The organism is Bradyrhizobium sp. HKCCYLS1011 (assembly GCF_051167795.1).
GTDB lineage: Bacteria > Pseudomonadota > Alphaproteobacteria > Rhizobiales > Xanthobacteraceae > Bradyrhizobium.
Window position 1 is genome coordinate 57672 of sequence record NZ_JBNPTT010000015.1, and the last position, 56517, is coordinate 114188.

Sequence of the window (56517 nt, forward strand, 5' to 3'; positions counted from 1 at the left end):
ACCAACGCCTCGCGATGGTGCACAGCAGCTTAAAACTTTTGCAAATCTGTCTTGGAGCCCGGTCCGGGCTGATATAGTCCAGCTCCGGGAGGAGACATTCAGACCGTCCCGAACGGACGGCATTGCCAATTGTTCAGACACGGCCGGCCTCGAACCGGCTAAGCATTCGCATCGTCACCTTCACCTTTGCCAGCAGGATCTCCAAGCCGCGTGCGCGTGCAGAACCGCCATATCATCTATGTGCAGGGCTACGACCCCCGCGGGCTCGCGCAATATTACCGCATGTTCCGGACCGAACTGCGCAAGTTCGGCCGGCTCTACCAGGTCGCGGCGACGATCAGCCGCCCGCATTCGAGCTCCGACAGCGAAATCGCCTCCTGGTCGATCGAAACCAAAGGCGAGAATTGGCACACCCGGACGACCTATGACTTCCTGCGGTTTGAGGATTTTATCCAGAACGACTTGGCTGCGCCGATCTGGCGCATCGTGCTGGAGGCAGTCTGGATCTATTGGCGGCTGATGTTCCGCGGCACCATCGCGCGCTTCTGGCGGGCCAATTGGCGCTTTGCGACCTTCATCACCTGGCCACACATCATCCTGCTGTTGGAGGCGGTCGGCGCGGCCGCCATCGCCTTCGTGTTCAGCAAAGGACTCGACGCGCTCGGCGCGCCCTCCCCGCTCAACTTCCTCGCCGCCGCAGCCATCTTCTTCGCGCTGCTATGGGGCGCGCTGCGCTATTTTGAGAACCAGACCTACGTGCTGTACCTGCTCTGCGACACGATCTGGACCTGGCAGTTCGCCCACCGCGACCGTTCCGAGTGGGACCAGCGCATCGATCGTTTCGCGCAATATCTGACCGACGTCGTGCGCAGCAGCAACGCCGACGAGATCGTCATCGTCGGCCACAGTTCCGGCTCGTTCCTGGCTGCCGAGATGCTGGCGCGCGCATTGAAGTGCGATCCCACGCTCGGCCGCACCGGGCCGCGGTTGATGCTACTGACACTCGGCGGCAACTTCCCGATCGTCGGCTTCCACAAGGCGGCCAGCGATTTCCGCGCCCATCTCGCCGAGCTCGCGGTGGCTCAGCAGATCGATTGGATCGACTGCCAGGCGCGCAAGGACGTGATGAACTTCTTCTTGTTCGATCCGATTACGGCCCACGGCATCGAGCTCGGCGACAGCAGACGCAACCCGACCATCGTCAGGGTGCGGTTCCGCGAGATCATCAAACCGGAGCACTACAACGTTTTCCGCTGGCAGTTTTTCCGGGTGCACTTCCAGTTCGTGATGGCCAACGAACGGCCGCACGCCTATGACTTCTTCATGATCGTCTGTGGACCGGTCCCCTTACGCGAACGCATGGCTCACCCTGATGCAGCGCTTGCGGTTGTCACCGCAAATGACGGAGCAATACGGGAAAATGCCTGGGCCGCGCTGGACGCCCCGGGCCGATACGGGGCGCTCGGCGCCACCGATTTGGGCAGCTACATGGAACCGTCTGCCCGCCGCCGGGGTTAGGTGTTGCCGTAAGGACCCGTTAGCGGGCTTGCCTTATTCCACCGTCTTGGCTTTAAGACGTACTTTGGTGTAAAGGGTTTCGGAACTGTGAGCTTTTACAGGCGCCCCTCCACGCGAGGAGAATGAAGCTAACCGCTTGTAAAAGCAAGAGAAATGAGCCGAAGCCCACTTGGCGCAATGACGAGGACGAGGACCCCGCCAAGAGTGACCTGCATCACATAGACAGTCCCGAAGCGCGGCTTAGGCTTTCTTCCGCCGCTTCGGTCCGCGCGGATGAGACCTGGATCTGACTTGGTACCAATGTCGCTAGCATCCATCTGATCTGGCTTCGCCGCCCGTTACGATGAACCTCTCTCACGTCGGTCCTTGAACCCGACCTGCAAAATTGGAATATCGCCGTGACCACATTTAGTAAAACGCCGCTTCTCGATACCATCAGGACTCCCGAAGATCTGCGTCGGCTCAAAGTGGAACAGGTCCGGCAGGTCGCCGACGAGCTGCGCCAGGAGACCATTGATGCGGTCTCGGTGACCGGCGGGCATTTCGGCGCCGGGCTCGGCGTCGTCGAGCTGACCACGGCGATTCATTATGTATTCGACACCCCGCGCGACCGCCTGATCTGGGACGTCGGACACCAGGCCTATCCGCACAAGATCCTGACCGGCCGGCGCGACCGCATCCGCACCTTGCGCACCGGCGGCGGCCTGTCCGGCTTCACCAAGCGCACCGAGAGCGACTACGATCCGTTCGGCGCGGCGCACTCTTCCACATCGATCTCCGCCGGCCTCGGCATGGCCGTGGCCCGCGACCTCTCCGGCGGCACCAACAATGTGATCGCCGTGATCGGCGACGGCGCGATGTCCGCCGGCATGGCCTATGAGGCCATGAACAATGCAGGCGCGATGAACTCCCGCCTGATCGTGATCCTCAACGACAATGACATGTCCATTGCGCCGCCGGTGGGCGCGATGTCGGCCTACCTGTCCCGCCTCTACTCCGGCAAGACCTACCGCACCCTGCGCGAGGCGGCCAAGCAACTCGGCCAGCATCTGCCCAAGGTGATCGCCAACCGCGCCAGCCGTGTCGAGGAATATTCGCGCGGCTTCATGATGGACGGCGGCACGCTGTTCGAGGAACTCGGCTTCTATTATGTCGGCCCGATCGACGGCCATAACCTTGACCACCTGCTGCCGGTGCTGAAGAACGTCCGCGACATGGAGACCGGCCCGATCCTGGTCCATGTCGTGACCCAGAAGGGCAAGGGCTATCCGCCGGCGGAGGCCTCGGCCGACAAGTATCACGCGGTCGCCAAGTTCGACGTCGCCACCGGCACCCAGGCCAAGGCCAAGCCGAACGCGCCGCAATATCAGAACGTGTTCGGCCAGAGCCTGGTCAAGCAAGCTGAAAAGGACGACAAGATCATCGGCATCACCGCCGCGATGCCGTCCGGCACCGGCATCGACATCTTTGCCAAGGCATTCCCGAAGCGGACCTTCGACGTCGGCATCGCCGAGCAGCATGCGGTGACCTTCGCCGCCGGCCTCGCCGCCGAAGGCTACAAGCCGTTCTGCGCGATCTACTCGACCTTCCTGCAGCGCGGCTACGACCAGGTCGTGCATGACGTAGCGATCCAGAGCCTGCCGGTGCGCTTTGCCATCGACCGCGCCGGCCTGGTCGGCGCCGACGGCGCCACCCATGCGGGCTCGTTCGACAATGCCTATCTCGGCTGTCTGCCCAACATGGTGATCATGGCGGCGAGCGACGAGGCCGAGCTCGTGCACATGGTGGCGACCCAGGTCGTCATCAACGACCGTCCGAGCGCGGTGCGCTATCCGCGCGGTGAAGGCCGCGGCGTTGAGATGCCTGAGGTCGGCGTTCCGCTCGAGGTCGGCAAGGGCCGCATGATCCGCCAGGGCAAGCAGATCGCCCTGCTCTCCTTCGGCACCCGTCTGGCCGAATGCGAGAAGGCGGCCGACGAACTCGCCGCCCAGGGCCTGTCGACCTCCATCGCCGATGCGCGCTTCATGAAGCCGCTGGACGAGGAGCTGGTGCTGAAGCTCGCCCGCGACCACGAGATCCTGATCACCATCGAGGAGGGCTCGGTCGGCGGCTTCGGCTCGCACGTGATGCAGTACCTCGCCGACCAGGGCATGCTCGACGGCGGGCTGAAGATGCGCGCGATGGTGCTGCCGGACGAATTCCTCGACCACGACACGCCGGCGGCGATGTATGGCCGTGCCGGCCTCGACGCCAAGGGCATCGTCCGCAAAGTGTTCGAGGCGCTCGGCAAGGACTACAAGGCCGAAGTGGTCAAGCTCGCCTGAGGCGGGCTTACGCATCCGCTTGGGTGAGGCATGAAGATCTATCTGGCAGGTCCCGACGTGTTCCTGCCGGATGCAATCGAGGTCGGGCGCCAGAAGGCCGCGACCTGCGCCCGCCACGGCCTCGTTGGACTCTATCCGCTCGACAACACCGTCGATCTGGCCGCCGCCACAGCCTCACAGGATATCTTCCGCGGCAATGTGGCCATGATGGACGAGGCCGACGCCATCATCGCCAATCTCACGCCCTTCCGCGGCCCCGGCGCCGATGCCGGTACGGTCTATGAGCTCGGCTACATGGCGGGTCGCGGCAAGCTCTGCCTGGGCTATTCCAATGATCCCACGACCTACGCGGAGCGCGCGGGACGCTTCACCACGGTCACGGCGCAAGGCAGTCTACTGACGGATGTCGAAGGCCTGACGGTTGAAGATTTCGGGCTGACCGACAATCTGATGATGATCCACGCGCTCGACGCCTACGGCTGCCCGCTGGTTGTGCCGCGCGCGCGGCCGGCCGATATCTGGCACGATCTTGCGGCGTTCGAGACGTGCGTGAAACTGGCGGCGGAGCGGCTGCTGGCGGCGTGAGCGGAGCTGCAACACGCGTTGCTTGGAGCCGCACCATTCGCGCAAACTCCGGTGTCGTCCCGGCGAACGCCGGGACCCATAACCACAGGACCTTGTTTGTGGCAGGCAAGCAGATAGATCCTTCCTACCAACTGCATCCTGTGGTTATGGGTCGCGGGTCCGCGCACCGGCGCGATGCGCGTCGGCGCTTGCCCGGGACGACACCGGAGTGGTTGCGCGAGCTACACAACTCATGACCACTGATCACAATTCCATGCCCCCTCGTCGCAAGCGCGCCGATATCCTCCTGGTCGAACGCGGCCTGTTCGAGAGCCGCGCGCGGGCGCAGGCGGCCATCGAGGCGGGGCTCGTGATCGCAAACGACAAGCAGGTGATGAAAGCGTCCGAGACCATTCCACTCGATGCTGACCTGAAGGCCGAGCCGGCGCACCCTTATGTCTCGCGCGGCGGCGTCAAACTCGCCGGCGCGCTGGAGCGCTATCCGATCGAGATCGAGGATCATGTCTGCCTCGACGTCGGCGCCTCCACCGGCGGCTTCACCGAGGTGCTGCTCGCCAACGGCGCGGCGCTGGTGTTCGCGATCGATGTCGGCCGCGGCCAGCTGCATCCCTCGCTGCAGGGCCATTCGCGCATCCTCTCGATGGAAGCCACCGACATCCGCGCCTATGAGGGCAAGCGGCTGCCGCAGCGCCCCGACGTGGTCGTGATCGACGTCAGCTTCATCTCGCTGAAGCTGGTGTTGCCGGTGGCGCTGTCACTTGCGGCGTCGCCAATGAGCCTGCTGGCACTGATCAAGCCGCAATTCGAGGCCAAGGGGGCGCACGGCAAGGGCGGCATCATCAAGGATGCGGCCGTTCACCGGGAGGTGTGCGACGACATCGCCGCCTTCGCGGCCTCGCTCGGCTGCACAGATATCGAGGTGTTTCCCTCGCCGATCACCGGTGGCGATGGCAATGCCGAATTCTTCCTTGGAGCCCGCCGCCATGGTTGAGCGGCTCGTGATCGATCATGTCGGCCACCTCGGCGACGGTGTTTCGCTGAGCTCGGGCGATACGCGCTATGTGCCCTACACGCTTGGAGGCGAGACGGTCGAAGCGGCCCCCGTCCCCGGCCATCCCGACCGCCGCAAGCTGCTCGCGGTCGAGACCGCGAGCCCGGAGCGGATCGAGCCGTTCTGTCCGCATTTCGGCGTCTGCGGCGGCTGCGCCATCCAGCACTGGCAGCCGGACGCCTATCAGGCCTGGAAGCGCAACATCGTCATCGAGAGCCTGAAAGCCGCCAAGGTCGATTGCGAGGTCGCCCCTCTAATCGACGCGCATGGCGCGGGCCGGCGTCGCGCCACCTTCCACGCGCGGATGGGCACGCATGAGGTGCTGAAGGTTGGCTTCTCCGCCGCCAACAGCCACGACATCATTCCAATAGACCGCTGCCCGATCCTCGATCCCGCTCTCACCGGCGCGTTGGAAGCCGCATGGGCCTTGGCCGAGGCGCTGAAGCCAACCGGCAAGCCGCTCGATATCCAGGCCACTGCCACCAATAACGGCCTCGACATCGATATCCGCGGCTCGGGGCCGTTGCCGCCGGCGCAGATCACGGCGCTATCCCGCGTCGCCGAGCAGCACCGGCTGGCGCGGCTTACACGCCATGGCGAGCTGGTGCTGATGCGGCATCTGCCGATGATCAATATTGGCGCGGCACAAGTGACGCTGCCGCCGGGTTCGTTCCTCCAGGCGACCATCGCCGGCGAGGAGACGTTGGCGAAGCTGGTCGGCGAGCGGATCGGAAAGGCCAAGCATATCGCCGATCTGTTCTGTGGCGTCGGCCCGTTCGCGCTGCGGCTGGCTTCGGCGGCGCGCGTCACTGCGCTCGACAGCGACGCCGGCGCGGTCATGTCGCTGCAGAAGGCCGTGGCCAACACGCCGGGCCTGAAGCCGGTGAAGGCCGAGGCCCGCGACCTGTTCCGCCGCCCCTTGATGCCGCAGGAGCTGCGCGATGTCGACGCCGTGGTCTTCGACCCGCCGCGCCAGGGCGCGCAGGCGCAGGCCAAGCAGTTGGCGGCCAGCCAGGTGCCGGTCGTCGTCGCGGTGTCCTGCAATGTCGCGACTTTCGCCCGCGACGTCAGAATGCTGATCGACGGCGGCTACAAACTCGAGACGGTCGTGCCGGTCGATCAGTTCCGCCACACCCCCCATGTCGAGCTGGTAGCGCGGCTGCGTCGCTAAGAACGAGATCATCAACGCCATTGCGGGCGACGATCCTCATTGGCCCGATCTAAGGGGCGGCGTGAAACTGAGAACGTAATTGGGTCCCGGCTCTGCGGCGCAGCACTCCGTGCTGCACCGCGTCCGGGACACGAGATGGGCGCGAAATCGCGACGCCGCAGAACTCAAGCGACGGTATCGTGTCCCGGACGCGGTGCGGCACAAAGTGACGCACCGCAGAGCCGGGACCCAGAAGCGCTTGGCGGCACTATTCAGAGATGCAATCTCAAATGCCCTTCTCCGCCTTGCGACGGTCCCGACATTCGCTGATACGTTGGCGCGCTTGTCTGTCGTAGTCGCACGCTCTCCGAGCGCGAAACCCACCTACCGCATCACGTCGACCTTCACGTTGGCGACGCCGGAGTTCACCATGCCGAGCGCTTGCGCAGCGGAGTAGGATACGTCGACCACCCGCCCCTTCACGAACGGGCCGCGATCATTGACCCGCACGACCACCGACTTGCCGGTCGAGACGTTGGTCACCTGCAGACGCGTGCCGAACGGCAGGCTCGGATGCGCGGCCGTCAGTTCATGCGGATCGAACCTCTCACCGCTCGCAGTCTGCTGTCCCTCCGTGTAGAAGCTGGCGAGACCGTGTGAGCCGCCGAGCGAAGCGACCGTCGTGTGCCTTTCGGGCTCGGGTTCGCGGAGCCGCACCACCGACATCGGCGCATGAGACACCGGCGCATGAAAGGCATGCCGTGGCTCCAGTGCCGCCTGCCGTGTGGGGGCCGTGAAGCTCGCCCTGTGGCTGACGACCGAAGACTGCGCACAGGCCGCGAGCGACGCAGCAACCGTGCAGAGAACGCCAGTCCGGATAACGTTCCGGCCGACGCCCGGAAGGGCGAGACGATGGCTGCGAGCGGAAACGTCGCGCTCGCGCGTGACTCCTGAAGTCCTCATTGGGCCGATGACACGCATGTTCTGTGCGCCTCCGCCCCAGCCGCGTGCGAGATCGCCCGCGAATCGCGGCATCACCGTGGCAGGCGAACAGAAACGGCCTGCAACCTGCAGTTTTTCGCCTTGAGTGTGGCTTTGGCGCGACAGGTCCGGGGGCAATTTGCGGCCGGGATCACTGGTCGGGGGTTGCCGCGGTCGCGTACGATGCGGCCGGAGGTCTTCGCGTGCAATCCGATCCGCTGCTCACCCGCATCGTCGATGCGCTCAGCGCCGTGCCCGGCATCGCCGCCATCGCGCTCGGTGGCTCGCGGGCGCGCGGCACGGCGCATGAGGCTTCCGATTATGACCTCGGCCTCTATTTCACCGCCGCCGGACCAGTAGATACCGCGCGGCTCCGGCAGGCCGTGCGCGGGCTGGTCGATGATCCCGATGCAGCCGATGTCACCGAGATCGGCACCTGGGGGCCGTGGATCGTCGGCGGCGCCTGGCTTTCGATCGGCGGACGCAAGGTCGACCTGCTCTATCGCGAGATCGACGCGGTCGCGCGTGTCATCGCGGCGTGCCGGAGCGGTGTGATCGAGATGCACTATCAGCCGGGCCATCCGCACGGCTTCCTGTCTGCGATCTGGATGGGCGAGGTCGCGCTATGCCGCGTCCTGCACGATCCGACGCGCGCACTCGCGAACCTCAAGGCCGGCTGCACGCCCTATCCGGCCGCGCTGCGCGAGGCCATCATCCGTCGCTTCCAATGGGAAATCTCGTTCAGCATCGAGAACGCCGAGCTCGCGCTCGCGCGTGCTGATCACACACATATCGCGGGATGCGCCTATCGCGCTCTCGCCTGTCTCGCCCAGGTGCTGTTCGCGCTGAACGAACGCTATCTGATCAACGAGAAGGGTGCGCTGCTGGAGGCCGCTTCACTCCCGCGCACCTTGCCTAGCCTCGCGCTTCGCACAGCAGACGTGTGGAAACAGATCGGCAGCAGTGATTTTCGTCAAATCCTGTCCATCATCCGCGCGCTAGAGGCCGAGACACGGGCATTGATCTAGCGTCCCCACCGGTCCTGCCAGATCTTCTCGCCGATCGAGCAGGACACGCGTGGCTCCTTGGCGTTGTCCGCGACCGGCAGGCGTTGCGGCGTCCGTCCGGCGACCTCCATCAACAGCTTGGTCCGGATCGCTTCCTTGAACTCCTCCCGGCTCTTGATCGGAACCACGAAGGAGCCGGGGCCGCCGACCACGCAGTCTTCGTAGTAGTAGTCGAGATTGTCGATGTCCATCGTCGAGTAGGACGGCTCCTTGACCATGATCGGCAGGCCGTTGATCACGATCCCCTTGGCCAGCGCAGCGTCGCGCGCGATCGTGACCGGCGCGCCGCTGTTGTTGGGGCCGTCGCCGGAGATGTCGATGACGCGCCGCAGGCCGCGATATGGATCGTCGTCGAACAGCGGCACCGCAAAGTAGATCGCGCCCGAGATCGAGGTGCGCGAGGCGCGACGGATCGGCGTCTTCATGATCTCGGCCGCGACTGCGTCCGCGCTTTCCGGCCCGTCGATCAGGCGCCAGGGAATGATGATCTTCTGGTCGCCGGACGCCGCCCATTCGAAATAGGTGATGGAGACGCGTCCGTGCGGACCGTTCTTCAGCGCCTGCATGAATTCCTTCGAGGAGATCGCCTGGGCATAGCCTTCGCGCTGGATCGCGAGCTCATCGAGGTCCATCGAATAGGAAACGTCGACCGCGATGATGAGCTCAACGTCGACGGAGGCTGCCGCTTCCTTCTCGCTCAGCTGCTGCGTGGGCTGCGCTCTTGGTGCGGCCGCGACGTCCGCGACATCGCCGCAAGCCAGCGCGCCCACCGCGCACAGCATTCCGATCGAGATCCACCAGCGCATGCTGCCCTCCGATCCTATGACGGGATGGTGACATGCAATCCGCCAGCGGCAAAGCGAGAACAGGCGATCTCATTCACATTCGAGTTAGACTTTCACATTCGAATTGGCCTTCGCGCGCCGAACTCTGGCCATAAAGCCAAGCGCGGGAGCCGGCGTCGGTGCCGGACTGCCCTGCTATGCCCGTAGTTCCCCGGCTACGCCGAACGCTGTATGGTCATGCGGTGACCTCATCAGGAATATGGGTGCCGCCGCATGAACGACGCCGTCACCAAGCCCGAGACAAAGGTCAAGACCCGAGTCCGGACCAAGGTGGAACGTCCGCGTCTCTACAAGGTGATCCTGGTCAATGACGACTTCACGCCGCGCGAGTTCGTGGTCTCGGTGCTGAAAGCGGAATTCCGCATGACCGAGGACGAAGCCTACAAGGTCATGATCACGGCACACCGGCGCGGCGTCTGCGTGGTCGCCGTCTTCACCAAGGACGTCGCCGAGACCAAGGCCACGCGCGCCACCGATGCCGGCCGTGCCAAGGGCTATCCGCTGCTGTTCACCACCGAGCCGGAAGAATAGAACACGGTTTTTGATTAAGCATGATCTACGCGCAAACGCGTTCCGCGTTTGTCGCGGGGAAAACCGCTGCACACTTTTCCGGATCATGCGCTAAGCAACAGCCTCGTCGCGCAGCCCGAAGACGCGCTGCTCGGTCGAAAGGCCCGCGATCGGAAATGCGCCGAGCTCGGTCCATTGTTCGCCCGAAAGGCCGGCGAACGCCTCGGAGGCCACGATGGTGCGCTTCAGCCGCGAGGTGAGCTTCTCCAGCCTTGCGGCGACATTGACCGCGGGACCGATGCAGGTGAAGTCGAGCCGGTTGCCGCCGCCGATATTGCCGTAGAGCAATTTGCCGACATGCAGCGCCACGCCGAAGCGGAAGCGCTCGACGGTATCACCGGTTTGATACGCGAGTGCATCCACGCTGCCGCGGGAGTGACGCGCAGCTTGCAGGACCCGGCCGCAGACCTCAGCCGGATCACCATCCCGCTCGGCAATCGGAAATACCGCGAGCAGGCCGTCGCCCATGAACTTCAGGACCTCGCCGCCCTGCTCGCGGATCGCGGTGACCTGGCAATCGAAGTAATGGTTGAGAATGTCGACCACGGTCTCGGCCGGCAGCCGGTCGGACAACGGCGTGAAGCCGCGCAGGTCTGACAGCCAGATCGCGGCATGCATCGTGTCGGTGTGGCCGCGGCGGATCTGGCCGCCGAGAATGCGCTCGCCGGCGCGATTGCCGACATAGGTGTCGAGCAGCATCGAGGCAGTCCGGCGCAAGGTGGTGATCTCGGTGTAGCGCGACAGCGCCGGAATCAGCGAGCGGATCGCCTCCACCTGCGCCTCAGTGAAACCGCCCGCGTCCTTGGTAGTCCAGCTCGACGCGTGCATCTGACGCTCGAGGAAAGTCATCGGCAGGGCGAGATAGTCGGTGACGCCCTCGGCGCGTAGATCCATCAGGATCGGATAGCGCTCCGCTTCCGGCGCTTGCGGATTGGCGCGGAAGGAAATGCCCTGCTCGACCACCGCCGCGAGTGGGCTGTCGCGGAAGGTCGGCGAGTCCTGAAAACTGTAATCGACGGTTCCCGTCTCGACCTCGGCACCCTGCCGCCAGATGAAGCTGCGGCCATAGATCTCCGGATGCAAGGTGCGGACAAACACGCCAACCCGCCACAGCGGAATCCCGAGCCCGACCAGGCGTTCGCAGCATTCCGCCATCATCGCACTCGGCGTCGCCGCGGAACGCGCGCCGTCGATCAGCCAGTCCTTGATGTCCTGCAGCCTGGATGCGTCCATGCGCCGACCTTAGGCGATGGAGGTGATGGGAGTAAACTGGTACTGGATCAGCCCACCTGCCCGCGATGGCGCAGCAGATGGTCGGCGAGCACGCAGGCCATCATGGCCTCTCCGACCGGCACCGCGCGGATGCCGACGCAGGGGTCGTGCCGGCCCTTGGTCAGGATCTCGGTGTCGTTGCCGTCGCGATCGACGGTCAGGCGCGGGTTGAGGATCGACGAGGTCGGCTTCACCGCAAAGCGCACCACGACCGGCTGGCCGGTGGCGATGCCGCCGAGAATGCCGCCGGCATGATTGGAGAGAAAGCGGACGCCCTCATTGCCCGCGCGCATCTCATCGGCATTCTGCTCGCCGGTGAGCTCGGCCGCGGCAAAGCCGGCGCCGATCTCGACCCCCTTGACCGCGTTGATACTCATCATCGCCGCCGCAAGGTCCGCATCGAGCTTGCCATACAGCGGGGCACCGAGGCCGGCCGGCACGCCTTCGGCAACGATTTCCAGCACCGCGCCGATCGAGGAGCCACTCTTGCGGATGCCATCGAGATAATCCGCAAAGAACGCCGCCTTGTCCTTGTCGGGGCAGAAGAACGGGTTGTTCGCGACCTCGTCCCAATCCCATTTGCTGCGATCGATCTTGTGCGGACCCATCTGCACCAGCGCGCCGCGCACTTTCACATCTGGCAGGATTTTGCGGGCGATGGCGCCGGCGGCGACGCGGGTCGCGGTTTCGCGCGCCGAGGAGCGGCCGCCGCCGCGATAGTCGCGCAGGCCGTATTTGGCCTCATAGGTGTAGTCGGCATGTCCGGGCCGGAACTTGTCCTTGATCTCGGAATAGTCCTTGGAGCGCTGGTCGGTGTTCTCGATCAGAAGCGCGATCGGCGTGCCGGTCGTGACCTGCGCGCCGCTCTCCGGATGCGCCATCACGCCGGACAGAATCTTCACCTGATCCGGCTCCTGGCGCTGGGTGGTGAAGCGCGACTGGCCCGGACGACGGCGGTCGAGATCGCGCTGGATCTCCTCAGCCGTCAGCGGAATCCGCGGCGGGCAGCCGTCGACGACGCAGCCGATCGCCACCCCATGGCTTTCGCCGAAGGTGGTGATGCGGAACATATGGCCGAAGGTGTTGAAGGACATGAGCTGCTGCTACCAACCGAAAGAATGTCATTCCGGGATGATCCGAAGGACCAGACCCGGAATCTCGATATTTCCGGGTTCGGTGCATCGCACCGCCCCGGAATGACGGTGATCAACTAACTGAACTTCTCGAACCCATCCGCGCCGAACACATAGACGGCGCCCTGCTGAATCGGAAGCTCGACCGCGCGTTGCGGCGTCTCGAAGCCGAGCGCCACCATCAGCGCCCGCGCCGTGCCGCCGTGAGCGACCGCGACAATGTCGCCGGCCAGCGTATCGTACCACTCGCGCACCCGCCGCTGCACGTCAGCATAGGTCTCGCCGCCTTCCGGCGCCAGGGCCCATTTGTCGGCCAGGCGCTTGGCGTAGAAGACGGGATCCGCGGCTTCCATCTCCGGCAGGGTGAACCCCTCCCACCTGCCGTAGCCGATCTCGCGCAAGCGCGCGTCGAGGGAATAGCCCTCCGGCGGCAGCTCGAGCGCCTGCCGCATCAGCTCCATGGTCGCGCGGGCTCGGCCCAGCGGGCTCGCCACGAACGGCAGCTCGGCGACGTCGTGGCCGTTCTGCCTAGCGAGCTCGCCGAGGATATTGCCCGACTGGACCGCCTGCACCCGGCCGAGATCGTTGAGCGGAATGTCCTGCGTGCCCTGCAGTCGCCCGAGCGCATTCCATTCCGTCTCACCGTGGCGGATGTAGTAGATCGTGGGCGCGGGCATGAGCTGCTTAGCGTCAGTCCTTCGCGAGCGAGATGTCCGGCGCCTCGGGCCGCTTCATGCCCAGCACATTGTAGCCGGCATCGACATAGTGCACCTCACCGGTGACACCGCGCGCGAGGTCGGACAGGAAATAGAGCGCGCTGTCGCCGACCTCCTCGATCGTGACGTTGCGGCGGAGCGGCGCGTTGACCTCGTTCCACTTCAGGAGGTAGCGGGAATCGGCGATGCCGGCAAAGGCCAGCGTCTTGATCGGGCCGGCCGAGATCGCGTTGACACGGATGCCCTTCTCACCGAGATCGACGGCGAGATACCGCACGCTCGCCTCCAGCGCCGCCTTGGCCACGCCCATCACGTTGTAATGCGGCATCCACTTCTCCGCGCCATAATAGGTCAGCGTGATGATCGAGCCGCCATCGGGCATCAGCTTCTCGGCGCGCTGCGCAATCGCCGTCAGCGAGTAGCAGCTGATCAGCATGGTCTTGGAGAAATTCTCGGCCGTGGTCTCGAGGTAACGGCCGTCGAGCTGGTCCTTGTCGGAGAACGCGATTGCGTGCACGACGAAGTCGATCTTGCCCCACTTCGCCTTGAGCGCGTCGAACACGGCATCGATGGTCGTGGGATCGGTGACGTCGCAATGGCCGAGCAGGACGCCGCCGAGCTCTTGCGCCAGCGGCTCGACCCGCTTCTTCAGGGCATCGCCCTGGTAGGTGAGCGCGATCTCCGCGCCGGCCGCGCGCGCCGCCTTCGCGATCCCCCAGGCGATCGAACGGTTATTGGCGACACCAAGAACAACCCCGCGCTTGCCCTGCATCAGACCTGAAATTTGCGGCATCCGGCATCCCTGTCGAACTGGTTAGACCCTGGACGTACACCACCGGTTTCGCCCGGTACAGCCCTTTTCAACCCACTCTAGGGCACACTCCCGCCCGATTGGCGGGACGGAATAGGCCCGTCACCCCGGTGTTTGTCGAGCTGAGGGGAGCGCGATCCTAGCCATCGCCGCAAACCCCGACAGCCGAGAGATTGAGACGATGAGCGCGTTTCGCCAGAGTGTGGAAGCGATGATACCGGCGCTGCGCCGCTATGCCCGCGCGCTGGCCCGCGATGGCGATGCCGCCGACGATCTGGTGCAGGACACGCTGGTGCGCGCGCTCCGCTCGGAGCGGCTGTTTCTCGGCGGCGATATCAGGAGCTGGCTCTATACCATCCTGACCAATCTCAACAAGAACCGGCGCCGGTCGCTGGCGCGCCGGCCGCATTTCATGCCCCTGCAGGACGACAATGCCGACGCGAGCGGGACCGAGGCGGAAGGGCGCGACATCGAGCGCGCGCTGGCGACCCTGGTCGAGGAGCAGCGTGCGGCGCTGTTGCTCGTGGTGCTGGAGGGACTGAGTTATCGCGAGGTCGCCGACATTCAGGGCGTGCCGATCGGCACCGTGATGTCGCGGCTGGCCCGTGCCCGAGCCCATGTCCGCGCCGTGCTGGAGGGCGAACGCCCTGCGCTACGGAGCGTGAAATGAGCGCCGCCGTGCTGCACATGAACCAACGTGCCGTGGTCCTGCCCCGCTCCGGGATGGTCTGCCACGCCGGAAACCGCTGCTCGATTGAAGTGAGACTACGCAAATGACCGACCCGAAAATTCCCGTTACGGAAGACGAGCTGCACGCCTATATCGACGGTGAGCTGCCGCCGGAGCGCCGTAGCGACGTCGAAGCCTGGCTCGCGACCCATCCCGACGACTCCGAACGGGTGCAGTCCTGGCGCACAATGGCGGAGGCGCTGCATGCGCGCTACGATGCGGTGGCCAACGAGTCCGTTCCGCCGCGGCTGGAGCTCGAGCGACTGCAGCGACCGCCGCGCAAATGGCTATACGGGGCGATCGCCGCAAGCTTCGCTGCCTTCCTAATGGGCGGCGCGAGCGGCTGGGTGGCCCACGGAGCCACGAGCGCCCGGTCCACGTTACAGGCCTTCACCGGCGATGCGCTCGAAGCGCACCGGCTCTACGTCGTGGAGGTCCGTCATCCCGTCGAAGTCCCTGGCGATGAGAAGGCCCATCTGCAGCAATGGCTGACCCGCCGTTGTGGCCGGACGGTGCACGCGCCGGAGCTCCAGTCCACCGGATTGAAGCTGGTCGGTGGACGCCTGCTGCCCGGCCCATCGGGACCTGCATCATTCCTGATGTATGAAAGCCCCTCCGGCGAGCGCTTCACCGTTTACGCGACAAAGACGACGACGGAAGCCATGCAGATGCGCTACACGAGCGAGGGCACCACTGGTGCACTGTTCTGGGCCGACCGCGGTGTGGGCTATGTCGTGATTGGCGGCAGTGACCGCCAACGTCTAACACAGGTTGCACAGCAGGTTTACGACCAAACCGAACGGAGCGGCGGATAGCGTGCGCAGCAAGCGCGGCACACGCTCTGATCGCAGAGATAGTTCAGGATTCCCGACAGGCTGAGAGGGAGTTGCCGCACCCGCGTTTGCGACTACTGACGTGCAGATGCGACATCGGCGCAGTAGCTACCTAACACGCCAAGGTCGATGTCCCAATTCGGTCATCGAAAGTCTGAAATGAGGCCACGAACGCGTCTCAATATCGTACCGAATACTCACGAAAAAATGAGGAGCGTTCGATCCGCCGATCGACACGCAAGCGGCCTCGATTGGGGTTTTGTACCGCGCTGGTCCCCCTCTCGAGGCCGCACTTTTTTATGCCCTCGTTTCACATCCGGACGCACGTCATCCGCGCAGCCAGAGCGCACGGGCAGCCGCGGAGTCATCATATCGGCGGCCCGCTCGCTGCGCTCAGCTCGACGTCGAACAAGCAGCGGCGGCGCGACCTCTGCGTCAGAGATCGCCGCCGCGTGTTACGGAAGATTGCTGCGCGGATTGTAAGGGTGGCGGTCGCGCCACTTGGTCATCAAGGTCTCGAGCTCGGCGTCATTCCCATCCGGTAGCATGATCCTGGTCGTGACGAAGAGGTCGCCGCTGCCACCGCTCTTGGGCAGACCCTTGCCCTTCAGCCGGAAGGTCCGCCCGCTCGACGTGTTCTTCGGAATCGACAGCTCGACCGCGCTGCCCAAGGTCGGCACCCGCACCTTGGCACCAAGCACCGCTTCATAGAGCGATATCGGCAGCTCCAGCCTGAGATCACTGCCCTCGACCTTGAAGTAAGGATGCGGTGCGATCTGGATCGTAATCAGCAGATCACCCGGCTTGTGGCCGGGCGCGCTCTCGCCCTGTCCCTTCAACCGAATCTGCTGGCCGGCGATGACGCCCGCCGGAATCTTGACATTCAGCTCGCGACCGTTCGGCAGCCGCACCCGCTTCTCGCCGCCATTGACGGATTCCTCGAGCGTGACGGTCATCGAGACGTTCAGGTCGAGATCAAGGCCGACACCACCGGCATCGAACTCGAACGAGCCGCCGCCGGAGCGTGCGCCACGCGCAGCACCGCCGAACATGCTGTTGAGAATATCCTCGAAGCCGCCTGCGCCGCCGAACCCGCCAGCACCTCCGCCGCTGCGGAAGCTATAGCTCTCGAACCCGCCCGGCCCGGCCCGGCCGGCGCCACCGCCGCCCGGAAAGCCCTGGAAGCGCGGCTTGCCTTCGGCATCGATCTCACCGCGGTCGAATTGCTTGCGCTTTTCCTCATCCCCGAGGATCTCGTTGGCGGTGTTGATCTCGGCAAACTTGGCCGACGCTTTCGGATCGTTCTTGTTGCTGTCGGGATGGTGCTTCTTGGCGAGCTTGCGATAAGCGCTCTTGATGGCCGCAGCGCTAGCGCTCCGCGGCACCCCCAAGACCTCATAGGGGTCGCGCATCCGTCACGTCTCCTTACGAAAATCAGATACTAACCTATGGGCTCCCCGCCCGCTTTGCATTTCATCTGGGGAGTCCGTTGTATTTTTACAACGGGTTCCCGCGGATGAACTAACCCTGCTGCCAAGGTTTGAGGCTGTGAATGGCCCACCGGCCGCGTTCGATGCGACAGGCGGACCCCTGCAGCCAGCGCTCGGTCTTACCATTCACATAGCTGGCGAGGAAATCGCGGCAGGTCTTGCCGGCGTCGCCGGCGTAGATCTTGGCGATCGGCGTCACCGAGCCGCGGGCTCCAGTCTGGGGGTTGTGCCACGGTTGGCTGGAATCCTTGTCCCCCTTGGTCAGCACGTCGGAGGCGGCATTGCGGGCGAACGCCAGGTCGGCTTCGGTCGGCTCGGCGGCGATCGGGCCCCTGAGTGATCCCGTGACTTCGGCCTCCTGCATCTTGGCGAACGCGCTCTCCGAGCCGGAGCGCGACATGGCGCAGCCCCCGCCGGTGAGCCCGATCAGAATCAGTGTAAGCGCGGTGCCGGCGGAGCCGATCGCCGATAGGCCAAAGCGTACCGATGCCCTATATAGGGCCGGAACAGACCGGCACTGCGCGCTCTTGGCCGCGGGTGAACGCAAAACTCGGACTCCCCTCCATGACCGACCCCACGACCATCAAACACCAGACAACCTTAACATCAGGTCACTCGCCCGATTTCACTCAGGCCGGAGAACCGTTTGCGCTGTTTGCCGAGTGGTTTGCGGAAGCCACCAAGAGCGAGCCGAACGATCCGAACGCGATGGCGCTGGCCACGGTGGACGACACCGGCCTGCCCGATGTGCGCATGGTGCTGATGAAGGGCTATGACGCAGCCGGCTTCGTGTTCTACAGTCATAAAGCGAGCCAGAAAGGCCGCGAACTCGCCACAAATCCTAAGGCGGCCTTACTCTTTCATTGGAAGTCTTTGCGCCGGCAGGTGCGGATCCGCGGCCCCGTGACACCGGTGACAGACGCGGAGGCCGATGCCTATTTCGCCACCCGTCCGAAACAGGCCCAGCTCGGGGCTTGGGCGAGCAAGCAGTCGGAGCCGTTGGAGAGCCGCTTCGCCTTCGAGCAGGCAATCGCCAAGGTCGCCACCCAATACATCATCGGCGAAGTGCCGCGCCCACCCGGCTGGAGCGGCTGGCGCATCACGCCGCTGCGTATGGAGTTCTGGCACGACCGCCCGTTTCGCCTGCATGATCGGGTCGAATTCCGCCGCGAGACGCCGGCCGATGGATGGACGAAGGTGAGGATGTATCCGTAAGTCTCGTCATCCCCGGATGGTCGCGCGACAAGATGGCTCTGCCATTTTGCGCGGAGGACTAGACCACCGATGCGCAATTGCGCATCTGGGAATCAAGAGATTCCGTTTCGATGCAGCGCATCGACCCGGAATGACGACCCAATGCCGCAAGAGCCGTGATAAGCCTGTCAGTGAGAGACCAGTTCATGCCGACCTCATCCAACCAGCCGCGGCGCACGATGATCCTGACCGGTGCGAGCCGCGGCATCGGCCACGCCACCGTGATCCGCTTCTCGTCGGCAGGCTGGCGCGTCATCACCTGCTCGCGGCACCCGTTTCCCGAGGAATGCCCCTGGGACGGCGGGCCTGAGGATCACATCCAGGTCGACCTCGCCAATCCCGAGGACACGCTTCGGGCGATCGACGAGATCAAGCGCAGGCTCGACGGCAACGCGCTGCATGCGCTGGTCAACAACGCCGCGATTTCGCCGAAGGGGCCCGGCGGCTCGCGGCTCGGCACTGTCGACACCGATCTCGAAACCTGGAATCACGTCTTCCGCGTCAACTTCTTCGCGCCGATCATGATGGCGCGCGGGCTGATCGAGGAGCTGAAGGCGGTGAAGGGCTCGGTGGTCAACGTGACCTCGATCGCCGGCTCGCGGGTGCACCCCTTCGCGGGCGCCGCCTATGCGACCTCGAAAGCGGCACTGGCCGCGCTGACGCGCGAGATGGCATCCGATTTCGGCCGGGTCGGCGTACGCGTCAACTCGATCGCGCCGGGTGAGATCGACACCTCGATCCTGTCGCCGGGCACCGAGAAGATCGTCGCCGAGCAGATCCCGATGCATCGGCTTGGCACCCCGGACGAGGTGGCGAAGATCGTCTACGTGCTGTGCACCGACACCAGCTCCTACGTGAACGGCGCCGAGATCCACATCAACGGCGGCCAGCATGTGTGACAGTCAGCCTGCCCACGGCCCGCAGCGATGAGCCTCTCCCTCGGAGCGCCCTGTTAGAGGCGTTTTGCAGGTGGGCGCCGAAGCCCCCAAAGCAAAGCGGCTCTGGAGCTGAGGCTCCGGAGCCGCCACGCGACCTCTCCGTATCAATACCGGCGGAAATGGTGGTGGTGGTGGTGATGATGGTGATGGTGGTGCCGATGCGGCCTCACCACGATCACCGGGCGGTGCCAGTGATGATGATGGTGGTGGTGATGGTAGCGCACCTGCACGACCTGAGCGTCGGCTGGCTCAGCGCCCTGCTCGCGGTCCATCGCCTGCAGGATGACGCCGGCATTCGGGATCGGCTCCAGCAGATCGGCATAGGAGTTTGCGCGCAGCGCGTCGGCCGGCACCTGCACCGGTGCAGCCTGAGATGACGTGAACGTGCCGAGCGCAGCCGCGGCACCCAAAAGTCCGGCGATCTTCTTGTCCAAGTGTATTCTCCAATGTGGTATCCCAGCCCGCGACAAGAACTACGGTCACGTACAATGGTTCCCTGCTCTGCTCCGAACCTCGGCAGGTGATGCAGGACTCCGAAACGTGATCGGCGCCGACTCGCGCAGCTCTCGGGCGAGTCCTATCCTCCGCTCACCTTGAACGATGGATGAACGGCTGCATGGGACGCTTCGCGACCACTGCCGCACTTTACGAGCGGCTGCGTCCGCCCTACCCCGTTGCATTCTTTCAGCGCATCGCCCAGCAACTGAGGGTCTCGACGCAACAATCGCTGATCGATCTCGGCACCGGTCCCGGCCTGCTGGCACTGGGATTCGCGCCCTATGTCGGACGCGTGGTCGGCGTCGATCCAGAGCCCGCGATGCTGGCAGCGGCACGCGAGGCAGCGGCGGCAGGTGGCCATGCCGTGATGCTGATCAATGGCAAGGCCGAAGATCTCCCCGCCGACATCGGGCAGTTCGAAGTGGTCACGATCGGGCGTGCGTTGCATTGGATGGAGCGCACGGCGACGCTGAGCGCGCTGCAGCGCCTGCTGGCGTCCGATGGTGCCATCCTGATCTGCACTTCAGCCTCGGTTGCGGACGGCCGTAACCCGTGGCTCGACATCCACAACGCGGCGCGTGTCGCGTGGGCGCAGGACGGGCCGATACCGCTGGGCGGACGATCGGCACGCCTTCATCGCGAACTTGCGGCCTTTCTCGACGGCAGCCGGTTTCGCGAGGCTGAAACGATCAAGGTGGAGGCGAGCCACATGATCAGCATCGGCGACCTCGCCCGGCGCGTGCTCACCTATTCGTCATCGTCTCCCGCCCTGCTCGGCGACAAGGTCGGCGCGATGCTGGCTGATGTCGAGGCGCGGCTGGCGCCGTTTGCGGATAACGGCCAAATCAGGGAAGTGGTGGTGGCGACCGCCCAAATCGTTCGCCGGGTGGGTCGCCGTTAACGGCACGGCGGGCTTAACGGGCGGCGACCGGCGAGCGCCACATGGCAAGCACAGACGACGGGCGAAACTTATCCCTCGCAGACCAGCCCGCGCAGGATCTGCGCGGCGCGCCAGCGCAGACGCGCGGTCTCGACATTGAGCGCGGAGGAACACTCCTCCTCGCGCTCGCCTTCCTCCAGTTCGGCGCCGCAAAATCGGCAGGTGTTGGGCGACAGCGCATAGGCAGCAAACGCTCCGGCACGGCCGCGCTGATAGGCCGCGAGCTCGACCACGTTATCCGATGCCGTTATGCGTTTCTCAACCATTGCTGCCTCTTGGCTAAGGCGCGGTGAACGCGCCTTTGTGCTCCTGAGCGGGGCGCCAGAGGTGACGCGCTTTGCGTCGTCGTCGCCGTGCTCATGCTAGCCTTATCGCAGAGAAGTTTCTTTCAAACGTTCAGCGCACCGCTCAAATTTTACCTGAGGAATTGCGGCGGCTTTGCAGCCGACTTGCATTCGAGTAGGCCATTGCAGGTATGCCGGTGGTCCGACGCCAACTCTTGTAGTCCATCTGTAAGGCAGGTTTGCGAATGTTGGCGAAGGATCACCGACCAATTCATGGCGAATGTCAGAACGCGTATGCAGATCGTTGCATGCGCGCATCAGGTGCTGCGTGAACCGATGTGAATCTTAGTTGCGAAAAACAGGCGTGAATAAGGCGGATCCGGCAACGATCAGCGCGATGACGCAGGGCACGTCGATCCTATGTTGGCCGTGGCGTTAGTTCACCTACAGCCACTTTTTGATCTTGAAGAGGTAGTAAGGCACGATCGCGGCAAACAGCATCATGATCAGCGCCATCGGATAGCCGTGGACCCATTCGAGCTCCGGCATCACCTTGAAGTTCATGCCGTAGATCGAAGCGATCAGGGTCGGCGGCATCAGCACCACCGCCATGACCGAGAACAGCTTGATGATGTTGTTCTGCTCGAGATTGACGACGCCGAGCATGGCGTCGAGCACGAAGGTGATCTTGCCCGCAAGATAGGAGGCATGGTCCGTCAGCGAGGCCACGTCGCGCTGCATGGTCTTGAGTTGCTCACGCATGTCCTTCGACCATTTGACGCCTTCCACGACGGCCGAAAGGAAGGTGACGATGCGCCCGATCGAGACCAGGCTCTCGCGCACTTTCGAGGTCAGGTCGCCCTTGCGGCCGATCGCGATCAGGATCTGCGAATATTGCTTGGCGTGGCCGTGCCGCTCGGTATGCGGTTCGAAGATGTCGTGGGAGACCTGGTCGATGTCGGCCCCGACCCGCTCCAGAATGTCGGCGCAGCGGTCGATGACCGCGTCGAGCAGTTCCATCAGGATCATCTCGCCAGTGATGCCGGACGGGCAGGCGCGGGCGAGCTTCGCTTCCACCACGGTGAACGGCTTCGGCTGGTCGTAGCGGACGGTGACCAGACGGTGGTCCGACAGGATGAAGGTCACCGCCGTGGTCCGCGGCATGTCGGTGTCCGAATGGCACATCAGGGTCGCGGTCATGTAGCGGGCGCCGTTCTCGATATAGAGCCGGCTGGAGATCTCGATCTCCTGCATGTCCTCCCGCGTGGGCACCGCAACACGGGCAAGCTTCTCGACTGCCTTGTCCTCGGCCGCGGTCGGATTGACCAGGTCGATCCAGACCGCGCTGTCCGGCAGCGCCTGGAGGTCTTGAATGGCCGCCTTCTTCAGCGCCGATTCGCCGGGAACAAACACCGAGAACATCCAGGTCTCCGAAAGGAACAAGATTTTAAGGCTTTAACGCGATTCTCGCTGCAGCCTTGTGACGCAGCTTTCCGGTCCGGTCCACGGCTTCCGCGCAACTCCTACCGCGGCTTTTTAGGCTTCGGCCGCCCGAGCTGTGAACGACAGTGTCCAGAATGGCACAATGCGCACCGCTGTTCCGCGAAATCTTGCGGCAAAAAAGCAACAACCACCGCGCTGCAGCGCCGAGCCGGCCTGGCGACGCTGGAATTGTGACCCGTTTTGTCGATAATGATCCGCAACGGAATCGTCGCGTTGGGGCTGCCGCGCCCAGGCTTGCGCAACCCAAGCTTTAACTGGAAATTTGCCATGTCGCTGAAGGTGAAACTTGGACTTCTGGCCGCGGGCCTGATGCTGTCGGGCTGCATGCAGGCCACCACCTATGAGGCGACCAATGCGCAGGCCTTCAAGCCGCACGACAAGGAACTGCTGGCCAAGATCCGCTACACCAACGTACCGGTCGCCGAACCGTTCCGCCGCGCCATCGTCGACTACCATCGCAAGGAAGCGCCCGGCTCGATCGTGGTCGATTCCGACAACCATTACCTCTATTACGTGCTCGATAGCGGCAAGGCGATCCGTTACGGCATCACCGTGGGCGAAGAGGCCATGGCCTGGTCGGGCATCGCCAAGGTCGGCGCCATGACCGAGTGGCCGGCCTGGCACCCGACCTCGGGCGAAATCCAGCGGCTTGGCGTGCCGACCTATGTGCCGCCCGGACCGGACAATCCGATGGGTTCGCGCGCGATGTACCTCTATGCCAACGGCAAGGATACGCTGTTCCGCATCCACGGAACCAACCAGCCGGAATATATCGGCGCCTCGATTTCCTCGGGCTGCATCCGCCTGACCAACGAGGACGCGATCGACCTCTACAACCGCGTCAAGGTCGGCACCATCGTGGTGGTGCTGGAACCGCACAAGGGTGATTCGCCGTTCAACTCGCAGATGGCGCTGCAGGGCTCTGGCGGCAACACGGTCGCGATGCAGTAAGCGGCGCGACGGGGCCGGCCCAATCCAGATCAAATCACAGAAACGCGTACGCCATCCTTTTGTGAAAGCGCCGGTTTTCCGGCGCTTTCTTATTTCCGGGGGCGCGAGCTGCCCCGGGCGCCTCGCTTGAGGCTGTCGGAGCCGGCCGCTTTCCGCGCGTGAGATCAAAAGAACGACGCGAACGGATTCCACATCCGCGCGCGGTGCCGGTGCTTGCGCGGTGTGGACCGCTGCGCGGCGAGTTTTCGACGCGACGTCTTCCCCTGGTCGGCCTTTTCCGCCGAGGCCCTTTCCGAGGCGTGATCGGGCGAGGCCTTCTCCTGACGCTCTGGATCGGCAGCCGCCTTGCTGCGCGAACCGGCCGAAGGCTTATTCGGTGACTTGTCATTCCCATCCGTGCTGCCGGTGGCCAGCTCGGCTGAGGAAGCGGACGGTGCGCGCTTTGACCGAGGGGCAGCTTTCTCCGCACCAGCGTCGGGAGCGGGTTGCGGTCCCTGAGCCGCGTCATGCACCGGCTTTTGGTCTTGAGCCCGAGCCTTGTCCTGCCCGGTCCGACCGCTCTCGGCCTTCGCCTTGCCGTTTCCTGCGTCAGCCTTGTCGCTTTTGGCCTGATCGTCGACCTTCGCCTTGGCGCCGTTACCGCCCTGCCCGGCCTCCGCGACCGCGCGCGGCGGCGCCTCCTCGGGCCGCTCGGCCGGCAACAGCGGCGCGACCTTCGGCATCGGATCAAGCACGTCCCACTGGCAGATCCGGTAGTTGTTATGGCGCTGCAGCAGGTCGAGATGGATGTGGTCCTCGTGGTACCCGTCGGAGTCTGGACCGAGCACCGTGGTGAAGCGCGTGCAGGCCGAATGCAGCAGGCTCTCGCGCACCTCCCGCGGCTGGGTCCGGTCGGTCAACTCGATCATGCGGCCGTCGGCAAGCTTGAAGCCGTGCACGTCGATCGCGTTGGCGCGGCCGTGCTCGGACAGCGGCGCGCCGGTCTTGCCGTTGCGGCCGCGGCACTCATAGGAATCGAAATTGTCCAGCGCGGTAATTGCGCTGCCGAGCTTCGCCACTTCCGGCACAACGTCGCTGCGGACCCAGTTCGCAATTTCGGTGGCCATCGTGCAGCGCATTGTTGCCGCGGGCGTGAGCGTCACGCGCTTCTTGTCCGGCAGCACCACGGCCTCGAGCCGCACCAGATCGTCGCCGCCACACTCGCCCGGTCCGTGGATCGGCGGGACCGACGGCGCGATCGCGACATCCTCAGTCAGCGCCAGCCGGCAGGCCGACGGTGGCGGTGGCCCGGCAGCCTCGGTCTTGTCCTCATCCTTGCCTTCGCTCTTACCAGCCTCGTCCTTGCCCTTTCCGCTCGCAGCGGACGCCCGCGCCGGCGCCTCTGCTGGGCGCGGCTGGGGCAATGGCACCGGCGCAGCTGCAATCGATTCGCGGGTCTTCGCCGGCTCGCCCACCGCATGATGGCCCCCGTGATGCGATCGCGCAGCAGCAGGGTCGGACATGGCGAGCAGTGAAAGCACGCCAGCGGCTACGGCGGTAACCACAGTCCAGTTGCGGCTGGCGCAGCCGACGCTAAAATCGTAGGAACCTTTCAAAATACCTCGCTGCAACAAGCGAATACCGTCCGGAGGAACGACCTGATGCTTGGTTTGATGCAAGATTGGCCCCTGCTCTGTCACCGGATCATCGAGCACGCGGCCACGATCCATGGCGCGCAGGAAGTGGTGACGCGGTCGGTCGAAGGTCCAATCGTTCGCACGACTTACCGGCAAATCCACGACCGAGCCCTCAAGGTGTCACAGATGCTGACGCGCGACGGCATCAAGCTCGGTGATCGCATCGCCACCATCGCCTGGAATACTGCGCGCCACCTCGAGGCCTGGTACGGCATCATGGGCATCGGCGCGATCTGCCACACCGTCAATCCGCGCCTGTTCCCGGATCAGATCGCCTGGATCATCAACCATGCGCAGGATCGCGTCGTGATGACCGATCTGACCTTCGTGCCGATCCTGGAAAAGATCGCCGACAAACTGACGAGCGTGGAACGCTACGTCGTGCTGACTGATGCGGCCCATATGCCGCAGACCGCGCTGAAGAACGCGATCGCCTATGAAGAGTGGCTCACGCAAGCCGACGGCGATTTCGCCTGGCAAACGTTCGACGAGAACACCGCGGCCGCGATGTGCTACACATCCGGCACCACGGGTGACCCAAAAGGCGTGTTGTATTCGCATCGGTCCAACGTGCTGCATGCGTTGATGGCCAATAATAGGGATTCGCTCGGCACTTCGGCCGCAGATACAATGCTGCCGGTGGTTCCCTTGTTCCATGCCAACAGCTGGGGCATCGCCTTCTCCGCACCATCGATGGGCACCAAGATGGTGATGCCCGGGCCGAAGCTCGACGGCGCATCGGTCTATGAACTGCTCGACACCGAGAAGGTGACCTACACGGCCGGCGTGCCGACGGTGTGGCTGATGCTGCTGCAACACATGCAGGCGCATAACCTGAAGCTGCCGCATCTGAAGATGGTGGTGTGCGGCGGCTCGGCGATGCCGCGCTCGATGATCGAGACCTTCCTCAACATGGGCATCGGCGTGCGCCATGCCTGGGGCATGACCGAGATGAGCCCGATCGGCACGCTCGCCACCCTGAAGCCGCCATTCCTCGGCACCGAGGGCGACGCTCGTCTCGACGTGCTGCAGACGCAAGGCTATCCGCCGTTCGGCGTCGAGATGAAGATCACCGACGATGCCGGAAAAGAGCTGCCCTGGGACGGCAAGACATTCGGCAGGCTCAAAGTATCAGGCCCGGCGGTCGCAAAGGCCTATTACCACGTCGACAACAACATCCTCGATGATGAGGGCTTTTTCGACACCGGCGATGTCGCCACCGTCGACCCGCACGGCTACATGCGTATCACCGACCGCTCCAAGGACGTAATCAAGTCCGGCGGCGAATGGATCTCTTCGATCGAATTGGAGAATCTCGCGGTGGGCCATCCCGCGGTGGCGGAGGCCGCGGTGATCGGTGTGTGGCATCCGAAATGGGACGAGCGGCCGCTGCTTATCATTCAGCTCAAGCAGGGCCAGGAGGCCACGCGCGAGGACATCCTGAAATACATGGATGGCAAGATCGCCAAATGGTGGATGCCCGACGACGTCGCCTTCGTCGACGGCATCCCGCATACCGCGACCGGCAAGATCCTGAAAACGGCATTGCGCGAGCAGTTCAAGGCCTATCGCTTCCCGAACGCGGCGGCCTGATCCGACAACTTGGGTGATCCATGCGGCCTCTGCCCGACCTGGCAGGGGCCGCTTTTCATTTTGGCACGCCGATTTGCGCGGCGGCGAGCCTGGAACCTTCGGCCAACTCGACGAAAGACGTATTGGAGGGCGGCCTGCGGGTTCCTAACGTCCCGGCAATTCAAAACAAGACACAGGGAAACGCCCATCATGTTCCAATTTGCGCGTATTGTTCCATGGCTCGTGAGCGCCTCGCTCGCGGCAACCGCCGCCCATGCCGCCGGCAACAAGGTCGTCATCGGCGACATCGACGACATGTCCGGTCTTTATGCCGACGTCATCGGCCCCGGCGGGGTCGAGGCCGCCAAGATGGCGATCGAAGATTTCGGCGGCAGCGTGCTCGGCAACCAGATCCAGTTCATGGAGACCGACCATCAGAACAAGCCCGACATCGGGGCACAGAAGTTCCGCGAATGGGCCGATCGAGACGGCGTCACCATGATCCTTGGCGGGTCCAACACCGGTGTCAGCCTGGCAATGGCCAACGTCGCCAAGGAGAAGAAAATCCCATTCATCGCGATCGGCGCGGCGGGCGCTTCGCTGACCGGGAAGGACTGCACGCCCTACACCGTCCACTACGCCTATGACACGACCTCGCTCGCGAACGGAACCGCCAAGACCATGGTGAAGCAGGGCGGCAAGAAATGGTTCTTCCTCACTGCCGACTACGCCTTCGGCTACCAACTGAAGGACGCCGCCTCCAAGGTGGTCGAGGCCAATGGCGGCCAGGTCGTCGGCGAGGTACGCGTGCCGCTGTCGACCTCGGACTTCTCGAGCTATCTGCTGCAGGCGCAGAACTCCGGCGCGCAGGTGCTCGGCCTCGCCAACGCCGGCAACGACTTCACCAACTCGATCAAGGCGGCCGACGAGTTCGGCATCGCCAATTCAATGAAGCCCGCCGCATTGCTCGCCTTCATCAGCGACATCCACAGCCTCGGACTGAAGACGGCACAGGGGCTCTACCTCACCACCGGCTGGTACTGGGACCTCAACGACAAGACCCGGGCGTTCGCCAAGCGCTATTACGAGAAGACTAAGCGTGAGCCCACCATGAACCAGGCGGCCTATTACTCCGCCACCATGACCTATCTCAATGCAGTAAAGGCAGCGGGCACGACCGATTCCGACAAGGTGATGGATCAGCTGCGCAAGACCAAGATCAATGACATGTTCACGGACAACGGCAAGATCCGCGCTGACGGCCTGATGGAGCACGAGATGTACATCATGCAGGTCAAGAAGCCGGAGGAGTCCAAATATCCGTGGGACTATTACAAGCTGGTGCAGACCATGTCGGGCGAAGAGGCGTTCGGCAAGCTCTCCGATAGCGCCTGCCCGCTGGCGACACATTAAGCCGACTGCCCCTTCGGGCTTGGAGTATGTGGCCTCCCTCGCGACACGCGATGGGAGGCCATTTGCGTTGAGGCGACTGCGATGGGCTTGAGGTGGCGCAAAACCGCCTGGGCTGGCCGCTGATAGCCTCTGGCCAATGACAACGCACTCACAACAAACCACCGCGACGTGGCGCGACATACCGACAACAGTCCTGACGCTCGGCATGGTATCGCTGCTGATGGACATCTCCTCCGAGCTGATCCACGGGCTGCTGCCGGTGTTTCTCGCCACGGCCATGGGCGCGAGCACCGTAATCATCGGCCTGATCGAGGGCGTGGCGGAGGCGACCGCGGCGATCACTAAAGTGTTCTCCGGCGTGCTGTCGGACCGGATCGGCAAGCGCAAGCTGCTGGTCGGACTCGGCTATGGACTCGCGGCCGCGACCAAGCCGGTGTTTCCGCTGGCCAGCACGGCCTGGCAGGTGCTGGCGGCACGGATCGTTGACCGCATCGGCAAGGGCATCCGCGAGGCTCCGCGCGACGCGCTGATCGCCGACATCACACCGCCTGGCATCCGCGGCGCGAGCTACGGCTTGCGCCAGGCGCTGGATACGACCGGCGCGGTTGCCGGCCCCCTGCTCGCGGTCGCCCTGATGGCGCTGTATGCCGACAACTTCCGCGCCGTGTTCTGGTGGTCGGTGGTGCCGGCCGCACTTGCAGTAGCATTGATCCTTATCGGCGTGCGTGAACCGGCCGCGAATGCGCAACAGCCGCAACGCGGCTGGCCGATCCATCGTCAGGAGTTGCGGCGGCTGTCGCGCGCCTATTGGATCGTCGTCGCGATCGGCGGCGTGTTCGCACTGGCCCGCTTCAGCGAGGCGTTCCTGGTGCTGAAGGCGCAGGCCGACGGCTTGCCGCTCTCCCTGATCCCGCTGGTCTACGTGCTGATGAACCTGGTCTACGCGGCGGTTGCGATGCCGGCCGGCGTGCTCTCCGACCGGATCGGCCGCACCAACCTGCTGATCTGCGGGCTGATCGTGCTCGCCGCGGCCGACCTCATATTGGCCTTCGCGCCCGGCCTCACCGGCACAGCCATCGGCGTCGCGCTCTGGGGCCTTTATCTCGGCCTGACGCAGGGCCTGCTTTCGGCGCTGGTCGCCGACACCGCACCGCTCGATCTGCGCGGCACCGCGTTCGGGATCTTCAATCTCGTCACCGGCGGCGCGCTGCTGGTGGCGAGCCTGCTCGCGGGATGGCTGTGGCACGCCTTCGGCCCGCAGGCGACGTTTGCGACCGGCGCAGTGTTCTCAGCCGCCACCATCCTGATGATGCTCACCGCCCTGAGAACCGATACCGCCGACCGCGCCTGAGCCCGGTATCGATCAACCGTCTCGCGCCACCCTTCCCAGAAAAGCCTCTTTGAATCCAAGGCCCTTGAATTTACCGCATCCACGTGGTCTCACACGGATGAATTGGCGGCCGATGCGGCCGGCATGGCCCCCAAAGCGGCGGTTCCGATGGCCCGCAGATTTCATGCTCCCTATCTGTCGGAGCCCGTCTCCAGCCTGGCGACCTGGACCCGCAATCTTGCGGTGTTCTCGGTGGTGGCTGTGCTGGTTTCGATCCTGATCGTTCGCTTCGACTTCCTCGAGATGAAGCCGGCGCTGGCGACCTTCTTCGGCGCGCTGGGCTTGGCCGTGCTCTCGATCCTGGTCGGGCTCGCCGCCTTCGTCGCCATCTGGCAGAACGGCAGCCGCGGCATGGGCCGCATCCTGCTCGCCTTCCTGATCGATGCGGTCGTGCTTGCCTATCCCGCCTACCTCGTCCTGCAATATCGCAAGCTGCCGAAGATCTACGACATCACCACCAATCTGATCGAGCCGCCGACATTCGAGGCGCTGGCGCCGCTGCGCAACGGCGACGGCACCAATCCCGCCGTCTACGCCGGGCTGACCGCGTGGGAGAAGCAGCAGAAGTTCTATCCCGACATCGAGCCGGTGCAGCTCGAACTGCCGCCCGACCGCGCCTATGCGATCGCGCTGAAGCTGGTCAACCGGCGCAAATGGTTCGTTGTCGACGAGCGGGCACCGCAGCCGCCACGCCGCGAGGGCCGCATCGAGGCGGTGGCGCGGACGCCGATCATGGGCTTTCGCGAGGACATCTCGATCCGAGTTAAGCCGGACGGCGAGGATTCCCAGATCGATATCCGCTCAGCCTCGCGCTATTTCGATTCCGACCTCGGCAGCAATGCCTCGCGCGTGACCAAATTCATCGAAGACCTCAGCACGGCTGGCGAAACCGAGGCGCAGAAGCCGGTGAAGAAGGTCGTCCCGCCGGCACCGGCCAAGCTGCCGGCGAAGACGGTGAGGAAATGACGCGCTAGTCGCTCGCCAGCCGATAGGTGCCGCCGATCACCGGATCGCCGCCGGTCGCAACCACGCCGCGGGCAACGAGGTCCTCCAGATGCGCCAGCACCGAATAGCCGGCTGCCGTCGTCAGCCGCGGATCGATGCCGATATAGCTGGCGCGCACGATGGTCGGGATGTCGGCCTCGCCCTTGCTGAGCCGATGCAGGATCGAAGCTTCGCGCGCCTGGCGGTGCCGGATCAAGAAACGGACGTAGCGCGGGCCTTCGGGGATTTCAGGGCCGTGACCTGAGAAATAGAGCTGCTCCGGCCGGCCTGCGAGCCGTTCCAGCGAGGCCATGTAGTCGACCATCGAGCCATCCGGCGGCGCCACGATCGAGGTCGACCAGCCCATCACATGATCGCCAACGAAGCTAGCGCTCTGCTCGGGCCAGGCGAAAGCGAGATGATTGGCGGTGTGGCCGGGCGTCGTGACGGCTTCCAGCCGCCAGCCGTCGCCTTCGACGACATCGCCTTCCCCAACCCTGACATCCGGGTTGAACTCACGGTCGGCGCCGGATTCCGGGCTGTGCTTCTCGCTTTCGTAACGCGGTCGCGAGGCACGATGCGTCCCCTCGGCGTACACCGTCGCACCGGTCGCCGCTTTCAGCCGGCCGGTATTCGGCGAATGGTCGCGATGGGTGTGGGTGACGAAGATGTGCGTGACGGTCTCGCCGCTGACAGCATCCAGCAGCGCCGCCGCATGCGCCTCATTGTCCGGGCCGGGATCGATGATCGCGACTTTGCCGCGGCCGACAATGTAGCTGACCGTGCCGGTGAAGGTGAACGGGCTCGGATTGTTGCAGAGGACGCGACGAATGCCGGGCCGAACCTCCTCCACCACGCCGGGCTTGAGCGGGAAGTTGCGGTTGAATGGAACGTCGTCCTCGGCCATGGATGCCTCTTCTACGCAACGGGCAAGTCCGCGTCTCATTTTTTGCCGTCATACCCCGCGAAAGCGGGGTATCCAGTACGCCGCGACCTTCGTGAGACTCGATAGGCCGGCGATTACTGGATCGCCCGGTCAAGCCGGGCGATGACAGTGGGGGCGACGACGCGCGCCCCGGAATGACGGCGTCAGACTCAACCGAACGCCTGGATGCCGGTGATGGCGCGGCCCAGGATCAGCGCGTGCACGTCGTGGGTGCCCTCGTAGGTGTTTACCGTCTCGAGGTTCGCGGTGTGGCGCATCACGTGATACTCGATCTGGATGCCGTTGCCGCCGTGCATGTCGCGCGCCACGCGCGCAATGTCCAGCGCCTTGCCGCAATTGTTGCGCTTGACGATCGAGATCATCTCCGGCGCCATCTTGCCTTCATCCATCAGCCGGCCGACGCGCAGTGACGCCTGCAGACCCAGCGCGATCTCGGTCTCCATGTCCGCAAGCTTCTTCTGCACCAGCTGGGTGGCAGCGAGTGGCCGACCGAACTGCTTGCGGTCCAGCGTATATTGCCGGGCACGCTGCATGCAGTCCTCCGCCGCACCGAGCACGCCCCAGGAGATGCCGTAACGGGCGCGGTTGAGGCAGCCGAACGGCCCCTTCAGCCCGGAGACGTTCGGCAGCAGCGCGCTCTCCGGCACGACCACGCCGTCCATCACGATCTCGCCGGTGATCGAGGCGCGCAGCGACAGCTTGCCGCCGATCTTCGGCGCCGAGAGGCCCTTCATGCCCTTTTCGAGAATGAAGCCGCGGATCTGGTCGTCATGCGCGGCCGATTTGGCCCAGACCACGAACACGTCGGCGATCGGCGCGTTCGAGATCCACATCTTGCTGCCGGTCAGGCGATAGCCGTCGGCGACCTTCTCGGCCCGGGTCTTCATGCCGCCAGGGTCGGAACCGGCATCCGGCTCGGTCAGGCCGAAACAGCCGACCCATTCGCCGCTCGCGAGCTTCGGCAGGTATGTCTTGCGCTGGTTCTCGTCGCCATAGGCATAGATCGGATACATCACTAGCGAGGACTGCACCGAATTCATCGAGCGATAGCCGGAATCGACCCGTTCGATCTCGCGCGCGACAAGCCCGTAAGCGACATAGCTCGCATTGGCGCAGCCATATTCCTCCGGCAGGGTGATGCCGATCAGGCCGAGCTCGCCCATCTCGTTGAAGATCTCGCGATCGGTCTTCTCTTCAAGATAGGCCTTGGTGATGCGCGGCAGGAGCTTGTCCTGCGCATAAGCGCGCGCGGTGTCGCGGACCATGCGCTCGTCTTCGGTGAGCTGATCGTCCAGCAAGAACGGATCATCCCATTGGAAGCTTGCCTGGGACGGCTTGTCCTTCGCCTGAGGGCGCACGCTCATGAAAAATCCTTTCGCGTCCTGACTGCGTATCTTGGCTGCTATGGAAGTTAAATCGTCGGGTTTCAGCCTTCAAGGCGTTCGTTGGCGACGATCTCGATGCCAAATCCCGACAGGCCTTTGTAGTCATGCACCGAGGAGGTCAGGTTCCGGATCGAGGTAATGCCGAGATCGCGCAAAATCTGCGCGCCAACACCGACTTCACGCCATTGCCGATGGCGATCGGCCTCAGCCGTCTGCTGTTCGCCCATCGGCTCGACCGGAACGCCCGCCGCGCCATCGCGCAAATACACCAGCACGCCCCGCCCGGCCCTCTTGAAGTGCTGCAGCACCGCCTGCACCCGTTGCGGGCCGGTGATGAGGTCCTTGACGATGTTCGGCTTGTGTAGCCGCGTCAGCACGTTCTTGCCGTCACCGATCCCGTTATACACGAAAGCCGCGTGCATGATCGGATCGAAGGGCGAGCGGTAGGCATAGCCCTGCAGGGGCCCGATCGGGCTGTCGGTGGTGAAGGTCGAAACCCGCTCGATCAGCTTCTCGCGTGCCTGTCGATAGGCGATCAGATCGGCAATGGTGACGTGCTTGAGATTGTTGGCGGCAGCAAAGCGGGTGACCTGGTCGCCCTTCATCACGGTGCCGTCGTCATTCATCAGCTCGGAGATGACGCCGACCGGCGGCAGTCCGGAGAGCTTGCAGAGGTCGACGGCGGCCTCGGTATGGCCGGAGCGCAGCAGCACGCCGCCGTCGCGCGCGATCAGCGGAAAGATGTGCCCCGGCCGCGCGAAATCGTTGGCGCCCGCGTTGGGATTGGCCAGCGCCCGGCAGCAGGACGCCCGCTCCTCGGCCGAGATGCCGGTACCACCATCCGGCTTGTAGTCGATCGACACGGTAAAGGCGGTCGTATGATTGGAATCGTTGTACGCCACCATCGGATCGAGGCGCAGCCTGCGCGCATCTTCGCTCGTGATCGGAGCGCAGACAATGCCGGATGTGTGGCGGATGATGAAGGCCATCTTCTCCGCCGTGCAAAGCGAGGCCGCGACGATCAGATCGCCCTCGCCCTCGCGATCGTCGTCATCGGTCACCACCACGAGCTCGCCCTTGGCGAACGCCTGCAGAACTTCCTGGATTGAATCGGCCATCAACAATCTCACTGGTTTTGCCGGTGCTTTAGCCGGGTTCCCGGGGCGGCGCCAGTACCCCGCGACAGTTCTTCCGCCGCGCGAAACGCGCCTCAATCGGCACGCGTCCATGTCAGGACAATCCTTGCGGATTTGTTTAGGATCGACGGCAAACAAGAACAAGGGAGGCGCCGCACATGGCCTCATTCGATTTTTCGCCCCTGCTGCCGGCGGGCCTGCCGGCTCCCGTGGCGCGCTGGACCGGCCTTGCCAAATACAGCTTCGTCGGCGGCAACAACGATCCCGACGGCGTCCCGGTCGAGGACCTGCGCAGGGCGGCCGATGCCGTCCTCACGCGCGAAGGCCGCTCGCTTGCGACCTACGGGCTCGGCCATGGACCGCAGGGCTATCGGCCGCTGCGCGACTTTCTCGCCCGGAAGCTTGGGCGCGATGCCGGTCTGTCCTGCAGTGCCGACGATATCATGCTGGTGTCAGGCTCGCTGCAGGCGCTCGATCTGGTCAACCAGGCGCTACTTGCGCGCGGCGACACCGTGATCGTCGAGCAGGACAATTATCAGGGCACCTTGACCCGGCTCGCCAGGCTCGGCGTCAACGCGGTCGGCATTCCACTCGACCAGGACGGGATGCGGATCGACGCGCTGGCCGCCGCACTATCCGATCTCAAGGCGCGCGGTATTAGGCCGAAATATATCTATACCATTCCGACCGTGCAGAATCCGACCGGCACCGTGTTGCCGGAAGCGCGCAGACGCGAGCTGCTGCGGCTCTCGGAAGACCATGGCGTGCCGATCTTCGAGGACGACTGCTACGCCGATCTCACCTGGGACGGGAGCCGCCCGCGGGCGATCCATGCCATGGCCGAGCATGGTGGCGTGATCCATATCGGATCGTTCTCCAAGTCGGTCGCGCCGGCGCTGCGGGTCGGCTTCGTGGTGGCGCCTTGGCAGATTATGTCGATCATGCTGGCCCTGAAGACCGATGCCGGCTCGGGCGCGCTGGAGCAGATGCTGCTCGCGGAGTACTGCAAGGCGCATTTCGAAAGCCACGTGCCGCAGCTCGTCCGCGGCCTGCGGGCCAAGCTGGACACGCTGATGGAGGCGCTGAATGCGGAGTTCGGGACGGCAGCCGAATTCGCAGCACCAAAGGGCGGGATCTTTCTCTGGGTCAAGCTGCCGGACCAGGTGGATGCGATCAAGCTCGCCCAGGCGGCGCTGAAGGCCGGTGTCGCGATCAATCCGGGACCGGAATGGTCGACGGATGCCGTTCACGCCAGAAGCCGGCTACGCCTGTGCTTCGCCAGCCCCTCGCACCAGCAGATCAGGGAAGGCATCGCCATCCTCGCCGAGATCTGCCGCCAAGATTTTGGCGTGCCGGTGCGGTCGGCGAATGTCGAGCGAACCAGCGCGGCGGGCTAGCCAGCCCGTAACGGACTGCGAACTGCCTGCGACTAATTTAGGTCTTGGCTCTGCGGAGTAGCACTTCGTGCTGCACCGCGTCCGGGACACGAGGGCGGCGTGACGAACACGCGGCGCACGAAATCAGCCAGGCGGCGGATCTCTTGTCCCGGACAGGGTGCGGCGCGAAGCGACGCACCGCAGAGCCGGGACCCAGACGCACCTGTGAGGCCGACCTCGCCGGGCGCCAGTTCACCGCACCGAGAACGGTGCCTGGTACGGCCGGCCAAAGGGCACGCCGTTGATCACAGTCTGCACCGGTTTCAGCTGCAGCTTGCCGTCGCGCTTGTTGTCGCGGGTGTCGACGAAGGTCACCGGCCCCTCCACCAGGTCCATGATCGCGACATCGCCGGGCGCACCGATCTGAAGCGTGCCGATCTTCGGCGTACGGTTGATGATCTTGGCCGGCGCCGAGGTCGCCATCGTCACGACCTGCTCCAGCGGGAAGCCCATGGCGAGAAACTTGCCCATCACGTTCGGCAGGAACGGCACGCCGGGAGAGTTGCCGGAAAACACGTGAATATCGGACGAGATCGTGTCCGGCGTACAGCCGGCGGGAATTGCGACCTCCGCCACCGTGAAATCGAAGCTGCCGCCGCCATGGCCGACGTCGAACAGGACGCCACGCTGCTTGGCGGCGAGCGCCGCCGGCAGCAGCCTGCCGTCCTGCACGATGTTGGTGAAGACGCCCGACATGTTCGGCGCACCAGAATAGGCGTGCGTCAACACGTCGCCGGGCCGCAGCAGGTCGAGAATCTCGGACATCAGCTCCTTGGTCTCGACACCACCGATATGCACCATCATCCGCGCCGGCCAGCCACACAGCTCGCAGGCCTTGATGCCGCGCTTCAACGGCTCGAGCCCGTGCTTGAAGATCACGTTCTCCGACATCCGCACCTTGACGCCGATCAGGAAGTCGGGGTTCTCGGCCAGCGCCATGGCGCAGGCGTCGACCTGAGCATTGTCGAGATTGTAGAGCTCGGCGACCGGGAACGACGACAGGCCGTTATTGGCGATGTGGACGAAGGCGTAGATCCGGGCCCGCGACTGCCCCGCGATATAACGGCGCAGGCCGGCGAGATTGTTGACACCGGCATCTCCGGCCGAGACCACGGTGGTCGTGCCCTGGAACTGTACCAGCTCATCCGGCGGAATGCCGATCGCCGAACCATAGGCATAGATGTGACAGTGCAGGTCGACCAACCCTGGCATCACCAGGCGGCCCGCGGCATCGATCGTCTTCAGGGCGCGTTCCGCCGGGATCTCCGGCTCTATCGCCTCGATCGTGCCCCAGCGGATGCCGATGTCGCGCCTGCCCCGCAGCGACTGGCTGGGATCGATGACGTCGCCACCCTTGATGACGAGATCGAACTTGTCGGACGGGCCCATCGCTGCATGGGCGGGTCCGCCGAACGCGGCCGCCGCTGCGGCTCCGGTCGACTGCACGAGGAATTCGCGGCGCGACACTGCGGACATGCTTGGGCTCCCCCGATGATATTTTTTATTTGCGGCGAGCATGCGCCTGCTGTTCCGGTTGCGCAAGGGATTGCGCGCAATCGCCGCCCACCGAAGCCTCACCTGCAGAGGGGCGCAGGCGTTGCAAGGCTGACGCAGCAGCTTATGTTCGGAATGCTCCCTTCTCCCAGAGCTGATCCCGTGATGTCGTTCCGCCCGCTCCCCGTCGCCCTGCTCCTGCTTTGCTTCGGCTCACCCGCCTCCGCCGGATCGGCGGCTACTGAGATCGCGCAGGAATGGGGACTGCTCGGGACCTGGGCGGTCGACTGCGCGAAGCCGGCGAAACGAGGCCAGGGCAATACGATCTCCTACGAAGTCACAGCAGACGGGCGCTTGATCTACCGGCGCGACTTCGATTCCTCCGATACCAACGAGGTCACGGACGCCCGGATCGAGACCGGTGATACGCTGGTGCTCTCGATCGTGATGCCGCACTACAAGCAGACCCGCGAGAACGGGATCACTAAGGGGGCGGACGGCAGCATCCGCTCGCTCTTCAATCGCGGCGCCGACGGCAGCTACACCATTCGCGATGGCCGCTTTATCGCCAACGACAGGCCGACGCCCGCCTTGCGGAAGTGCAATTAGTTAGATCCTCGCGCGTCAACGGATCGAGCTACCGTCGATTTGTAGCAACGCCAGCCTGAACGGACGTTCAGGATTCCGCTGTTAGTTCCAGCGGAACGTTCGGCCACACGCCAAGTTTATTGTCCACCAAAGCTTGAGGAGGAGGACATCATGAAGAAGCTTGGTTTTGCTGTTGCGGCCCTGGGTGCGATCGTGATCGCGGCGCCGACCATCGCCAGCGCCGAGACCGTGGTCATCAAGCGTGGCCATCATCACGACTGGCGCGGCGCTCGCGCCGAATACCGCATGCATCGCGATTGGCATCGCGACTATCGGCCGTTCCACCGCGACCACGACCGCACCGTGATCATCAAGCACCGCCACGAGTACTGATCACAAGCGCTAGACAAGAATGGCCCCACACGGGGCCATTCCTTTGCGCGCTGCTCGCCTTGTTCGGCCAGAGGCTGATCAGTCCCAATCCGGCGCAAAGCCGGGATTGACGAAGCGCTTGTCCTTGGGCAGCGCGGCGATGAGCTTTCGGTCTTCATCATCCAGTTGAAGCTTGAGCGCGTCGAGATTGGCCTGCTGGCTCTCCTTGCGCGCAGCCTTCGGAATGGCCGCTACCCCCTTCTGATCCAACAGCCATTTCAGCGCGACCTGCGCCGCGCCCGCGTTGTGCTTCCTGCCGATGGCGATCAGGGTCTCGTCGGAAGCGGCGCGGCCCTGAGCGAGCGGGCAATAGGCCACCAGCGGGATCGCGCGCGCGGCCATGTAGCGCATGACCTCGCTCTGATCCAGCATCACATGATATTCGATCTGGTTGCAGGCGATCGGCGCCTTGATCTCCTCGACCGCCTGTTTGAGCAAGGCCACCGTAAAATTGGCCACGCCGATCGCGCGGGTGCGCCCCTGCTCCTTCAGCGCCATCAGCGTCTCGAGTGCAGCCGGAAGATTCATGCCCTTGACCGGCCAATGGACGAGATAGAGGTCGACGAAGTCGAGGCGCAGCTTCCTCAGGCTGGTATCGAACGCACGGCGGATCGCATCGGGTGCGAGGTTCTCCGGCCAGACCTTTGTCGTGACATGCAATTCCTGGCGCGGCACGCCGGCTGCGGCAAGCGCCGCCCCAACCGCATCCTCATTGGCATACATCTCGGCGGTGTCGATATGGCGGTAGCCGAGCGCAAGCGCGCTCTCGACCGCCTCGCGGCAGACGGTGCCCTGCATGCGGTACGTGCCCAGCCCCAGCCGCGGCAGGCTGATGCCCTGGGTCTCGATGGTGTCCATGGGAGTTCCTTGGAAGAGAGGCTCGCGCCACCGGCGTGAAGAGCGGGACGAACCATGGCGACGGCGGATAGATCAATGCCCTTTGAAGATCAAACCCTTGGCGGGACGGGTTTCAACCTGCCTGCGAACGGGCTCGACAGATCCGAACCCGGCCACAACCAACGTTAACTATGATCGTGGCATGAAGTTCCAAGGCCCGTGACAGCCGGTTTGATAGACGCTGCGCCTCATTTCCAGTTGCAGATCGCGCCATTGCCGGGTTTGCACGGCCAGGTCTGGATCCGCGTGTCCATCGCCTGCGCATCCAGCGGGTTGCTGCGGCGGTGTGCGAGCTTGGTGCGGGCCGCCCCACGCGGCCGCAGCGTCATAGCCGGGTCGGCTGACGCGACGCGCGACCTGGCCTGCGACACCTCATGCGACTTGGCACGTGACACCTCATGAGACTCGTCATGAGCCTTGGCATCCGACTTGGCCACGTGAATGCGACGTGTCGCCACCGCGCGCGGCACATCAGCCTCGCTGTCGGGCTGCGCCATCGCCGCGTGATCGGCCTTCGCCTGCGCCGGAACCGGCGCGAAATGCGTCTCCGGTCCGAGCGGGGTCGGCGACAGCAGCGCCTTGGATAGATCGAGCTGCAAGAAATCGTCCGGACGGTACTGGTCCGCCAGCGCCGCCGCCCCAGTCAGCAGCGCAGCACCCGTCAGCAGTGTAAACAGACTTTTCAGGACCATCGCGTCCTCCTGAATGCGCGTAACCCCATACGCGCCCCCTGCCTTGCGAGATCAAAGTCGCCGGTGCTGTTATCCAGGTCTCGGTTCGTTACCCGAGAACGGTCAGCCTGTTTTCGACAGTCTATCAGCACCCCACGGCTCTGCCGCTTGATCTAGGTGACGGCCGCGCCATTTCCAGACATCAATTAAAAATCAAGGTTAACCGGCGCGGGAACGCGCTGCTGACGAGGTTCTGTGGACTTCGGTCGCAGCGAGCTTGCGGATCGTGAAGGAGATGCCGTCATCCCGTCAGCTCAAATGGCCTCATGAGCTTTGATGCGGAGCATCAGAGTCTCCGCGGCCCCCGGCGCGATATGCATCAGCCCCGGCTTGTCGATGAACTCGCCATCAAACTCGAGCGGGCTGGCATAGCCGCGCCACGGCTCGATGCACAGGAACGGCGCACCTGATGGCTTCGACCAGATGCCGAGCTCGCGAAACCCGTCCCAGCCGACGGTGAGCCCCGGTCCGCCGGGCCCGATGTAGCTGACCGCCGTACTGCGCGGCGCATCGAGAATGATGGCGTCCTGGTCGAACAGGCGCTCCGACAGCGTCAGCCTGGTGCCCTGGATCGGCGACCGCTCGCCTTCCGGTCGCATCAGCCCGCCGGACAGTCGCCGGATTGGCGCGGTTTCATTCTCGGTGAAGATCAAGACCGACTCCTGCTTCGACGCACCGGGCGCGAGCGGCCAGTTGAACGCCGGATGCGCGCCGAACGACGCCGGCAAAACCTCCTCACCGGGATTTTCGATCTCGATCTTGGCCTCCAGGCTCGCCGCATCGACCCTGAAGGCGATTGTCAGGCGAAAGGCGAAGGGATAGCGCGCCCGCGTGGCCTCGCTGTCGGTGAGCTGCAGTGTGCAGGATCGCGTCGTGCGCTCCAGCCACGCGAAGCGGAGATCGCGGGCAAAGCCGTGCTGCGTCAGTGGATAGGTCTTGCCCCGATGGCGCAACTGATCGTTCTTGAGGCGACCGACGATCGGAAACAGCCAGGGCGAATGGCGCGGCCATTCCGGGCCGGCCTGCCAGAGCAGTTCGAGACCGCCAGCTGTTGTCAGCGAGCACAGCTCGGCGCCCTCTGCCTTGATGGTGGCGGAAATGCCGCCGGCAGAGATCGTGTGCCTGTCGTCCATCATGCCTCTCCGCGCCAGAATGCCGTCTGCAGCGGCCGTTGATGCCGGATCATGGCAACGCCGTCCACCACCTGCAAGCCGGTGCGGCGGCCGCCTGCATCAATTCGGCACGGCTGAGGATGGTTTTCGAACCGGGCGGCAGGCCCGACCTGATCACACAGCGCAAAGACAGCACGCTTTGCGGGGCCTGGTCGGCTTGAGGACCTAGCGCTCTCCGACCAGCAGCCGGTAGCGGACCTGATCGAGAATGACCGCCAGCACCAGCAGCGATCCCAACAGCACCATCTGCATGTAGGAGCCGATCTGCGCGATGTTCATGCCGTTCTGCAGGAGCACGATGAAGAAGCCGCCGAGCACGACGTTCTCAACCCGGCCAATCCCGCCATGCAGGGAGACGCCAGCGATGACACAGGCCGCAATCGACTCCAGCGCGATCGTGCCGCCGAGATTGGTCTCGCCGGAGCCGACCCGCGCGGTCAGTAGCAGGCCGGCGATCGAGGCTAACAGCGCACACAGTGCATAGGCGGTGAACAGAACCTTGGTGGTGTTCACGCCCGAGAGCCGCGCCGCCTTGATGTTGCCGCCGACCGCCTGGACGTGCTTGCCAAAACGGGTGCGGTTCATGACCAGCCAGATCACGGCCGCCGCAACGATGGCGATCAGCACCGGCACGGGAACATCCAGGATGCGGCCGAAGCCAAGCAGATCGCCGAACTCATATGGCACGCCCGAGACCGGCACGCCGCCGGTGAGGAAGAGCGCGATGCCGGCGCCCACTGACTGAACCCCGAGCGTCATGATGAAGGGCGACACGCCGAACACAGCGATGCCAAGCCCGTTCAGGCAGCCGACCACGAGCGCCGCGACGAAACCTGCGCAACAGCCCAGCACGATCACGAGCCAGACCAGGTCGGGCGACAGCATATGCGACAGCGCCACCATGACGATCGCCGAAACCACCGAGGTGAGAGCGATCGCGGTACCAACCGACAGATCGAACCCGCCGGTGACCAGCGCTAGCATCTGCCCGAGCGACACCAGGATCAGATAGACCGATTGCCGCGCCACGTTGGTGAGGTTCTGCAACGCCAGGAATTCACGCGACACCAGCGAGAATGCAATGATGGTGGCGACCAGGAAGAAGGGCAGCACCCCGACCCGCAGGAAGACCGAGCGCAACGCCGAAAGCGCGGCATTCGGGCGGCGCAACGCCGTATCGTCCTCGACGGCGGTTGTTGTTGGCATGCTCACGCCGCCTTCTCCGTATCAGCAAAAAAGTGTTTCAGCACGTTCTCTTCCGTGATCGCCTCGCCTGAGAGTTCGGCCGAGATGCGGCCCTTGGCGAATACCAGCAAGCGGTGGGAGAGATTCATCACCTCAGGCAGGTCGGATGAAATCACCACGACGGCCTTGCCGGCCTCGGCGATCTGCTTGATCAGCTGGTACAGCGCGATGCGCGTGCCCATGTCGACACCGACCGTCGGCTCGTCGAAGATGTAAACGTCGCGGTCATTGCCAAAGCCCTTGCCGAACAGCACCTTCTGCTGGTTGCCGCCGGACAGCTTCGACACCGCACGGTCCATTGCACCTTGGGCGATGCCGACCTTGTCGCCGATCACGTCCATCAACGCGCGGCTGCGCCGCGGAGCAATGGAGCCGAACAGTCCCGTGACATCGGCGCGATCGAGCAGGCTGAGCTCGATATTGCCCCGCGCGCTTGCGGTCATCTGCAAGCCCTCGCTCTTGCGATCGGACGGCAGGAAGAACACGCCCGCCTTCAACAGCGCCCGCGTGGTTGCGCCGGTGACGTCGCGCCCCTTCAAAGTGACCTTGCCGGCACGCAAGGGCTGCAATCCCATCGCCGCGCGCCAGATCCGCGATTTGCCGCTGCCGACCAGGCCAGCGCACCCGAGCACCTCGCCGGCACGAACCTCAAGGCTCGCGCCAAGCACGCCGGCGGTGCGGATCTCTTCAAGGGTCATCACGACCGGAGCGTCCGCGCGGCGGGCGATCTTCGGATAGATCTGATCGACGGCGCGGCCGGTCATCAGCTCGATCAGCTCGCGCTCGGAGGTTGCGCGCGCCGGGACCGTCGCAATCAGCCGGCCATCGCGCAGGATCGAGATGCGGTCAGCGATCTCTGCGAATTCCTGGATGCGATGGGAGATGTAGATGATCCCGACGCCCGTGCTCGCAGCCTTGCCGATGAAGGCGAACAGCCGCTCGGTCTCGCGCTCGGTCAGCGAGGCCGTCGGCTCGTCCAGGATCAGCACGCGCGCATTGGCAAGAAAGGCCTTCGCGATCTCGACCATCTGCTGCTGCGCCCGCGACAGGCTGGAGGCCGGACGCGTGACGTCGATATCGAAATCCAGCTCGGCAAAGAGACCTTGCGCACCTCTGATCATCGCACCTCGATCGAGGAACGGACCACGCTGGAGCTCGCGGCCAAGATAGAGATTCTCGAACACCGGCAAGGTCGGAACCAGCGAGAACTCCTGGAACACGGTACCGATGCCGGCTTCGGTCGCGTCATGGACGGAGTGGAAGTTCACCTCGGCGCCGTCGATGTGGATGGAGCCGGCGGTCGGCCGGAACACGCCGGAGAGGATGGAGATCAGCGTCGACTTGCCGGCGCCGTTCTCGCCGAACAGCACATGGACCTCGCCACGCTCGACCTTGAGATGGACGCCGCTGAGCGCCTTGACGCCCGGAAACTCCTTGGAGATCCCGGTCATCTCGACCAGCGGTGCAGCTCTGCTGTGCATGGCCCTGCCCCTTCGATGCGGCCCTGCCCCGTCAGGGAACAGGAGCAGAGCCGCATCCACCCCTCGCTTAGTTGAAGACGGGCTTGAAGCCGTCAGGGGGAAGAATGTTCGCCTGCGGCACGGTGGCGATGTTGGTGGAATCCACCACGAAGATCTTGGGACCGACGTGCTTCACATAGTCCTTGCCTTCGAGGATACGCACCGCCTGGTCGACCGCGATGCGGCCCTGGATCACCATCGAGTCCGCGGGCGCCGCCATGATGAGACCCCGCTTGATGCCTTCATAGACGCCGGGCGTCATGTAGAAGGCGAGCAGGTCCACCTTGCCCTTCAAGCCGCGCTCGCGGATCAGGCCCTGCGCCGCCTCCGCGGTTACGGCCGTGCCCGCGACATAGCGGATGTTGGGTGCTGCCTGCAGCGCATCCTCGACCAGCTTGGCTTGCACCTCCTTGCCGGTATCGCCATATTTCGGCTCCAGCACCTTGATCGCCGAGCCCTTCACTGCGTCCATGAAACCCTTGTTGGCGGCCTCGACCCACCCGGCGCCGGCCGGGCCCGGGAACCAGCCAACCACGACCTCGGCCGAACCCGCGGGATGCTTCTTGGCGAGATAGGCCCCGGTCTCGGCACCCATCGTGTAGAACGACACCAGCGACTTTGCCGAAATGTCCGGCGAGGAGATGCCGTTGACGAGATCGATCACCGGAATCTTCTTCTTGGCGATCTCGCCGATCACCTTGTTCAAGCCGTCCGCCGAGATGGCGCCGATGATCACCGCGTCCGAGCCGCTGGCGACGCAATCCTCGATCTGGGAGATCTGCTTGTTGAGCTCGGTGTAGCCGCCGGCTTCCACCAGGTTCATCTTGACGCCAAGGCGCTTGGCCTCGTCCGCCACGCCGTAATCGACGCCCAGCCAATAGGCGTCCTTCATATGCGGGAAGGAGATGCACAGCTTCCACGGCTTGGAGGCTTTCTCCAGCGGCACATAGCTCACATCGGAGGATTTGCCGTCCGCCGCGAACGGCGGATCGATCTTGGCCGCATCGTATGGATACCACTCGGCGGCATGGGCCGCTCCAGTCATCACCAGTGCTGTCGACGCCAGCAGCACTCGCACAAAACTCGTCATCGATTTTCCCCTTATCATCTCAGTCATGAAAACATCGGCCCTCACCTGCCCGCGTCTGTTGCGGTCAGGTCAAGGCCGCCCGGATCTTCTGCAGAAGGCTCTTGCGCTCGGCGCGCGCGGCAAGCGCGCCATCCATGTCGATCTCGATGAAACGCGTCGGCATGTTCGGCTGCAGCTGGCCGATCAGGTCCATATCCGCGGAGATGACGGTGCCGACCATGAAGTAGCCGCCGCCGGACACCGCATCGCGATGCAGGATGATCGGCTCCTTGCCGCCAGGCACCTGGATCGAGCCATAGGGATAACAGCTGTCGACGATGTTGGACGGATCGGAGCCGGCGCCGAACGGCTGCTCGCGCTCGACGAATTTGAGCGCCTGGCCGCCGCGGAAACGGTAGCCCATGCGATCGGCTTCCGGCGCGACTTTCCATTGGTCGGCGAAGAAGCTCTGCTGCGATTCCGGGAGGATGCGATGCCAATAGAGCCCGGGCAGCACCCGCAACTCGGCGGGGTGGCCGGGCTTGCGGCGCAGGGTCTCCGGCACGCTCGCGCCCACTTTGCCGTCCGCCGCTTGGCCGACGGGCAATTCGTCGCCGGCGGCGATAGCGCGCCCCTTGAGGCCGCCGAGCGCGCCGATCGGATAGGTCGAGCGGCTGCCGAGCGCTGATGGCACGTCGATGCCGCCGGCGACCGCAATGTAGATGCGCGCGCCGCTCTTGAGATAATCGAAGCTGAGCACCTGCCCCGCTTTCACCTCGAGCGAGGTCCAGCCCGGCTGCTCCTCGCCATCGAGCTTGATCGGCATCTCGGCGCCGGTGATCGCGATGCGCGTCGCTTGGGTGAATTCCAGCTGCGGGCCGATGAACACGGCCTCCAGGCAGGCCGCGCCCTCGTCATTGCCGACAAGCATGTTCGCTGCGCGCAGCGCCAGGCGATCCATGGCACCACCGATCGGAATGCCCAGATGGAAATAGCCGGGGCGGCCGAGATCCTGCACCGTGGTCGACAGGCCCGGATGAAGCACCTTGATGGTCATGACAGCGCCCCCTCCAGCCTGGCGTTGTAGCCGGTCATGTCCTTTTGGAATTCGCGGAAGTCGAAGGTGACGTCGCGCATCAAGGGCGCGAACCGTCCGGCGTCGACATCCGCCACCGCCTGCTCATAGGCGGCCTTGTCGATCGGCTTGAACTTGACGATGTCGCCCGGCCGGAAGAACACCATGAAGTCGCGCAAATATCCGATCTTCTGCTCGGGATCGAAGATCGGCATCGGGGTGATGCCGAACATCTGATAGCCGCCGGCGCCGCGCACCGAATAGATACAGGAGAAGCAGCCGCCGTGGCCGATGGTGAGCTTCGGCGTGTCGGTGCGCGGACGCAGATATTTCGGCACCTCGAGCTGCTTGGCGCGCTCGACCATCTGGTACATGAACGGCAGGCCGGCGACGAAGCCGACCATCGAGACGAACCAGGGCGAGCCGCTATGCGCCTTGACGAAGGCATCGACGTCGGCGAGGCCGTTGATGCGAGCGGCATATTCGAGATCGGTGGCTGTCGGGTCCTGATGGCGCTCGCGAAAGCGCATCAAGGTCTCATGCGTCCAGGGATCCTGATAGAACACCGGGATCTCGATGATGCGGGTCTTGATGACCGGCTCGGTGTTCGCTGCCGCGCTCTCGATCGCCTGCACCTCTTTCAGAATATCGTTCGGCTTGATCACGTCAGGGTCGAATTTGATCTGGAATGAGGCGTTGGCGGGACAGATCTCCGTGACGCCCTTGATATCGGCGTCGCGGATCGCATTCGTCATCGACAGGCTCTTGAAGAAGGCGTCGAGCGACATCGCCTCGTCACATTCGACGAAGAGATGCTCATCGCCCCCGAAGGAGTAGCGGGTCGTCATCAGGCGTTCTCCCTGGCGCGGGCAAGCTGCGCAAAGTCGGTCTCGAGCCATGGCTCGAGAAAGCGGGTGTGGGTGCGGCCGTCCTTCACGCTTGGATCGCGCGCCAGTGCCGCGTGCAGCGGGATGGTGGTTGGAATGCCTGAGATCACGAGCTGATCGAGCGCGCTGCGCAGCCGCGCCAGGCAATCGGCGCGATCCTGGCCGTGTACGATCAGCTTGCCGAGCAGCGAGTCGTAGAACGGCGGCACGGCATAGCCTTCGAACAGCATCGTATCGAAGCGAATGCCCGCTCCGTTCGGCACCTCGAGCGTTTCGATCGTGCCCGGCGCCGGCATGAAGGCCTTGTGCGGGTCCTCGGCATTGATCCGGCACTCGATCGCGTGGCCCTGGATGCTGATCTGGTCCTGGGTCACCGAGAGCCTGTCGCCGGCGGCGATACGCAACATCTCCTGCACCAGGTCGATCCCGGTGATCATCTCGGTGACGGGATGCTCGACCTGAATGCGGGTGTTGACCTCGATGAAATAGAACTGCTGTGTCGCGTCGTCATAGAGATATTCGACCGTGCCCGCGCCGCTGTAACCGACGGAGCGCGCCAGCGCGACGGCGCTGTCGCACAGCCGCGCGCGGACGCCTTCGGGCAGGCCGATCGCAGGCGCCTCCTCCCACACCTTCTGTCGGCGACGTTGCAGCGAGCATTCGCGCTCGAAACAGTGCACGACGTCGTCGCCGTCGCCGAGGATCTGCACCTCGACGTGGCGGGCGCGCTCGATCACCTTCTCGATATAGAGGCCGCCGTCGCCAAACGCGGCTGCCGCTTCGCTGGAGGCCTGCGGAAACTGCCGCGCGAACTCGTCCGCGTTCTGCACGATGCGGATGCCGCGGCCACCGCCGCCGGCCGCCGCCTTCACCATCACGGGAAAACCGATGCGCGCCGCAATTGCGCTTGCCTCGTCGAGATCGGCGACACGGCCCTCGGAGCCCGGCACGGTCGGCACGCCCGCTTTCGCCGCCACCTGCCGCGCCATCACCTTGTCGCCTAGAAGCCTGATCGCAGCTCCGCTCGGTCCGACGAAGCGGATCCCTGCGGCAACGACGGCATCAGCGAAATCGGCGTTCTCAGCCAGGAAGCCGTAGCCGGGATGCACCGCGTCGACCTTGGCCGCCTTCGCTGCATTCACCACCGCGTCAATGTTGAGATAGGATTTCTTCGCCGCCGGCGGCCCGATCTCGACCGTCTCATCGGCGAGCTGCGCGGCCAGCGATCCCGCATCGGCGACACTGTGCGCCAGGACGGTGCGCAGGCCCAGCGCCTTCGCCGCACGGATGATCCGAACTGCGATCTCGCCCCGGTTTGCGATCAGGACCGAGCGCAAGGTCATGCCTCGACCTCGGCGATCGGCTGCCCGGCCATCACGGCATCGGCATCATCGACGATGAAGCGGATCGCTTTGCCGGACAGGCCCGCCTTCACCTCGTGGAACGATTTCATCACCTCGACCAGACCGATCACGTCATCGGCAGATACGGTGTCGCCATCGTTCTTGAACGGTGCGCTCTCCGGCGAAGGCTTGCGGTAGAACACGCCCGGCAGCGGCGATTTGATCTCTGTCTTGCTCATAGGCCACTATTCGCTTTGCTGTTTCTGAGGGACTATCTCCGAGACGGGTGCGATCCGAACGCCGTTCTTGATCAGCGTCTGCCGCATCACGCTGGCGATCTCGTAAGACCCCGGCGTATCCGAATGGAAGCAGATGGATTCAAAGGCGATGTCGATATCCTCACCCTCGATGGTGCGGACCTTGCCGGTCTGGCAGGCGCGCAACGCCCGGTCGGCCACCGCCTGCGGATCGAGCTTCATGCCGTGACGCGTGAACACGATCGCGCCTGAGCGGTCGTAATCGCGGTCGGCATAGAACTCGCGGATCACCGGCTGGCCGGCTTCGACCGCGACGCGGTAGGTCACCGAGATGTCCATGCAGAATACGAACGAATTCGGTGCGACCGTCCGCATCAGCTTGATGAAAGAGCGCGACAGTTGCTCGTTGGCGGCAAGCTCCATGTAGAGGGCGCCGTGCGGCTTGACGTGCTGCAGCGTGCCACCATGGCGGCGCGCGAATTCGCGCAAGGCGCCGATCTGGTAGACGATGTCATTGACGATCTCGTCGCTGGAGCCGTCGATCCGGCGACGGCCGAACCCTTGCAGGTCGCGATAAGCGGGATGCGCGCCGATGCCAACGCCGTGCTGTGTGGCGAGCCGAACGGTCGCGTCCATCAGATTGGGGTCACCGGCATGGAAGCCGGCAGCGATATTGGCCGAGCTGATCAGCTCCATCAGCCTGGCGTCCTCGGCGTCGCTCAGCCGCCATTGGCCGAACGCTTCGCCCAGGTCGCAATTGATATCGACGACTTTGACCGGCACGGATGCTTCCCCTTCACATGGTGCGTTCGGAAGCCGAAGCTTGGAGACGCAGGCGGGAACGTTAGGGGCGTCGGCCATCATTGAAAATTATTATTGTTGGAATTTCATTTTCTGCTTTTCAGATATGAAAATGATCAGCCCTTGTGCGGGGCAACGAACCATTTCATTGAATCTACACATGTATTTGTGCCGCCCTTTTGCCATGCAGCGTGCACAAGGAATACGCGATTTGTCTTTTTTGAATCCTGTGGCCTATACTATCTGATCTTTTGATGGAGTTTTGCGTGTCGATCAGCCTGCGGCAGATCCGCTATTTCGTCGCCACCGCCGAGCAGGGTCAGATCACACAGGCCGCCGCCGCGCTGTCGATCTCGCAATCGGCGATCACCACCTCGATCAAGGAGCTGGAAGAGACGGTTGGTGCCGAGCTGTTCAGCCGTTCCCCGCAGGGCATGGAGCTGACCGCCGTCGGCCGGCAATTCCTGTTTCACGCCTACGACATCCTGAACAAGGTCGAGGAAGCTACCAGTCTCCGGGTGCCGGCAGACGACGTGCAGGGCAGCCTGACGGTCGCTGCGACCTACACCGTGATCGGCTATTTCCTGCCCAATCATCTGGAGCGGCTGAAGCGCCATTATCCCAGGCTCAATATCCAGCTGTTCGAATTGACGCGCGAGGCGATCGAGGAAGGCCTGCTGTCGAACCGCTATGACATCGCGGTGCTGCTCACCTCGAACGTGCAGAACCCGGATCTCACCATGGAGACCTTGATCGGCTCGCGCCGGCGGCTGTGGGTGCCTTCGAAGCACCCGCTTCTGCAGAAGGAGGCCGTCGGGCTCAAGGAGGTCGCTGCCGAGCCCTACATCATGCTGACGGTCGACGAGGCCGCGCACACTTCGCTGAAATATTGGAGCAAGACACCCTATCAGCCCTCGGTGGTGCTGCGCACATCCTCGGTCGAAGCGGTGCGCTCGATGGTCGCCAACGGCCAGGGCGTCGCCATCCTTTCCGACATGGTGCTGCGGCCGTGGTCGCTGGAAGGTAAGCGCATCGAGACCATCGTGCTGAGCGATCCGGTGCCGGCCATGGATGTCGGCCTGGCCTGGCGCCGCAATGTCGACTTCACCCCGTCGATGGAGGTGTTCCGCTCCTATTTCCGCCAGGCGTTCTACATCCCGACGCTGCGTTGACAGCAGTTCGGTTCGCGGCCCGCAAGAACGGCAGCGCGCGCCGAATCTTCGTGCAATGCCGCCGCTTGCCGCATGCACTCATTCGTGTACGAATGAATAAGCAGCTTGATGCTGCGCCGCAGCCCGGCGCAAACTCGGGCACCAAGCCGCTTCGCGAAGACAGAAGGAACCGTTCCATGGCCCATGACGCGCCGCAAGCCACCGGCCCCAGCAAGCTGGTGATCCGCAATATCGGCTTGATGCTGTCGGGTGCGCTGGAGCGGCCGATCCTGGATGCCGACACCATCGTTGCCGAGAACGGCAAGATCACCGCGATCGGCCGCTTCAAGGATGTCGATACGTCCGGCGCGACCACCATCGTCGATGCGCACGGCACCACGGTAGCACCGGGCCTGATCGACAGCCACGTGCACCCCGTGGCCGGCGACTGGACGCCGCGACAGAACCAGATCAACTGGATCGATTCCTATCTCCATGGCGGCGTCACCACCATGATCTCGGCGGGCGAGGTGCACATGCCGGGCCGGCCGCGCGACGTGATCGGGCTGAAGGCCATGGCCGTGTTCGCGCAGCGCGCGTTCTGGACGTTGCGTCCCGGCGGCGTGAAGGTCCATGCGGGCGCGCCGGTGATCGAATGCGAGATGGTCGAGGACGATTTCAAGGAGCTGGCCGCCGCCGGCGTCAAGCTGCTCGGCGAGGTCGGCTTGGGCGGCGTCAAGGACGGCCCGACCGCGCGCAAGATGGTGGGCTGGGCCCGCAAATACGGCATCCAGAGCACGATCCACACCGGCGGCCCTTCGATCCCAGGCTCCGGCCTGATCGACAAGGATGTCGTGCTCGAAGCCGACACCGACGTGGTCGGCCATATCAATGGCGGCCACACGGCGCTCCCCGACGATCAGATCCGCTGCATCTGCGAGGGCTGCAAGCGCGGGCTCGAGCTGGTGCACAACGGCAATGAGCGCTCGGCCCTGTTCACCCTGCGCACCGCGCGCGAGATGGGCGAGCTCAACCGCGTCATCCTCGGTACCGATGCGCCGGCCGGCTCCGGCGTACAGCCGCTCGGCATTCTCAGAATGATCTCGATGCTGTCGTCGCTCGGCGAGGTGCCGGCGGAGATCGCGTTCTGTTTTGCGACCGGCAACACCGCGCGGATGCGCGCGCTCGATTGCGGCCTGATCGAGGTCGGCCGTTCAGCCGATTTCGTCATCCTCGACAAGGCGCAGCACTCGCCGGCCAAGACGCTGCTCGACAGCGTGCAGCTCGGTGACCTGCCGGGCGTCGGCATGACCATCATCGACGGCATCGTGCGTACCCAGCGCAGCCGCAACACCCCACCGGCCGAGAAGGTGCCGGAGATCGTGGCGAAGTAGGCCACTCTCACCACCACCGTCATTCCGGGGCGTGCGAAGCACGAGCCCGGAATCTATACTCACGATGGTGGTTATGGATTCCGGGCCCATCGCTGTCGCGATGTCCCGGAATGACGAAGTGTGGGGGTCAGCGCAGCCTGTTCAACAGCGCAAGCAAAGTCTCGCGCTCCTTGGCCTCGAGCGGGGCCAGCGTTTCCTTGGAGATCGCCAGCGCGTGCGGCGCGGTCTTGTCCGCCAATTGCTGACCTGCGCGCGTCAGGCTGACCAGAAGCCGGCGGCCGTCCTGCGGATCCGGGCCGGTCTCGGTGAGGCCGCGCGCGGTCAGCCGGTCGATGACGCCCTTGATGGTCGCGACATCCATCGCGGTCAGTCGCCCGAGCTGATTCTGCGAACAGGGCCCGGTCTCCGCCAGCTTGGACAGCGCCGCCCACTGCGTCGGGGTCAGGTTGGTGCCGATATCGCGCGCGAAGATCATGGTGTGGCGCTGCCAGACCTGGCGCAGGATGAAGCCGATCTGTTCGTCCAGTATATAGGGCGTGCGCTGAGACTTCAACGCAGCCTTAGATTGAGCCTTGGTCGGAGCTTTGACCGATCGTTTCAGCGCGACACTTTTTGTCATCGTATTTGACCTCAGATCGACAGATGCGCGTCGCGGATGTCGGGCCGCGCGTCAAGCTCGGCCATGGTGCCGGAAAAACAGATGCGGCCGCGCTCGATGATATAGGCGCGATCGGAGATCAGCCTGGCGAAATGCAGGTTCTGCTCGGAGACGACCATGGAAACGCCAGCTTTCTTCATGGTGAGGATCGCGTCAACCATCTGCTCCACGATCTTGGGGGACAAGCCCTCCGACGGCTCGTCCAGCAGCACCAGCGAGGGATTGCCCATCAGCGTACGCGCGATGGTCAGCATCTGCTGCTCGCCGCCGCTCATCCGTCCGCCCGGGCGGTTCTTCATCTCGCCGAGATTGGGAAACAGCTGATAGAGCTTTTCCCGGGTCCAATGCGGCGCGTTCGGGCGTTGCGGCTGGCGGCCGACCTCGAGGTTCTCCTCGACCGAAAGCTCGGTGAAGATGCGCCGCTCCTCCGGCACGTAGCCGAGACCGGAGCGCACGATCTCATGCGTCGGGGCCTTCGAGATATCCCTGCCCTCGAACATGATCTGGCCTTCCCGCAATTCGACCAGGCCGACGATCGAGCGGAAGGTGGTCGACTTGCCGGCGCCGTTGCGGCCGAGCAGCGCCACCACCTCGCCCTCGCCGACCTCGAGGCCGATGTCGAACAGGATATGCGCCGGGCCGTAATGGCTGTTGAGGTTGGAGACGTTGAGCTTCATGCCGAGGCTCCCTCGCGGTGCCTGCTGTCATAGAGCAGACCTTCGCCGAGATAGATCGCCTGAACCTCGCGATTGCCGCGGACCTCCGCCGGCGAACCCTGCGCGATCAGGGTGCCGCGGTTGAGCACCAGGATGCGGTCGGCATGCTCGAACACGACATCCATGTCATGCTCGGTGAAGAGGACGCCGATCGACTGCTCACGCGCGATTTTGGCGGTCAGCCGCATCAGTTCGACCCGCTCGCGCGGCGCCATGCCGGCGGTCGGCTCGTCCATCAGCAGCAGCTTCGGGTGATTGGCAAGCGCGATCGCAAGCTCGAGCCGTTTGAGATCGCCATAGGCGAGCTCGCCGCAGGGACGCTCGGCATAGCCGGCCATGCCGACGAGATCGAGCAGCCGGTCGGCCTCGCCGCGCTCGATGGACGCCATCGGACTCCAGACATCGAACAGGCGGCGATAATAGGACACCAGCGCGACCTGGATGTTCTCGCGGACCGTCATGGTCGGATAGGTCGAGGTGATCTGGAAGGTGCGCCCCACACCCAGTCGCCAGACCTCGCGCGGCTTGCGGCCGGTGGTGTTCTCGCCCATCACCGAGATGAGCCCGGAGTCCGGGATGTTCTGGCCATTGAGCATGTCGAAGCAGGTGCTCTTGCCCGCGCCGTTCGGACCGATCAGCGCCAGGATCTCGCCGGCCTGCAGCATGAAGGAGACGCCGCGCACGGCATGAATGCCGCCATAGGACTTGGTGAGTCCCTCGACCGAGAGCAGTGCAACCCCGAGACTCATTGCGCGCCCTCCATCTTGGCGGCGAGCACCGGCGATTTCGGCGGCGCTGCACGGCGCCGATACGTGATGCTTTCGAACATGCCGACGATGCCCTTGGGGAACACGACGACGATCAGCACGATGAAGATGCCGAGCACGAGCTTGGACAGATCCGTCTGGCTGACCAGCCAGATGTTGAGCGCCTTATAGACGATGGCCCCGAAGATCGGACCGGCCACGGTCTCCACCCCGCCGAGCAGCACCATCACCAGCGCATCGACCGACAGCGAGATGCCCATGTTGTCGGGAAAGACGCTGCCCTTGAGATAGGCGAACAGCGCGCCGCCGATTCCGGCGGTCGTGCCCGCGACCACGAAGGCGGTCCATTGGATCAGCTTGCCGTTGATGCCGATAGCTTCACTGCGCAGCGGCGAGTCACGCATGGCGCGTAGCGCATAGCCGAACGGCGAGAAGGTGATCAGGCGCAACACGCTCACCACCAGCGCGGTAACGCCGAGCGAGAGCCAGTAGAAATGCGAGGGCGAGGCTGCCCACTTCTCCGGCCAGACACCGAGGATGCCGTTGTCGCCGCCGGTCACCGCCACCCATTGGAACGCGATCGACCACACGATCTGTGCAAAGGCCAAAGTCAGCATCGCGAAATAGACGCCCGAGAGCTGCACCGCGAACGCGCCGAACACGAGCGCGCCGAGTGTGCCGAGCAGCGGTCCAAGCAAGAGACAGGCGATCATCGGCAGTCCCGCCAGCTTGGCCAGGAAGGCAACGCCATAGGCACCGAGCCCGAAATAAGCGGCATGACCGAACGAGGCCAGTCCGCCGACCGCCATCAGGAAATGCAGGCTGGCGGCAAAGATCACGAAGATCGCAATCTCCGCGCCCACCGTCAGCGCATAGTTGCCGCCGACGAAGGGCAGCATCGCCGCAAGCGCAAGCGCGCCCAGCGCGGCAAGCCGCTCGAGTGAGGTTAGTGCGCGCCAGGGAATGACGGTCAGGCCCGGCGTGCGGCGCACGGGCGCCTCCTTCTTGCCGAACAGGCCCCAGGGACGCACGACCAGAACCACCGCCATGACCAGGAACACCAGGATCAGCGAGATGGTCGGGAAGATCAGAATGCCGAAGGCGTTGAGCTCGGACACCAGCACGGCCGCAACAAAGGCGCCGAGGATGCTGCCGAGCCCGCCGATCACGACCACGACGAAGACTTCGACGATGATCCGCAGGTCCATCGCGTGATGCACGGCGTCGCGCGGGATCTGCAGCGCGCCGCCGAGTGCGGCGAGGAAGACACCGACCGCGAACACGCTGGTGAACAGCCATTTCTGATTGACGCCGAGCGCCGCGACCATGTCGCGGTCCTGCGTCGCCGCGCGCACCAGGATGCCCCAGCGGGTGCGCTGGAACAGAAGCCAGAGCGCCCCGAGCACGACCGGGCCGAGCACGATCAGGAACAGGTCATAGCTCGGGATGTTCTGGCCGAAGAAATCGACCGCGCCTTTGAAACCCGGCGCGCGGCGACCGAGCAGATCGTCCGGCCCCCAGATCAGGACCACGAGATCCTCGACCATTAGTGTCAACCCGAAGGTCGCGAGCAGCTGGAACAGTTCCGGGGCGTGATAGATCCGGCGCAGCAAGAGGATCTCGACGATCACGCCGACCGCCGCGACCACGAGCGCAGCAGCGACGATGCCGCCCCAGAAGCCGAGCGCCCCCGACCACTGCTCGGTCAAGGTGAACGCAACATAGGCGCCCAGCATATAGAACGCGCCATGGGCAAAGTTCACGATGCGCGTCACGCCGAAGATGATCGACAACCCCGACGCCACCAGAAACAGCGAGGCCGCGCTGGCAAGGCCGGTCAGGAACTGGACGATGTAGAAGGCCATGAGCGGTCCGGGTGACGAGTCGTCAGAGCAAGTGAATCGGTTCGAACTTTTTCCTTACCTCTCCCCGCCTGCGGGGAGAGGTCGGATTGCATCGTCAGAGGCAATCCGGTGAGGGGGGCTCTCCGCGAGCGCAGTCGTTGCGGAGACTCCCCTCACCCCGACCCTCTCCCCGCAAGCGGTGAGAGGGAGAAGAAGCAGCGTGCTTCACTCCTTCGGCCGGAGCTTTTCGACCTCGGCATCGCTGGGCAGGTAGTCCGAACCCTTGCGATAGGCGGCATCGACCATCACGCCCTTGCCGTCCTTCACCGCGGTCTTGCCGACGAAGGCGCCGAGCGTCGACTGGTGATCGATCTTGCGGAAGGTGATCTCGCCGAATGGCGAGGGTACCGAGAGGCCTTCGGCCGCCGCGATCAGCTTGTCGGCATCGGTCGAGCCAGCCTTGGCCAGGATCGCGGCCGCGGACTTGATGGTCTGGTAGCCGACGATCGAGCCGAGCCGCGGATAGTCGTTGTACTTGGCCTGATAGGCCTTCAGGAACGCATCATGCTCCGGCGTCTTGATCGAGTACCAGGGATAGCCGGTAACGATCCAGCCCTCCGGGGTCTCGTCCTTCAGCGGATCGAGATATTCGGGCTCGCCGGTCAGGAAGCTGACCACGTTGCGTCCCTTGAACAGGCCGCGGGTGTTGCCCTCGCGGACCAGCTTGACGAGGTCGGCGCCGAAGGTGACGTTGAGGATTGCCTCCGGATTGGCGGCGGCCACCGCCTGCACCACCGGACCCGCGTCGATCTTGCCCTGCGGCGGCCACTGCTCGTCGACCCACTGGATGTCGGGCCGCTTCTCGGACAGGAGCTTCTTGAACACGGCCACCGCCGACTGGCCATACTCGTAGTTGGGCGCGATCGTGGCCCAGCGCTTGGCCGGCAGCTTGGCGGCCTCCTCCACCAGCATCGCCGCCTGCATGTAGTTCGAAGGACGCAGGCGGAACGTATAGCGATTGCCCTTCGACCAGGTGACGGCGTCGGTCAGGGGTTCAGCGGCCAGGAAGAAGACCTTCTTCTGGTTGGCGAAGTC

Annotated in this window: 54 protein-coding genes (1 of these 54 cut by a window edge); 22 read left to right on the forward strand and 32 right to left on the reverse strand. The window is 64.4% G+C overall.

Translation table 11 applies throughout. From position 1 onward, the window contains the following. Positions 1–210 precede the first annotated feature (210 nt). The 5 genes from ACQR1W_RS36615 to ACQR1W_RS36635 all read left to right on the forward strand — a co-directional run bounded on the left by ACQR1W_RS36615 (position 211) and on the right by ACQR1W_RS36635 (position 6649). Complete coding sequence (locus tag ACQR1W_RS36615; protein ID WP_434855317.1) at positions 211–1518, forward strand: hypothetical protein; 1308 nt, start codon at positions 211–213, stop codon at positions 1516–1518. Between the two features lie 398 nt (positions 1519–1916). Beyond that, the gene (gene dxs, locus ACQR1W_RS36620; RefSeq protein WP_035982778.1) at positions 1917–3842 is read left to right on the forward strand and encodes a 1-deoxy-D-xylulose-5-phosphate synthase; all 1926 of its coding nucleotides are present in this window, start codon (positions 1917–1919) and stop codon (positions 3840–3842) included. Between the two features lie 30 nt (positions 3843–3872). Continuing rightward, positions 3873–4427, forward strand: a complete 555-nt coding sequence (locus ACQR1W_RS36625) for a nucleoside 2-deoxyribosyltransferase (protein WP_434855318.1) — start codon at positions 3873–3875, stop codon at positions 4425–4427. 253 nt (positions 4428–4680) lie between these two features. Beyond that, positions 4681–5418 (forward strand): TlyA family RNA methyltransferase, encoded by a 738-nt coding sequence (locus ACQR1W_RS36630; RefSeq protein WP_434855436.1) that lies wholly within the window; start codon positions 4681–4683, stop codon positions 5416–5418. Further along, positions 5411–6649, forward strand: a complete 1239-nt coding sequence (locus ACQR1W_RS36635; protein WP_434855319.1) for a class I SAM-dependent RNA methyltransferase — start codon at positions 5411–5413, stop codon at positions 6647–6649. Before ACQR1W_RS36630 ends, ACQR1W_RS36635 begins: the two co-directional genes overlap by 8 nt. Positions 6650–7012: 363 nt before the next feature. Here ACQR1W_RS36635 and ACQR1W_RS36640 read toward each other — a convergent pair whose 3' ends face one another. After that, positions 7013–7591: a septal ring lytic transglycosylase RlpA family protein gene (locus ACQR1W_RS36640; protein WP_434855320.1), complete on the reverse strand. Its 579-nt coding sequence runs from the start codon at positions 7589–7591 to the stop codon at positions 7013–7015. 221 nt (positions 7592–7812) lie between these two features. Between ACQR1W_RS36640 and ACQR1W_RS36645 the strand changes: the two genes are divergently transcribed. Next, positions 7813–8637, forward strand: a complete 825-nt coding sequence (locus tag ACQR1W_RS36645; RefSeq protein ID WP_434855321.1) for a nucleotidyltransferase domain-containing protein — start codon at positions 7813–7815, stop codon at positions 8635–8637. Here ACQR1W_RS36645 and ACQR1W_RS36650 read toward each other — a convergent pair. Continuing rightward, positions 8634–9482 carry a DUF1194 domain-containing protein gene (locus ACQR1W_RS36650; RefSeq protein ID WP_434855322.1) on the reverse strand — a complete coding sequence of 283 codons (849 nt, stop codon included), beginning with the start codon at positions 9480–9482 and terminating at the stop codon, positions 8634–8636. The two genes, ACQR1W_RS36645 and ACQR1W_RS36650, sit on opposite strands and share 4 nt — an antisense overlap. Before the next feature lie 252 nt (positions 9483–9734). Between ACQR1W_RS36650 and clpS the strand changes: the two genes are divergently transcribed. Further along, positions 9735–10052 (forward strand): ATP-dependent Clp protease adapter ClpS, encoded by a 318-nt coding sequence (gene clpS / locus ACQR1W_RS36655; protein WP_434855323.1) that lies wholly within the window; start codon positions 9735–9737, stop codon positions 10050–10052. A 90-nt stretch (positions 10053–10142) separates the two neighbouring features. Here clpS and ACQR1W_RS36660 read toward each other — a convergent pair whose 3' ends face one another. The 4 genes from ACQR1W_RS36660 to fabI form a co-directional block, all read right to left on the reverse strand. Then, entirely contained in the window at positions 10143–11324 is a 1182-nt protein-coding gene (locus ACQR1W_RS36660; protein ID WP_434855324.1) for an adenylate/guanylate cyclase domain-containing protein, read from the reverse strand. Positions 11325–11371: 47 nt separating this feature from the next. After that, positions 11372–12457 carry a chorismate synthase gene (gene aroC, locus ACQR1W_RS36665; RefSeq protein WP_434855325.1) on the reverse strand — a complete coding sequence of 362 codons (1086 nt, stop codon included), beginning with the start codon at positions 12455–12457 and terminating at the stop codon, positions 11372–11374. A 116-nt stretch (positions 12458–12573) separates the two neighbouring features. Further along, the gene (locus ACQR1W_RS36670) at positions 12574–13173 is read right to left on the reverse strand and encodes a histidine phosphatase family protein (RefSeq protein WP_434855326.1); all 600 of its coding nucleotides are present in this window, start codon (positions 13171–13173) and stop codon (positions 12574–12576) included. Between the two features lie 13 nt (positions 13174–13186). After that, positions 13187–14005, reverse strand: coding sequence for an enoyl-ACP reductase FabI (gene fabI / locus ACQR1W_RS36675; RefSeq protein ID WP_434855327.1), 819 nt, complete (start codon positions 14003–14005; stop codon positions 13187–13189). A 199-nt stretch (positions 14006–14204) separates the two neighbouring features. Between fabI and ACQR1W_RS36680 the strand changes: the two genes are divergently transcribed. Together ACQR1W_RS36680 and ACQR1W_RS36685 are read left to right on the forward strand one after the other, a co-directional pair. Beyond that, complete coding sequence (locus tag ACQR1W_RS36680; protein WP_035982775.1) at positions 14205–14693, forward strand: sigma-70 family RNA polymerase sigma factor; 489 nt, start codon at positions 14205–14207, stop codon at positions 14691–14693. 103 nt (positions 14694–14796) lie between these two features. After that, positions 14797–15567 (forward strand): anti-sigma factor family protein, encoded by a 771-nt coding sequence (locus tag ACQR1W_RS36685; RefSeq protein WP_434855328.1) that lies wholly within the window; start codon positions 14797–14799, stop codon positions 15565–15567. A 473-nt stretch (positions 15568–16040) separates the two neighbouring features. On the opposite strand, the gene ACQR1W_RS36690 is transcribed toward ACQR1W_RS36685, so the two are convergent. Together ACQR1W_RS36690 and ACQR1W_RS36695 are read right to left on the reverse strand one after the other, a co-directional pair. Further along, complete coding sequence (locus tag ACQR1W_RS36690; protein WP_434855329.1) at positions 16041–16997, reverse strand: DnaJ C-terminal domain-containing protein; 957 nt, start codon at positions 16995–16997, stop codon at positions 16041–16043. A 109-nt stretch (positions 16998–17106) separates the two neighbouring features. Beyond that, the gene (locus tag ACQR1W_RS36695) at positions 17107–17475 is read right to left on the reverse strand and encodes an RT0821/Lpp0805 family surface protein (protein WP_434855330.1); all 369 of its coding nucleotides are present in this window, start codon (positions 17473–17475) and stop codon (positions 17107–17109) included. 164 nt (positions 17476–17639) lie between these two features. On the opposite strand from ACQR1W_RS36695, the gene pdxH reads away from it, so the two are divergent. Both pdxH and ACQR1W_RS36705 read left to right on the forward strand, forming a co-directional pair. Beyond that, on the forward strand, positions 17640–18290 hold the full coding sequence (pdxH, locus tag ACQR1W_RS36700; RefSeq protein WP_434855331.1) for a pyridoxamine 5'-phosphate oxidase: 651 nt from the start codon (positions 17640–17642) through the stop codon (positions 18288–18290). A 185-nt stretch (positions 18291–18475) separates the two neighbouring features. Further along, the gene (locus ACQR1W_RS36705; RefSeq protein WP_035982772.1) at positions 18476–19228 is read left to right on the forward strand and encodes an SDR family NAD(P)-dependent oxidoreductase; all 753 of its coding nucleotides are present in this window, start codon (positions 18476–18478) and stop codon (positions 19226–19228) included. A 143-nt stretch (positions 19229–19371) separates the two neighbouring features. On the opposite strand, the gene ACQR1W_RS36710 is transcribed toward ACQR1W_RS36705, so the two are convergent. After that, the gene (locus tag ACQR1W_RS36710; protein WP_434855332.1) at positions 19372–19701 is read right to left on the reverse strand and encodes a hypothetical protein; all 330 of its coding nucleotides are present in this window, start codon (positions 19699–19701) and stop codon (positions 19372–19374) included. Between the two features lie 182 nt (positions 19702–19883). Here ACQR1W_RS36710 and ACQR1W_RS36715 point away from each other — a divergent pair, with 182 nt between their 5' ends. Then, on the forward strand, positions 19884–20666 hold the full coding sequence (locus ACQR1W_RS36715) for a class I SAM-dependent methyltransferase (RefSeq protein WP_434855333.1): 783 nt from the start codon (positions 19884–19886) through the stop codon (positions 20664–20666). A gap of 68 nt (positions 20667–20734) precedes the next feature. Here ACQR1W_RS36715 and ACQR1W_RS36720 read toward each other — a convergent pair whose 3' ends face one another. Next, positions 20735–20971 (reverse strand): hypothetical protein, encoded by a 237-nt coding sequence (locus tag ACQR1W_RS36720; RefSeq protein ID WP_434855334.1) that lies wholly within the window; start codon positions 20969–20971, stop codon positions 20735–20737. Between the two features lie 462 nt (positions 20972–21433). Further along, positions 21434–22411 carry a magnesium transporter CorA family protein gene (locus ACQR1W_RS36725; protein WP_008972063.1) on the reverse strand — a complete coding sequence of 326 codons (978 nt, stop codon included), beginning with the start codon at positions 22409–22411 and terminating at the stop codon, positions 21434–21436. Between the two features lie 348 nt (positions 22412–22759). Between ACQR1W_RS36725 and ACQR1W_RS36730 the strand changes: the two genes are divergently transcribed. Then, on the forward strand, positions 22760–23443 hold the full coding sequence (locus tag ACQR1W_RS36730) for a L,D-transpeptidase (RefSeq protein ID WP_008972062.1): 684 nt from the start codon (positions 22760–22762) through the stop codon (positions 23441–23443). 164 nt (positions 23444–23607) lie between these two features. Here ACQR1W_RS36730 and ACQR1W_RS36735 read toward each other — a convergent pair whose 3' ends face one another. Further along, positions 23608–24987, reverse strand: coding sequence for an extensin family protein (locus ACQR1W_RS36735; RefSeq protein WP_434855335.1), 1380 nt, complete (start codon positions 24985–24987; stop codon positions 23608–23610). A gap of 96 nt (positions 24988–25083) precedes the next feature. Here ACQR1W_RS36735 and ACQR1W_RS36740 point away from each other — a divergent pair, with 96 nt between their 5' ends. From ACQR1W_RS36740 to ACQR1W_RS36755, 4 genes are all read left to right on the forward strand, one after another. Then, on the forward strand, positions 25084–26712 hold the full coding sequence (locus ACQR1W_RS36740) for a fatty-acid--CoA ligase (RefSeq protein WP_434855336.1): 1629 nt from the start codon (positions 25084–25086) through the stop codon (positions 26710–26712). Positions 26713–26901: 189 nt separating this feature from the next. Continuing rightward, positions 26902–28104 carry an ABC transporter substrate-binding protein gene (locus tag ACQR1W_RS36745; RefSeq protein ID WP_434855337.1) on the forward strand — a complete coding sequence of 401 codons (1203 nt, stop codon included), beginning with the start codon at positions 26902–26904 and terminating at the stop codon, positions 28102–28104. Positions 28105–28240: 136 nt separating this feature from the next. Then, positions 28241–29455, forward strand: a complete 1215-nt coding sequence (locus ACQR1W_RS36750) for an MFS transporter (protein WP_434855338.1) — start codon at positions 28241–28243, stop codon at positions 29453–29455. 147 nt (positions 29456–29602) lie between these two features. After that, positions 29603–30460, forward strand: a complete 858-nt coding sequence (locus tag ACQR1W_RS36755; RefSeq protein ID WP_434855339.1) for a DUF1499 domain-containing protein — start codon at positions 29603–29605, stop codon at positions 30458–30460. Positions 30461–30464: 4 nt separating this feature from the next. On the opposite strand, the gene ACQR1W_RS36760 is transcribed toward ACQR1W_RS36755, so the two are convergent. The 3 genes from ACQR1W_RS36760 to ribB all read right to left on the reverse strand — a co-directional run bounded on the left by ACQR1W_RS36760 (position 30465) and on the right by ribB (position 33927). Then, complete coding sequence (locus ACQR1W_RS36760) at positions 30465–31385, reverse strand: MBL fold metallo-hydrolase (protein WP_434855340.1); 921 nt, start codon at positions 31383–31385, stop codon at positions 30465–30467. A gap of 188 nt (positions 31386–31573) precedes the next feature. After that, positions 31574–32788, reverse strand: a complete 1215-nt coding sequence (locus tag ACQR1W_RS36765; RefSeq protein WP_008972055.1) for an acyl-CoA dehydrogenase — start codon at positions 32786–32788, stop codon at positions 31574–31576. 62 nt (positions 32789–32850) lie between these two features. Next, complete coding sequence (gene ribB, locus ACQR1W_RS36770) at positions 32851–33927, reverse strand: 3,4-dihydroxy-2-butanone-4-phosphate synthase (protein ID WP_434855341.1); 1077 nt, start codon at positions 33925–33927, stop codon at positions 32851–32853. 176 nt (positions 33928–34103) lie between these two features. Between ribB and ACQR1W_RS36775 the strand changes: the two genes are divergently transcribed. Then, on the forward strand, positions 34104–35342 hold the full coding sequence (locus ACQR1W_RS36775; RefSeq protein WP_434855342.1) for a PLP-dependent aminotransferase family protein: 1239 nt from the start codon (positions 34104–34106) through the stop codon (positions 35340–35342). Positions 35343–35573: 231 nt separating this feature from the next. On the opposite strand, the gene ACQR1W_RS36780 is transcribed toward ACQR1W_RS36775, so the two are convergent. Continuing rightward, the gene (locus tag ACQR1W_RS36780; RefSeq protein ID WP_434855343.1) at positions 35574–36857 is read right to left on the reverse strand and encodes an amidohydrolase family protein; all 1284 of its coding nucleotides are present in this window, start codon (positions 36855–36857) and stop codon (positions 35574–35576) included. 183 nt (positions 36858–37040) lie between these two features. Here ACQR1W_RS36780 and ACQR1W_RS36785 point away from each other — a divergent pair, with 183 nt between their 5' ends. After that, positions 37041–37484 carry a hypothetical protein gene (locus tag ACQR1W_RS36785; RefSeq protein WP_434855344.1) on the forward strand — a complete coding sequence of 148 codons (444 nt, stop codon included), beginning with the start codon at positions 37041–37043 and terminating at the stop codon, positions 37482–37484. Positions 37485–37634: 150 nt separating this feature from the next. After that, a complete protein-coding gene (locus ACQR1W_RS36790) occupies positions 37635–37856 on the forward strand; it encodes a hypothetical protein (protein WP_434855345.1) in 222 nt (73 codons plus the stop codon). Positions 37857–37934: 78 nt separating this feature from the next. On the opposite strand, the gene ACQR1W_RS36795 is transcribed toward ACQR1W_RS36790, so the two are convergent. The 11 genes from ACQR1W_RS36795 to ACQR1W_RS36845 form a co-directional block, all read right to left on the reverse strand. Beyond that, positions 37935–38753, reverse strand: a complete 819-nt coding sequence (locus ACQR1W_RS36795) for an aldo/keto reductase (protein ID WP_434855346.1) — start codon at positions 38751–38753, stop codon at positions 37935–37937. Between the two features lie 227 nt (positions 38754–38980). Then, positions 38981–39484, reverse strand: a complete 504-nt coding sequence (locus tag ACQR1W_RS36800; RefSeq protein ID WP_434855347.1) for a hypothetical protein — start codon at positions 39482–39484, stop codon at positions 38981–38983. Positions 39485–39777: 293 nt separating this feature from the next. Further along, entirely contained in the window at positions 39778–40659 is an 882-nt protein-coding gene (locus tag ACQR1W_RS36805; protein ID WP_434855348.1) for an aldose 1-epimerase family protein, read from the reverse strand. Between the two features lie 201 nt (positions 40660–40860). Continuing rightward, a complete protein-coding gene (locus tag ACQR1W_RS36810; protein WP_434855349.1) occupies positions 40861–41907 on the reverse strand; it encodes an ABC transporter permease in 1047 nt (348 codons plus the stop codon). Next, the gene (locus ACQR1W_RS36815) at positions 41904–43421 is read right to left on the reverse strand and encodes a sugar ABC transporter ATP-binding protein (RefSeq protein ID WP_434855350.1); all 1518 of its coding nucleotides are present in this window, start codon (positions 43419–43421) and stop codon (positions 41904–41906) included. Before ACQR1W_RS36815 ends, ACQR1W_RS36810 begins: the two co-directional genes overlap by 4 nt. A 67-nt stretch (positions 43422–43488) precedes the next feature. Beyond that, positions 43489–44550 carry a TMAO reductase system periplasmic protein TorT gene (gene torT / locus ACQR1W_RS36820; RefSeq protein ID WP_434855351.1) on the reverse strand — a complete coding sequence of 354 codons (1062 nt, stop codon included), beginning with the start codon at positions 44548–44550 and terminating at the stop codon, positions 43489–43491. A gap of 64 nt (positions 44551–44614) precedes the next feature. Continuing rightward, on the reverse strand, positions 44615–45586 hold the full coding sequence (locus tag ACQR1W_RS36825; RefSeq protein WP_434855352.1) for a biotin-dependent carboxyltransferase family protein: 972 nt from the start codon (positions 45584–45586) through the stop codon (positions 44615–44617). Next, positions 45583–46452, reverse strand: a complete 870-nt coding sequence (locus tag ACQR1W_RS36830; RefSeq protein WP_434855353.1) for a 5-oxoprolinase subunit B family protein — start codon at positions 46450–46452, stop codon at positions 45583–45585. The genes ACQR1W_RS36825 and ACQR1W_RS36830 overlap by 4 nt, the downstream gene beginning before the upstream one ends. Next, entirely contained in the window at positions 46452–47834 is a 1383-nt protein-coding gene (locus ACQR1W_RS36835) for an acetyl-CoA carboxylase biotin carboxylase subunit (protein WP_434855354.1), read from the reverse strand. The genes ACQR1W_RS36830 and ACQR1W_RS36835 overlap by 1 nt, the downstream gene beginning before the upstream one ends. Next, positions 47831–48073 (reverse strand): acetyl-CoA carboxylase, encoded by a 243-nt coding sequence (locus tag ACQR1W_RS36840; protein ID WP_008972038.1) that lies wholly within the window; start codon positions 48071–48073, stop codon positions 47831–47833. The genes ACQR1W_RS36835 and ACQR1W_RS36840 overlap by 4 nt, the downstream gene beginning before the upstream one ends. 6 nt (positions 48074–48079) lie before the next feature. Beyond that, positions 48080–48874 (reverse strand): 5-oxoprolinase subunit PxpA, encoded by a 795-nt coding sequence (locus tag ACQR1W_RS36845; RefSeq protein WP_434855355.1) that lies wholly within the window; start codon positions 48872–48874, stop codon positions 48080–48082. Positions 48875–49158: 284 nt separating this feature from the next. Between ACQR1W_RS36845 and ACQR1W_RS36850 the strand changes: the two genes are divergently transcribed. Together ACQR1W_RS36850 and ACQR1W_RS36855 are read left to right on the forward strand one after the other, a co-directional pair. Continuing rightward, positions 49159–50064: a LysR family transcriptional regulator gene (locus tag ACQR1W_RS36850; RefSeq protein WP_434855356.1), complete on the forward strand. Its 906-nt coding sequence runs from the start codon at positions 49159–49161 to the stop codon at positions 50062–50064. Positions 50065–50240: 176 nt separating this feature from the next. Next, positions 50241–51437 (forward strand): amidohydrolase family protein, encoded by a 1197-nt coding sequence (locus tag ACQR1W_RS36855; RefSeq protein ID WP_434855357.1) that lies wholly within the window; start codon positions 50241–50243, stop codon positions 51435–51437. Between the two features lie 127 nt (positions 51438–51564). Here ACQR1W_RS36855 and ACQR1W_RS36860 read toward each other — a convergent pair whose 3' ends face one another. The 5 genes from ACQR1W_RS36860 to ACQR1W_RS36880 form a co-directional block, all read right to left on the reverse strand. Next, positions 51565–52056 carry a MarR family winged helix-turn-helix transcriptional regulator gene (locus ACQR1W_RS36860; RefSeq protein WP_434855358.1) on the reverse strand — a complete coding sequence of 164 codons (492 nt, stop codon included), beginning with the start codon at positions 52054–52056 and terminating at the stop codon, positions 51565–51567. An 11-nt stretch (positions 52057–52067) separates the two neighbouring features. Continuing rightward, the gene (locus ACQR1W_RS36865) at positions 52068–52772 is read right to left on the reverse strand and encodes an ABC transporter ATP-binding protein (protein ID WP_434855359.1); all 705 of its coding nucleotides are present in this window, start codon (positions 52770–52772) and stop codon (positions 52068–52070) included. Then, positions 52769–53560: an ABC transporter ATP-binding protein gene (locus tag ACQR1W_RS36870; protein ID WP_434855360.1), complete on the reverse strand. Its 792-nt coding sequence runs from the start codon at positions 53558–53560 to the stop codon at positions 52769–52771. The genes ACQR1W_RS36865 and ACQR1W_RS36870 overlap by 4 nt, the downstream gene beginning before the upstream one ends. Further along, on the reverse strand, positions 53557–55443 hold the full coding sequence (locus ACQR1W_RS36875) for an ABC transporter permease (RefSeq protein ID WP_434855361.1): 1887 nt from the start codon (positions 55441–55443) through the stop codon (positions 53557–53559). Before ACQR1W_RS36875 ends, ACQR1W_RS36870 begins: the two co-directional genes overlap by 4 nt. Positions 55444–55647: 204 nt before the next feature. Further along, positions 55648–56517: the 3' portion of an ABC transporter substrate-binding protein gene (locus ACQR1W_RS36880; RefSeq protein ID WP_434855362.1), read on the reverse strand. The gene runs 333 nt beyond the window's last position; only the last 870 of its 1203 coding nucleotides appear in the window; the start codon falls outside the window, past its right edge — the gene reads right to left on this strand; it ends in the stop codon at positions 55648–55650.

Coding starts and splice junctions, on each gene's coding strand:
- ACQR1W_RS36625 (WP_434855318.1), top strand. CDS start 3,873: ATGAAGATCTATCTGGCAGGTCCCGACGTGTTCCTGCCGGATGCAATC.
- ACQR1W_RS36630 (WP_434855436.1), top strand. CDS start 4,681: ATGCCCCCTCGTCGCAAGCGCGCCGATATCCTCCTGGTCGAACGCGGC.
- ACQR1W_RS36635 (WP_434855319.1), top strand. CDS start 5,411: ATGGTTGAGCGGCTCGTGATCGATCATGTCGGCCACCTCGGCGACGGT.
- ACQR1W_RS36640 (WP_434855320.1), bottom strand. CDS start 7,591: ATGAGGACTTCAGGAGTCACGCGCGAGCGCGACGTTTCCGCTCGCAGC.
- ACQR1W_RS36650 (WP_434855322.1), bottom strand. CDS start 9,482: ATGCGCTGGTGGATCTCGATCGGAATGCTGTGCGCGGTGGGCGCGCTG.
- clpS (WP_434855323.1), top strand. CDS start 9,735: ATGAACGACGCCGTCACCAAGCCCGAGACAAAGGTCAAGACCCGAGTC.
- ACQR1W_RS36660 (WP_434855324.1), bottom strand. CDS start 11,324: ATGGACGCATCCAGGCTGCAGGACATCAAGGACTGGCTGATCGACGGC.
- aroC (WP_434855325.1), bottom strand. CDS start 12,457: ATGTCCTTCAACACCTTCGGCCATATGTTCCGCATCACCACCTTCGGC.
- ACQR1W_RS36670 (WP_434855326.1), bottom strand. CDS start 13,173: ATGCCCGCGCCCACGATCTACTACATCCGCCACGGTGAGACGGAATGG.
- fabI (WP_434855327.1), bottom strand. CDS start 14,005: ATGCCGCAAATTTCAGGTCTGATGCAGGGCAAGCGCGGGGTTGTTCTT.
- ACQR1W_RS36680 (WP_035982775.1), top strand. CDS start 14,205: ATGAGCGCGTTTCGCCAGAGTGTGGAAGCGATGATACCGGCGCTGCGC.
- ACQR1W_RS36685 (WP_434855328.1), top strand. CDS start 14,797: ATGACCGACCCGAAAATTCCCGTTACGGAAGACGAGCTGCACGCCTAT.
- ACQR1W_RS36690 (WP_434855329.1), bottom strand. CDS start 16,997: ATGCGCGACCCCTATGAGGTCTTGGGGGTGCCGCGGAGCGCTAGCGCT.
- ACQR1W_RS36695 (WP_434855330.1), bottom strand. CDS start 17,475: ATGTCGCGCTCCGGCTCGGAGAGCGCGTTCGCCAAGATGCAGGAGGCC.
- pdxH (WP_434855331.1), top strand. CDS start 17,640: ATGACCGACCCCACGACCATCAAACACCAGACAACCTTAACATCAGGT.
- ACQR1W_RS36705 (WP_035982772.1), top strand. CDS start 18,476: ATGCCGACCTCATCCAACCAGCCGCGGCGCACGATGATCCTGACCGGT.
- ACQR1W_RS36715 (WP_434855333.1), top strand. CDS start 19,884: ATGGGACGCTTCGCGACCACTGCCGCACTTTACGAGCGGCTGCGTCCG.
- ACQR1W_RS36720 (WP_434855334.1), bottom strand. CDS start 20,971: ATGGTTGAGAAACGCATAACGGCATCGGATAACGTGGTCGAGCTCGCG.
- ACQR1W_RS36725 (WP_008972063.1), bottom strand. CDS start 22,411: ATGTTCTCGGTGTTTGTTCCCGGCGAATCGGCGCTGAAGAAGGCGGCC.
- ACQR1W_RS36730 (WP_008972062.1), top strand. CDS start 22,760: ATGTCGCTGAAGGTGAAACTTGGACTTCTGGCCGCGGGCCTGATGCTG.
- ACQR1W_RS36740 (WP_434855336.1), top strand. CDS start 25,084: ATGCTTGGTTTGATGCAAGATTGGCCCCTGCTCTGTCACCGGATCATC.
- ACQR1W_RS36745 (WP_434855337.1), top strand. CDS start 26,902: ATGTTCCAATTTGCGCGTATTGTTCCATGGCTCGTGAGCGCCTCGCTC.
- ACQR1W_RS36750 (WP_434855338.1), top strand. CDS start 28,241: ATGACAACGCACTCACAACAAACCACCGCGACGTGGCGCGACATACCG.
- ACQR1W_RS36755 (WP_434855339.1), top strand. CDS start 29,603: ATGGCCCGCAGATTTCATGCTCCCTATCTGTCGGAGCCCGTCTCCAGC.
- ACQR1W_RS36760 (WP_434855340.1), bottom strand. CDS start 31,385: ATGGCCGAGGACGACGTTCCATTCAACCGCAACTTCCCGCTCAAGCCC.
- ACQR1W_RS36765 (WP_008972055.1), bottom strand. CDS start 32,788: ATGAGCGTGCGCCCTCAGGCGAAGGACAAGCCGTCCCAGGCAAGCTTC.
- ribB (WP_434855341.1), bottom strand. CDS start 33,927: ATGGCCGATTCAATCCAGGAAGTTCTGCAGGCGTTCGCCAAGGGCGAG.
- ACQR1W_RS36775 (WP_434855342.1), top strand. CDS start 34,104: ATGGCCTCATTCGATTTTTCGCCCCTGCTGCCGGCGGGCCTGCCGGCT.
- ACQR1W_RS36780 (WP_434855343.1), bottom strand. CDS start 36,857: ATGTCCGCAGTGTCGCGCCGCGAATTCCTCGTGCAGTCGACCGGAGCC.
- ACQR1W_RS36785 (WP_434855344.1), top strand. CDS start 37,041: ATGTCGTTCCGCCCGCTCCCCGTCGCCCTGCTCCTGCTTTGCTTCGGC.
- ACQR1W_RS36790 (WP_434855345.1), top strand. CDS start 37,635: ATGAAGAAGCTTGGTTTTGCTGTTGCGGCCCTGGGTGCGATCGTGATC.
- ACQR1W_RS36795 (WP_434855346.1), bottom strand. CDS start 38,753: ATGGACACCATCGAGACCCAGGGCATCAGCCTGCCGCGGCTGGGGCTG.
- ACQR1W_RS36800 (WP_434855347.1), bottom strand. CDS start 39,484: ATGGTCCTGAAAAGTCTGTTTACACTGCTGACGGGTGCTGCGCTGCTG.
- ACQR1W_RS36805 (WP_434855348.1), bottom strand. CDS start 40,659: ATGATGGACGACAGGCACACGATCTCTGCCGGCGGCATTTCCGCCACC.
- ACQR1W_RS36815 (WP_434855350.1), bottom strand. CDS start 43,421: ATGCACAGCAGAGCTGCACCGCTGGTCGAGATGACCGGGATCTCCAAG.
- torT (WP_434855351.1), bottom strand. CDS start 44,550: ATGACGAGTTTTGTGCGAGTGCTGCTGGCGTCGACAGCACTGGTGATG.
- ACQR1W_RS36825 (WP_434855352.1), bottom strand. CDS start 45,586: ATGACCATCAAGGTGCTTCATCCGGGCCTGTCGACCACGGTGCAGGAT.
- ACQR1W_RS36830 (WP_434855353.1), bottom strand. CDS start 46,452: ATGACGACCCGCTACTCCTTCGGGGGCGATGAGCATCTCTTCGTCGAA.
- ACQR1W_RS36835 (WP_434855354.1), bottom strand. CDS start 47,834: ATGACCTTGCGCTCGGTCCTGATCGCAAACCGGGGCGAGATCGCAGTT.
- ACQR1W_RS36840 (WP_008972038.1), bottom strand. CDS start 48,073: ATGAGCAAGACAGAGATCAAATCGCCGCTGCCGGGCGTGTTCTACCGC.
- ACQR1W_RS36855 (WP_434855357.1), top strand. CDS start 50,241: ATGGCCCATGACGCGCCGCAAGCCACCGGCCCCAGCAAGCTGGTGATC.
- ACQR1W_RS36860 (WP_434855358.1), bottom strand. CDS start 52,056: ATGACAAAAAGTGTCGCGCTGAAACGATCGGTCAAAGCTCCGACCAAG.
- ACQR1W_RS36865 (WP_434855359.1), bottom strand. CDS start 52,772: ATGAAGCTCAACGTCTCCAACCTCAACAGCCATTACGGCCCGGCGCAT.
- ACQR1W_RS36870 (WP_434855360.1), bottom strand. CDS start 53,560: ATGAGTCTCGGGGTTGCACTGCTCTCGGTCGAGGGACTCACCAAGTCC.
- ACQR1W_RS36875 (WP_434855361.1), bottom strand. CDS start 55,443: ATGGCCTTCTACATCGTCCAGTTCCTGACCGGCCTTGCCAGCGCGGCC.